Origin of the sequence: Actinocatenispora rupis (assembly GCF_016861975.1) — a bacterium.
GTDB classification, from domain to species: domain Bacteria; phylum Actinomycetota; class Actinomycetes; order Mycobacteriales; family Micromonosporaceae; genus Actinocatenispora; species Actinocatenispora rupis.
Map to the genome: position 1 here is coordinate 1 of NZ_BOMB01000038.1, position 56,438 is coordinate 56,438.

Consider the following 56,438-nt stretch of genomic DNA (forward strand, 5'->3'; position numbering starts at 1 on the left):
GCTCGGGTCCTGGCTCGGGTTCTGCTGCTGTTGCTGCTCATCCGGATCCTGCGGCTGTTGCTGCCCAGGCTGTTGCTCATCCGGATTCTGCTGCTGCTCGTCGGGGTGTTGCTCGTCGGGCGAGCGTTCGAGTGCTGGCTGTTGTTCGGTCGGTTCGACGGCGGGTCGGGGCGCGTCGGGTTTGATCTTGTCGGCCAGGGTGCCGGTGAACCGGCCGAGCCCGCTGCCGACGGCGGCGCCGATGGCCTTGCCGACGGTCTCCCCGGTGACCTTGCCGGCGGCGGTACCGAGTTTCTCGCCGATGGTCGGGCCGAGTTCGCGGACGAACCGCGCGGTGCCGGCGCGGATGCCGTTCGCGACCCGGGTGTGCCAGGCCGCGCCGGACGAGGGCCCGCCCTGGCCGGTACCCGGACCCTGTTCGGTGCCGGGATTCGGCTCGGTGCCGGGGTTCTGTTCGGTACCGGATTCGCGCGCGGCCGTCGCCTCGGCGCGTTCCTTCTGCCACGATTCCACGGCCTTGCCGGCGGCCTTGCCCACGGCGCCCCCGGCCGCCGCGCCGATGGCGGCGCCCACGGGGCCGCCGATCGCGAGACCCGCCGCACCGCCGGCGACGGTACCGAGCCGGTCACCGACGACCGGGTACACGCTGCCGAGCATCCCGCCGAGTGTGGACTGTTTCGGTGTGGTGGATCCCGTCTCGTTCGCCGGCGGGGTGGGGGCGGGAGGGGCTGGCGCGGGGGACGGCGACTGCCGCCGTCTCCACCGGAACAGGCTCATGCCGCCGGTTCCAGGTAGGCGCAGAAGGCACCGAGGAGTACGGGGAGGTTGTCGACGATGTTGCGGGCGACGGCGAGCGGGTCGTCGCCGTCCTCGGTGATCTCCGCGCAGGCGGCCTGGATGGTGCGGCGGTGGGACAGCGCCCAGACCGTGTACACGTCGAAGTTGACGCGGGCGCGGGGCTGCAGGTCCTGACCGCCGATGTACCAGTCGCCGGGCTGCTCGGCGTTGTTGCCGAGGCCGATGCCGAGGCTGACGAGGCGCAGCGCGGCGAGTCGGGTGGGCAGGTCGGGTGCCTCGGTGTCGAGGGTGGTGAGCAGGCCGAGGCCGAGCAGCGCGTCGATGACGACGGGCGCGTCGGTGATGCCCTGCTCGGCGCTGGACGCTTCCAGTTGCGCGCGGTTCTGGACCGTGAACGCCGTCAACCAGATCCGGTACTCGCCGGGGCTCATGTCGCGGAAGTCGTCGCCGATCCGTACGGCGGCGTTGGCGGTGGTGACGTCGCCGCCGGGCTCGTACGTCAGACCGAGCGGGAAGCCCACCGGGAACAGGTATGTCGTCATGGGTTGTACCCCTTGATCCGTGCGAATTCCGGGATGAGTCCGGCCGGCCGGGTCTCGACCCGCAGCGGGGCGTCGCTCCGGTAGAACAGCCAGGCGTTGAGCGGCGGCAGCATCTGGATGGCGTTGATGGGCAACGCCGGCCGGTACTGGTTGGTCACCGAATGGTTGCCGATGACCTGGCCGCCGATGCTGGAGTTGGTGGACATCGGGCCGCCGGCCTGCTGCCCGCCCCCCACCTGGTACGAGATGTTGCTCTCCTGGCGCTCGCCGGCCCAGGTCGAGACGTTCATCAGGTCCTCGCCGTTGGACATGCCGCCGTAGATGAGTTTGGCGGTGGTGGCGGCGAGGATGCCGGACTGACGCTCCTCGCCGTACCGGGCGCGGAGTTGGGCGAGGCTCTGGGTGGCCCAGAGGGTGACGATGCCGCGCCCGCCGCCCTCGCTGACGAGGCTGGGCAGCGAGTCGATCGGGGCGATGTTGGCGACCTCGTCCAGCGCCAGCAGCAGCGGGGTACCGAGCCGGCCGCCCTCCTGCGCGGCGAGTTCGGCGGCGCGTTGCGCGATGCTGTCGACGAGCGCGGCGAGCAGCGGCGCGATGGCCTGCTGGAGGTGCGACGGGCCGATGATGAACAGCGACGACTTGGTCCGCAGGAACCGGTCGATGTCGAGGTCGGTCGCCGAGCAGGACCGGAGCACCGTCGGTTCGGCGGTGGCCTCCAACGCGTTGCGCGCCACGGAGAAGAAGCTGCCGCGCTCCCGGTCGCCGAGCAGGCGTACCGCTTCCAGGTCGTCGGCCCACATCTCGGCCGGGCTCTCGGACAGTCGCAGGATCGCGGCCGGATCGGCGATCTCCTGTCGTGCCAACCATTTCCGTACGGTCGCGAGCGGGAGCCCCTCCAGTGCCGCGGCGTGGAAGTACGCGCGGAGGATGCCGGCGGCGCCGGCGCGCCAGTGGTCGCCGTCGGCGATGCCGCCGCCGGACACCGCGGTCATCGCGGCGACCCGGCGGTAGCAGACGCCCGGGTCGGCGCAGTCCGCGAGCGGCGACCAGCGCAACGAGTGTTCCGGGTACTCCGAGCCGAACGGGTCGTACACGAGGACCTGGCCGCCGAGGGGCGCGGCGATGGCGCGGCGCCAGTTGCCGGTGAAACCGAGGATGTCGCCGCGGGTCGAGGTGCAGACGAGCGGACCGTCCCAGGACAGTACGGTCGGCAGGATCAGCCCCGACGTCTTGCCGTACCGCGGGGGGCCGATGATGCCGACGGAGTCCTCGGGCGCGCTCCAGCACCGCCGGTACTGGTCGTTCGCGTCCCAGCCGAGGAAGACCTGGCGCCGGCCGGTCACCTCGAACGGCGGCAGCGGGGCAAGCTGTGGTGCCGGCACGGATCAGTCCTTGTCCAGTGTGCTGACGGCGACCGGGATCGGGCGGGGCGGCGAGTCCGGGTCGGGCAGCGGGTACGGCCGGCCGGGCTCCTCGATCGCCTCCAGCCGCAGCTCGTTCGGCGGGTGGCTGGCGCAGATGGACAGCTCCCACCCGTTCCGCGTGCCGTCGAAGGAGCGGCGGAACCGGGCCAGCACCTGCCGGATCCCGTCCCGGTGCCCCGCGGCCACCGCACCCTGATCCGCCCGGTACTCCGCGGCGCGCGAGTCGGCCGCCTGCATCGGCATGATGAAGTACTTGATGGTGACGAGGATCGGCCACAGGATGAGCCAGCAGGCCAGCATGACGAACCCGACGGCCGAGCCGCCGCCGAAACGGTTCGCGGCGACCCGCGAGGCGGCCCGCTGGATGAACGAGACCGCCGTGTACAGCAGGTAGAGCGGCAGGGCGACGCCGCGGATGAACGTACGCGAGATGGAGTCGGCGTTGTTCCAGTGGGTCAGCTCGTGGCTGATGACGCCGGAGATCGGCACCGGGTCGTAGTTGAACTCGTCGAGCAGGCCCTGGTTGATGACGATGTGCCGGGTCCACGCGAACGCGTTCGGCAGCCGGTCGTCGTCCATCAGGACGGTCGGCATTCCCTTGAGCTGCAAGCGTTCCGCGCAGTCGCGGACGAGCGGGACGAGCAGTTCCTCCTCGCGCCGGCTGAGCCGCCGCGCGCCGGTGACCCGCAGGATCCAGCCCTCGCAGGTGATCCGGTAGATCGTGTAGAGCACGCCGACGAGGAACCCGACGAGCAGGCTCGCGATGAGCGCACCCACGCCGCGCAGCGGATCCTCGGCGAACAACGTGAACCACGGGAAGATCATCCCGCCGACCAGGCCGAGCACCGCGCCGAGCACGATACCGACCAGCCCGCCGAGGATGCCGCCCATCTCCAGGCCCGACTGGCCGAACAGGTCACCGAGCAGCGGTACGTCGTTGAGCCCGGACTTCACCACGCCGACCGTGCCGCCACCGGCGCCGGCGACCAGGCCCAGCACCGCACCGACGGCACTCAGCAACACCGCACCCGGCAACCCGAACCACGTCGACAGGTACGCCGCGAGCACGCCGCGCCAGTCGCGGAAGATGCCCGCCACGACCCACCGGTACACGGACGGGAAGCGGGCGGGGCGGTCCGACAGCCGCGACCGCGACGCCGCCGGCGGTACGGGCGGCGCACCCCACGGCCCGGCCGCGCCACTCGGGGCCGCGGCAAGCTCCGGCCACGGTGCGGTCACCATCGGGGCGGAACCCGGACCGCCCTGCCCCGGACCACCCTGACCCGGGCTCTGACCCGGGCCTTGCCCCGGGCCCTGAGCGCCGGGCGGAGGCGGCGGAACGGCGCCGTCCGGCGACATCGGGCCGGGCGGTGGAACCGCGCCACCGGGCGGGATCGGGCCGCCAGGACCGGCCGGCATGGTCGGCCAGCTGCCGGTGGGTTGCTGCGGGATCGCCGCGCCACCAGGGAATTGCGGCCCGGCCGGCAAGCCGAAACCCTGCGGCGGGCCGGAGGCCGGGCCGGCCGGCGGGCCCGACTCCGGGCCGACGGAACCACCCTGCGGCGGCGTACCCGGGCCCGGAAACCCTTGCGGCGCCTGCCCCTGCGACGGAGCCGAACCCTGCGGCGGTACGGCCCCCGGCGGAGGTACCGGGCCAGGTGGTGCGGGTTGCGGCGGCACCGGGAACGGCGCGCCGCCGGGCTGTGGTGGCGACGAGACGACCGGACCGGGCCCGGCCGGTTGGCCGCAGGCCGCGCAGCGCTGGTCGTCGGGCGCCAGCGGGATGCCGCATCGCGCGCAGTTCACGCCGCCTCCATGGGGTCGGGGACCGGTAAGGGATCGTAGAACCCCCATGCACCCCCACGTGCCCGCACAGTACGGCACACTGCCCACAGTGGACGGAGCGACACGCACCGGTACCGGTGGGGCACGGCGTCGCGCGCCCCACCGGTACCCGGTCGGTCAGGCGGGCTTGAGTCGCCCGTCGAAGAGCATCATCACGGCGAAGTTGTCGGCGTACGGAGCGTTCTGGAGGATGGGGTCGCTGTCCGGCGGCCAGGACGCGACGCGGACCCCGGAGAGCGCCGGGTTGTTCCCGTACCGTTCGAACAGCGGAAGGATCGGCAGCAGCTCGTTGAACGCGATGGCGGCGCGGGTGACGTTCGCCTTCTGCTTCTCCTCGTCGAGTCCGGCGGCCGAGTCGAGCACCACCTTCTTGAGGTCGATGGTGCCGAACGCGTCGGTCTTCTGGGTGAGCGGGAAGCCGATGCCGCGCCCGCCGTTGTTCGACGCGACCGGGATGTTGTGCGTGAACAGCGCCTGCTTGAACGCGAAGTGCGGGTGCGGCGCCGTCGACGCGCCCCACGTCTGGATCGCCATGTCGAAGGCACCCTTGTCCACGTCGATCGGGTGTTCGACGTGCGTGACGCCGCGCGGCGTCAGCTTGAACCCGAACTCGTTGAGCTGGTCGGCGACGTTCTGCCCGGAGGCGGAGTAGTCGGCGAACTCGGCGGGGAAGCTGATCTCGTACGCGGCGGGCTTGCCCTGCGGGGTGGTCCACTTGCCGCCGGACTTCTTCCAGCCGGCGGCCTTCAGCAGCGACTCGGCCTTCGCCTTGTCCAGGTCGTACGCGTTGAGCTTGCTGGTGTCGGTGACCCACACCGGCACCAGGTTGTCCGACATCCCCGTCATGTACTTGACGCCCACGCCCGACTTGCCGAGCGTCACCGTGCCGTTCGTCTTCCGGTCGATCGCGTACGCCAGCGCCTGCCGCGCGCGCTTGTCCTTGAACTCGGGATGCTTGTCCAGGTTGAGGTACAGCGCCGAGCCGGCGTACGTCGGCGGCCGGAGGATCCGGTACCCCTTCTTCTGGAACGCCTTCTCGCTGGCGACCGGGAAGCCGTGCGTGGCGTAGTCGACGTTCTTCGCGGCGACGACCGGTGTCACGTCCGGCACCTCGCCGTTGAACAGCACGATCTTCTCGAACGCCGCCTTGTCCGCGCCGTACCCGGTCTTGTTCTTGACGAGGGTGAGCTGGGAGTTGGTGATGCTGGTGTAGTCGAAGTTGTAGGGGCCGCTGACGACGACCTTCTTCGGCCGGAACTTCTGGAAGTCGTCGTTGAGCTTCTTGCCCTCCGGGCTGTCCATGTCCTTGCCCGCGGCCACGATGTCCTGCGCCCGCTTGGCGTACTCGCCGTACACGGCGTCGGAGTAGATCGGGTAGCGCAGCATGTACCGCTCGACGACGGTGGACAGCTCCTTCATGTGCGCCGTGCAGGTGAGTTCGTCGGTCGCCTCGACCTTGTCCAGGTAGTCCCACAGGATGTCGCGCATGATGTACGCCAGCCAGCGCGAGGTGACCAGATCCTTTGCGGTGACGGCCTTTCCGTCGCTCCACTTGAGACCCGACTTCAACTTCAGCTTGTACGTCTTCGCCGCCTCGTCGAAGCCCCAGCTGCCGTCCTCGGCGAGCAGCCCGACGTACTTGCGCTCCTTCCACAGGTACATCGCGGGCGGCGGTACGAGCAGGTCCATGTAGATGCCGTAGTTGCCGAGAATCGCGTCCGGCAACGGGTTCACCAGGTTGAAGTGACCCTTCGGCTGCGCCTCGTACGGCCAGGCGCCGTGGAACTCGCCCTTGCCCTTCGCCTTCTCGCTCGGGCTGCACGCGGCGCCGGTGCCGACCAGCGCCGCGCCGGCCGCGCCGATCCCGAAGATCTGGAGCACGCGGCGGCGGGACAGTTCGACCAGTTCTGGGGATGGCTTGGTGGCCAAGGGAATCCTCCGGCTCGATGGGAAAACGGGGTCAACGACCAGGGATGCGCGAGAGCACGACGACCAGTGCGGTGAACAGGACACCGGCACCGAACATGAAGACCGAGACGACGAACTGCGGCGTACCGCGGTGGCTCAGCAGCGCGAGCGCGCCGCCGGCGAGGGTGATCAGTACGGCCCAGCGGAACGCCATCCGCAGCAGCTGGGGCCCGAACATCAGCCCGTACCGTCCTGTTCGGACAGTGCCGGGACGGCGGCGTCCGCCTCCTGCCGGAGTACCGGCGGGCAGGCGACCTCGTGCCGCGCGTCGGCGTCGAGCGCTTCGAGCCGGGGTACCGACACGTCGCACTCGCCCTCGACCCAGCTCGGGCAGCGCGGGTGGAACGTGCAGCCGGTGGGCAGCCGCAGCAGGCTCGGCGTGTCCATCGACCGCAGCAGCGAACCCGCGGATCGCTTGCGCGCGTTGAGTTCCGGGTCCGGTTCGGGGATCGCCGCCAGCAACGCCCGGGTGTACGGGTGCCGCGGCGTGCCGATCACCTCCCGCGTCGGCCCGTACTCCACGACCCGGCCCAGGTACATCACGGCGATGTCGCCGTCCCGGCCGAAGTACTTGGCCAGCGCCAGGTCGTGCGTGATGAACAGGAACGCGACGCCGAGGTCGGTGGACAGCCGGGACAGCATGGCGAGCAGGCTGATCCGGATGGACACGTCGAGCATCGAGGTGGACTCGTCGGCGATGATGAGCTTCGGCCCGAGGGTCAGCGCCCGCGCCACCGCGACCCGCTGCCGCTGCCCGCCCGACAACTGGTGCGGATACTTGGTGAGGAAGTTCTCCGGTGGCGTGAGGTCGACGCGTTCGAGCAGCTCGGACGCCTTCTGCCAGGCCTCGTCCCGGTTGGCGACGAGCCGGTGCCGGCGCATCGGCCCGGCCAGCGTCGCGAACACGGTACGGATCGGGTTGAGCGACGCGTACGGATCCTGGTGCACGTACTGCACCGACCGCCGGAACTCGCGGAACGCGGTACGGTCGCCACCCCAGACGTCCCGGCCGGCGAAGCGCACCGTACCGCCGGTGGGGCGGTTGAGGCCGGCGGCGATCCGGGCGGTCGTCGTCTTGCCCGAGCCGCTCTCCCCGACCAGGCAGAGCACCGTACCGGCGGCCAGGTCCAGCGACACGTCCCGTACGGCGGGGATCTCGCCGCGGCGGCTGGTGAAGACCTGCGACACGGATTCCAGTGACAGCAACGGTTCAGACGCCATCGACGACCACCTCCCGGGTGAACTCGACGCGGTCGGAATAGTGGCAGGCGACCTCGTGCCGCTCACCGGTGCGCGTGAGTTCCGGATCGGCCTGCACGCACACGCCCGCCGGCCCGTCGCCGTCGCCGACCTCCGCCGACAGTCCACATCGGACACTGAACGGGCAGCCCGGCGGCAGCGCGGCCAGGCTCGGCGGGCCGCCCGGGATCGAGCTGATCTCCGTCGCCTCACCGACCGCCGGCGGCACCGCCCGGATCAGCCCCGCCGTGTACGGGTGCCGCGGCGCGGCGAACACGTCCCGCGAGTCACCCAGCTCCACGATGCGGCCCGCGTACATGGTGGCGACGCGGTCGGCGAGTTCGGCGGCGAGCGCGAGGTCGTGCGTCACGAACACCATCGCGAACCCCAGCTCGCGCCGCAGCTCCTGCAGTACGTCCACAATGGAGCGTTGGGTCAGGATGTCCAGCGCCGTCGTCGGCTCGTCCAGTACCAGAACGCGCGGGGACAGCAGCAGCGCCATCGCGATCAGCACCCGCTGCCGCATCCCGCCGGACAGTTCGTGCGGGTAGCTCGGCATCACCCGGCGCGGCTCCAGCCGTACCATGTCGAGCACCTCGTGGCAGCGCTTCCGGGCGGCGGACGCCGACATCGACCGGTGCGCGCGGATCGTGTCGTACATCTGGTCCTGGACGCGCAGCACGGGGTTGAGCGCGTTCATCGCGCCCTGGAACACCATCGCCGCCTCGTGCCACCGGAACCGGCGCAGCTGCTCCTTGCGCATCGTCAACAGGTCCACTGTGGACCCGTCCGCGCGCCGGTACCGGACCTCGCCGTGCGGCGTACTTCCCAGTCGTGGCAACAGTCTCAGCAGTGCGAGCCCGAGCGTGGTCTTGCCGCAGCCGCTCTCGCCGACCAGGGCCAGGCTCTCCCCCTCGTACAGGTCGAAGCTGGCGCCGCGCACCGCACGCACCGGCCCGGCCGGCGTCCGGTACTCCACCACCAGGTCCCGCACCGCGAGTACCGGTTCATCGGTCATGGCGTGACTCCCTCCGGCCTCCGGCGGCACCGTCCGCGCGTTCGGTCATGGCGCATCAGTCCTGCCGCAGGCGGGGATTGAGGAGTTCCTCCAGCGAGCGCGTCATCAGCACCAGACCCAGCTGCAGCAGGCTGATCGCGATCACCGGGGAGAGGATGTAGAACACGCTGTCGGAGTCGAAGATCGCGCCGCGGGTCCACGCCTCGTTGAGCATGATCCCCCAGTTGTGGCCGGCGAGCGGGGCCAGACCGAGGAAGTACAGGCCGACGAGGGCGTAGATCGCGTTCGTCATGCCGATCATGAAGTTCATGACGATGAAGCTCGCCATGTTCGGCAGGATCTCCACCGACAGGATCCGCGCCGTACCGAGGTCGAGCAGTTGCGCGGCCTCCACGTACTCGCGCTCGCGCAGCGACAGTACCTGGGCGCGGACCGCGCGCAGCAGGGTCGGCCAGCTCAGGATCCCGATGAGCGACGCCAGCAGCAGCGAGTTGTCCAGGTGGTACAGCGAGGACAGTACGGCGAGCAGCGCGATCTGCGGCACGGTCAGCACGATGTCGGTGGCCGCGGTGACGACCGAGTCGACCACCCCGCCGAGGTACGCGGCGAGCGAGCCGAACACGATCGCGATCAGCGTGGACAGGATGGCCGCGGCGAACCCGACCACGATCACCGTACGGCCGCCGTTGATGACCTGGATCAGCACGTCCCGGCCGGACGAGTCGGTACCGAGCCAGTGGCTCGCGCTCGGCGGCAGGTACACCGAGCTCGTGTCGGTCGGCAGCGTGTCCGGCGTGAACAGCGGCCCCAGCAGGGACACCAGCACGATCAGGCCCACCAGGACGAACCCGATCGTGCCGGACCGGCTGCGGGTCAGCGCGCGCACCACGTTCCGGCTGGGGCGCACCGGTTTCCGCACCACGGTCGGCGATTCGAGGGTACTGGTACCGACGGTCGCGGTCACCGTTCACCACCACCGATCCGGATCCGCGGGTCGAGCCGGCCGTACAGCAGGTCGGCGACGAGGTTGGCGAGGACGACGGCGATCGTGATGACCAGGAAGATCCCCTGCATGAGCGGGTAGTCCCGGTCGTTGACCGCGCGGAACAGCAGGTACCCGATCCCCTGGTACTGGAAGACCTGCTCGATCAGGATCGAGCCGCCGACCACGAACCCGGCCGCGATGGCGAGCTGGGAGAACAGCGGCAGCACCGCGTTGCGCCCCACGTACGCGGTGGCGATGCGGCGGTCGCGCAGCCCGCGCGCCTTCGCCACGGTCACGTAGTCCTCGCCGAGAGTCTCCACTGTGGACGACTTCATCACGAGCATCCACGAGCCGATCGTCGTCAGCACGTACGTGGTGATCGGCAGGCCCGCGTGGTACATGACGTCGGAGAAGAAGTCCGCGCTGAACTCCGGTGTGACACCAGGAGAGTACGCACCGCGCATCTGGCTGACGTCGAACAGGTTCAGCTGGATCCCCAGGAACACCACGATCATGATGGCCAGCAGGTAGTTCGGGATCGAGTGCAGCAGCGACCCGATCACCGACAGCACGTGGTCGATGACCCCGTTCCGCCGGTACGCCATCGCCATGCCGAGCAGGATCCCCAGGCAGAAGCTGATGATGAGCGCGATCCCGACGCTGAACAGCGTCCACGGCAGGTACGCCACGAGGATGCTGCCGACCGTCGTGCCCGGCGACCCGATCGAGTTGCCGAGATCCCCGTGCAGCAACCCGTTCAGATAGTCCAGGTACTGCACGACGAGCGGCTTGCCCGGGTCGAACGAGTACAGCGCCTTGGCCATGTTCGCGGCCTGGTCGTACGACATGCCGTTCTGCTGCATCAGGGTGTTGATGTAGACCTCGACCGGGTTCCCCGGCAACAACCTGACCAGGAAGAACGTGAACGTCGCAACGAGGTAGACGGTGAGGACCGCCTTGAGGATCCGGCGGAACGCGTAACTGCGCCAGACCGCGCTCAGGACCCTGAGCACGGCGGGCCGGGTCGGGGCCGCCGCAGCGACCGGATCTGCTTCCGTAACCGACACGCCTGTGTACCCCCCACGGCATTGCCGAGTCACCGAGTTCCCTTGCTGTGTAAGGGAACCGATGACGTCCAACACTGCGCGAGAAGCGGATGGCTCCGCATCTGCGTTGTCACCCAACAGTCCTGGCCCGGCCCGGCCGCGAGGTCCGTCGTGCGGAGGACACTACACGCGACCCGCCCGGACGCAATGCCCACGAAGGCACTTTTTTTACAACCGGAATCCAGACCTTGACCAGTACCGACACGGTGTCGCATGATCCGTTGAACACCGACACGCCGGCACACGTACGGACAACGCAAACGGCGGGCCGGTGCGGCGCACCGACCCGCCGTTCGGCGGTACTTGGAAGGGCTCAGCTCCCGGCGAGTGCCGCGTCCGAACTGAGCAGCAGGCTCAACGACACCTTCCCGGTCTTGAGACCGTTCTTCGACTGCGCGCCACCCGCGTCCAGCTGCGTGAACTTGCCGAACGTGATGCCGTACGTCTTCTCCAGGCCCGGCTGGCAGAACGCGCGCTGCGGGCACTCCGGCGGGCCGCCCAGCACCGTCGCCTTGCCGCTGCACTTGGCCGCGAACTCCGACAGCGTCGTCACCTTGTACTTGTCCGCGAACGCCGTCGTCACACCGAACGCGTTCTCGTCCGCCGCCGCGGACGGCTTCCCGAACTTCAGCCCGTACTTCGCGCCCAGCGCCGTCAGCGCCGTCATCGTGGTGTCGATGTTCGGCGACGCCTTCGGCTTCGCGTTCTTGCCGTTCGCCTTCTGGTTCAGGAACTCGGTCAGGGTCGCCGCGTACTCCGGCACGACCTGGATCTCGCCCTTCTCCAGCGACGGCTCGTACAGCTCGCGGTTGCCGATCGTCCGCACCGTCACCTTGTACCCCGCGGCCTGCAACACCGTCTGGTACAGGTAACCGAGGGTCTGGCTCTCCGAGAAGTTGGCCGCGCCGACCGTGATCGACCCCGACCCCTTCTGTACGCCGGCGGTCAGGTTGTTCGCCTTGGCGAAGTCGGCCGCCACCTTGGCAGGGGCGACCCGGTCCACGTCGGCCTGCTTGTTCAGCTGGATCAGCTTCGGCGTGTCCAGCGCGGCGGAGACCTTGTCCAGGTTCGCCAGCAGCGCCGGCGTGGCCACCTTCGCGTTGACCGCCGGCACGATGTTGTCCGAGTTCTGCAGGTGCTTGTCGTCCTTCAGCACCACCAGCTTGTCCCCGGCGACCGGGGCGCAGCCGGCGCCCGACGCCTTCGACTCCGTCTTCGTACCGGAGGAGCCGGCCTGTCCACAGCCGGCGACCAGTATCCCCGCCGACAGTCCCGCAAGTATCCCGAGTACCACCCGGGTCGAGGTCGCATGTGGCCGACCCGCCGTGCCGACGAGTCGCGACCTCGACAGTCGCGTTGCCATTGATGCCCGCCTTCCGTGTCCCGGCTCGACCCCCCTGGTCGGCCGCGTGTCCGACGAGCGGTCGGCCGGCCACGGTCCGCGGTCACGGCCCGCGACCTGCCCCGGAAACCGTCCGGGTGCCTTCCGCGCCCGACAAGCCAACCCCGGGACAGGCCGCCCCGCAACCTGAATGGCGCACTCGATCCCTATCGTTACGGTAGAGATGATCACGGCCCGAGACCTTGGTCACCGGGCGAGCGCGACACGCGCCTTCCGGCCCCGCGGGCGACGCAACGGGCGCGGTGTCACGGCGCGCTCCGCGAGTACCAGAAGGCCCTCGATGACCAGGCACAGCAGCACCACGAGCAGGCCGCCGGCGAGTACCTGACCGCCGCCGGAGGCGATGCCCAGGCCGAAGCCCTCGCTGATGATCGCGCCCAGCCCCGGCCCGCCGACCAGCGCCGCCAGCGTCGCCGTCGCGACCACCTGCACCGCCGCCGTACGGAACCCGCTCGCCAGGTACGGCACGGCCAGCGGCAGCTCGACCCGCCACAGCACCTGCCACCCCGACAAGCCCATCCCGTACGCCGCGTCCCGGGCGCTGGGGTCCACCTCGCGCAACCCGAGTACGGCATTGCCGAACAGCGGGGGGATGGCGAAGATCGCCAGCGCGACCACCGCCGACCACGGCCCGAACCCCAGGAACGTCAGCGGGAAGATCGACAGCAGCGCGAGCGTCGGGATCGCCCGGGTCAGGTTGGACACGCCGACGGTCAGCCCGCCGCCGCGCCCGTTGTGGCCGAGCCAGATCCCGACCGGCCACGCCACCGCGCAGCCGATGCCGACGGCCGCCGCCGAGATCCACAGGTGCTGGATGAGCAGGGCGATGATGCCGTCCGAGTTCGTCCAGTTGAGCGGGTCGTTCAGCCAGGTCAGCGCCTGCTGGATGATGGTCATGCCCGCCTCCGGTTCGCCCACGGGGTGACCAGCCGGCCGATCCCGGCCAGGACCACGTCGAACACCAGCGCGAGCAGGACAGTGGCGATCGTCGCGGTCATGATCTGGGCCTTGTAGAAGTTGTTGCGGAAGCCCTCCAGGATCAGCTCGCCGAACCCGCCGTACCCGCCGACGATCGAGCCGACCGTGACCATCGCGACCGTCGACACGGTGGCGATGCGCAGTCCGGTCATGATGCTCGGCAGCGACAGTGGCAGCTCGATCCGGGTCAGCAACCCGACCCGCCCGTACCCCATGCCGCGCGCGGCGTCGCGCACCTCCCGGGGTACCTGTTGCAGGCCGGTGAGCGTGTTGCGCACGATCACCAGCAGCGCGTACAGCACGAGACCGATGACCACGGTCGTGGCGTACAGGCCGACAAACGGGGCGAGAACGGCGAACAGCCCCAGCGAGGGGATCGTGTAGAGCACGCTGGAAAGTGCGAGGATCGGACCCGTGAGCCACGAGACGCGGTACGCCAGGACGCCGAGCGGTACCGCGACGACCACCGCGATGAGTACCGACACGGCGGTCAGCTCGACGTGCTGCCGCAACGCGGCGGTCAGCGTGTCGGCGTTGTCCCGCACGTAAGCCCAGGAGAACCAGGGGTTTCCCGCATCACCGGTGACCGCGGCCAGCAGGTGGAGCGGGGCTCCGTGAAGAGAGGACACGAGTGGACGCTACCCCCGGAACCGGGAGCACGCCCGCCACTGGGCCCACACACGACACGCCCGCCGGTCGGGACTCCCCGGCCGAGCCGGAACGACGGGCCGGCGCCGCCGCGATCCGGCTGGACGGCCTGAGCAAGTCGTACCCGAACGGGACGGTCGCCGTCGCCGAGCTGAGCCTGTCCGTACCGGCGGGCGAGCTGGTGACGCTGGTCGGGCCGTCCGGCTGCGGCAAGTCGACGATCCTGCGCATGATCAACCGGCTGGTCGAGCCGACCGGCGGCCACATCTACCTGGACGACGAGGACATCACGGACGCGGACCCGGTCGTGCTGCGCCGCCGCATCGGGTACGCGATCCAGGACGTCGGGCTCTTCCCGCACCAGACCGTACGGGAGAACGTGGCGACCGTGCCGCGGCTCCTCGGCTGGCCCCGCGCGAAGGTACGGGAGCGGGTCGACGAGCTGCTCGACCTCGTCGGCCTCGACGGCGGCCAGTACGGCAAGCGTTATCCGAACGAGCTGTCCGGCGGCCAGCGGCAGCGCGTCGGGGTGGCCCGCGCGCTCGCCGCCGACCCGGTCGTCCTGCTGATGGACGAGCCGTTCAGCGCCGTCGACCCGATCGCCCGCACCCGGCTCCAGGAGGAGTTCCTGCGCCTCCAGGCCGAGGTACGCAAGACGACCGTCTTCGTCACCCACGACGTCGACGAGGCCGTACGGCTCGGTGACCGGATCGCGGTGCTGTCCGAGGGCGGCAAGCTGGAGCAGTACGCGCCGCCCGCGGAGATCCTCGGCCGGCCCGCCAGCTCGTTCGTCGCCGAGTTCGTCGGCAGCGACCGCGGCATCAAGCGCCTCGGCGTCACCGACATCCCCCGACACTCCCTCCGTACTCCCGAGTCGGTGCCGGGGTGGGCGACCGCCACCGACCCGCCACACGTACCGGAGACGGCGACGCTGCGGGAGGCGCTGGCGGCGCTGCTGGAGGGTGGCACCGGCTGGGTCGTCGTCGACTCGCCTTCCGGTACGGCCGGGGTGCTCACGCCGGACGACATCTACCGGGCCATGCACGACACGCAGCCCGGCCGACCCGCCTGACCCGCCGTCCGGGGTCGCCGGACCGCGACCCCGGACGGCGCGCGGCACCGTCACCGCAGGTACCGCGAGGGTGCCGTTCTATGCTCGGCCCATGAGCGACACGACCGGCGCGCAGCTCGACGACCTGGACCGGCTCTCCACCGAGGAGCTGCGGGAACGCGCGTTCGCGCTCGCGCACAGCCGGCACGACCGGCACTTCTTCTGGGACCTCATCCGGCACCTGCCGCACGCGCAGGAGAGCAACCTGCTCGACGACTCGACCGGCTCGATCGGCGAGTTCCTGGACGAGGTGATCGGCATGTGGCGTGAGTTCACCGGCCACGAGCAGTACGGCGAGGCCGAGCCGCTGATGCGCGCCCGCTTCATCGACTACCTAACGAAGCACTCCTGACGGGCGCCCCAACGGCCTGGCCCTCGGTACGCGGGCGCGGGTGGCCCACCCACTCCACCAACCGGGTCACCACCAGGCCGAGCGCGATCGCCCCACCGGCCACCGAGTACGTGGTGACGGCGGTCGGCCAGCCGCGGATCTCCCCGTACCGCAGGACGACCAGGACGGCCGCGACACCCAGCGCGGTGCCGAACAGCCCACCGCGCCGCCCGTACGCGGAGACGCCGCCGAGCAGTACGGCGCCGAGCGCGAGCAGCAGGTCGGACAGCATCGCGCCGCCGCCGTCCGTGGTCCGGGCGTGCGCGACGGTCAGCACGCCGGCACCGCCGGCCAGGCCGGCCGACACGGTCAGCGCCACCACCGCCATCAGCGCCGCGCCGGGACCGCGCCGTACCGCCGGATCCGCCACCGGACGGAACGCCCCGACCCCGCGCCGCGCCGGTCCCGTCAGCCCGACCACGCCGAACACCACGGACACCGCCGCCACGCCGACGCACCAGTACAGGGCGGTACGGGCCGGGTCGGGCGCGGACGTGGGCAGGCTCACCGCCCGGCCGTGGTCGACCGCGGTCATCGTCACGAACCCGCCGCACAGCGCGACCAGGCTCGCCGCCCACGCCGGTACGTGCAGAAGCGCCACCAGTACGCCGAGGGCCAGGCCGCCGAGCAGCGCGACGCCCAGCGCCGGAGCGAGCGCACCCGCCACACCCCCGTCGTACCCGCGGGCGAAGAGGAGGCCGGCGACCGCGGCGAACGCACCGACCGCCAGGTTCGGGGCGGCGGCCCGGACGGACAGCGACACCGCCAGCGCCAGCAGGCCCAGCGTCGCGGCCTGCAGTTCCAGGACGCGCAGCCCGGCGGACGAGAACATGCCCGGCTGGTTCACGTAACAGAACGCGACCATGCCGGCGACGCCGACCGCCAGCAGCAGCTCCCACACGCCGTGCACGAGCAGCCGGTCCCGCGGCGGGCGCGGCGGCGCCTCGTCCGGCTCCCAGCCGGCGCCGCCCAGCACCAGCGTCTGATCCGTCTCCGGCGCCCGGTACGCGGCCTGGCCGGTCTCGTACCTCGGCTCGTCGGGGCGGTATCCGGGGGTGGACACCGCCGGCTGCTCGCCGCCCACGCCGAACCCCCGGTCCGGCACCTCGCCGTACGAGTCCGTCGCGTAACGGCCGTCGGCGTCGCCGCGGTCACCGGGCAGTCGTACTGTCGCGTCGTCTGAGGACACGGGAGCCTCCTCGGCCGGGCCGCCGGGCGCGCCGACGGTGTGCCACCGCCGGGCCGACACGGGACGGCCTCATGTGACCATCCTCGCGCACCGGCACCAGTTCCGTCGTACCTCTTCGCCCAACGCGGCACACCCCGCCGGCGGTACGGCGGTCAGCGGTCCTCGTCGTCCTCGTCGTCCGGCCGCTCCGGCACCCGGCAGGCGTGTTCCAGCCACAGCGCGGCCGCGACCAGCAGCGCCGAGCCGACGAGTCCGGCCACCGCCGGCGCCACGTCGTCGGCGGCCGCGGCGAGCTGCCCGCGCTTCAGCAGTACCCAGATCAGCGCCCCGCCGTACAGCCCGGCGAAGATCGCGCCCGCGGTCGACGACGCCTTCGCGACCAGTACGTAGCGCGCGACGGCGAGCGGGTTGACCGGCTCGGTACCCGGCCTGTGCTCGATCCGTTGCGCCGTCGACCGGGCGACGATCCCCTCCACCACCGCCAGTACGACCAGGGTGATGCCCGGGACCAGCGGCAACGGCGGGATGTCGCCGTAGAACCGGTCGAACAGCAGCCAGCCGGCCACCGCCGCGACCACCGCGACGATCCCCAACATCGCCCGGCTCGTCGGCCGTACCCGGGGCTCCGGCTCCTGGTTCATCGCTCCCACCAGCCCGCGCCCGCCACCCTGCGTACTCCCGGCACGTCGGCGGCGACCTCGGGCGCGGCCAGCAACTCGGCCACCGGGGTACCGGCCAGCTCGGCGGACGGATCCACCTCACGCAGCGGTACCAGCACGAACGCGCGGCTCGCGGCCCGCGGATGCGGCACGATCAGGTCCTCCTCGTCCCAGGTCACCGGCCCGTCCTCGGTACCGACGGTGATCACGTCCACGTCCAGGGTGCGCGGCCCGAACCGCCGGTCCGGGTCACGCACCCGGCCGCCCGCCGACTCCAGCGCCTGCGCCCGCCGCAGCCAGTCGCGCGGGCCGGCCGCCGGATCCGCCACCAGTACCACCGCGTTCAGGTACGCGGGCTGCTCCGTGTCGCCCCACGGCGGCGTCTCGTACAGGCCGGACACGGCGACGAGGACGTCGGACAGCCCGGCCACCGCCGCCCGCAGCTGGCCCTCCCGGTCACCCAGGTTCGCCCCCAACGACAACGCCGCCGTACTCATGCCTCCCGCTCCCGTACCAGCGTCACGGACACGTCGGTGAAGCCGTGCGCGATCGGCGCCTGCGGCTTGTGCACCGTCAACTCGACCCGGCGTACCCGGTGGTCGGCGAGGCAGGCGCGGGCGAGCCGCTCGGCCAGCGTCTCGATCAGGTTCACCGGCTCACCGGCGACGATCCCGGCGAGCCGGTCGGCCAGCTCGCCGTAGTGCACCGTGTCCGTCACCTCGTCGGTACGCGCCGGCACGGCAAGGTCCAGCTCCAGTACGGCATCCACCACGAAGTCCTGGCCCGCGGCGCGCTCGAAGTCGTACACGCCGTGGCGGCCACGGACGCGCAGCCCGGTCAGCGTGATCCGGTCCCCCGCGGTCACACCGCACCACCCGCCTGCGCCGCCCGCCAGGCGCGCACCGCGTCCACCGTCGCCCGCACCTCGTGCACCCGGACACCCCAGGCGCCGGCGGCCAACGCGTACAGGTTGGTGGCCAGGGACGCGGCCTCCCGCTCGTCCACCGGGCGCGGCGTACCGTCCGGCGCGGCCAGCAGCCGCCCCAGGAACGACTTCCGGCTCGCGCCGACGAGTACCGGATGGCCCAGGTCGAGCAGGCGGTCCAGGTGGCGCAGCAGCAGCCAGTTGTGCTCGGCGGTCTTCGCGAAACCCAGCCCCGGGTCCAGGATGACCCGCTCCGCGGCGACCCCGGCGGCGATCGCCGCGTCCGCCCGTTCGGCCAGCTCCCCGCGTACTTCCCCGACCACGTCCGCGTACTGCGCCAGCTCGTACATGCGCTTCGAGTGGCCGCGCCAGTGCATCAGGATCCACGGGCAGCCGGCGTCCGCCACCACCCGCGCCATGTCCGGGTCCGCCAGGCCGCCGGACACGTCGTTGACCGTGCCGACCCCGGCCGACACCGCCGCCTCGGCCACCGCCGCCCGCGTCGTGTCGATGCTCATCGGTACGCCCACGGCGGCCAGCTCCCGCACCACCGGTACGACCCTGCGGCACTCGGTGTCCGCGTCGACCCGCTCGGCGCCCGGCCGGGTCGACTCGCCGCCGATGTCGACCAAGTCCGCGCCGTCGCGCCACATCTCGACACCGTGCGCGACCGCCGCGTCGACGTCCGCGTACCGGCCGCCGTCGCTGAACGAGTCGGGCGTCACGTTGAGCACGCCCATCACGACCGGTCGCGCCGGACCGGCGCCGCCCCCACTGCGCTCACTCACGGCATCGACGCTACCGGTCCACCCGCGCCACCCTCGGCCCGCCCGGAGATCGTCCCGCCCCCTACGACGCGCCGCGGCGCCGGGCGCGCTGGGCCTGCCGGATACGTTCGGCGCCGGCGGCACCGGGGCCGGTCCGCATCCGGCCCACCACGGCCGGGAACGGCACCCCGTCGTTGTGCTCCGCCTCCAGCCGCTCCACCTCCTGCCGCAGCGCCTGTTCGACCAGCTCGGAGATCGTCGTCGGCCCGCCGCCCCGGCTCCGGCTCAGCCAGTACGCCGCGGCGCGGGCGCGCTCCAGTACCTCCCGGGACAGGTGGAACGAGCGCGGCGTGCGCTCCAGCGGGTCGATCCCGAGCCCGGCCGGCGCCGGTGGATCCGCGGGCGGTGGTACGTCCGGTTGGGGCACTGTGCCGGAGGTGTCCACGCTGGGGAAGCTCCCTTCCGTACGGCGATCGGTTGGGGACGACCGGATCGACCGGGGCGGGCCGTGGCGTGCGACGGCCGGCCGGGCGCGTCAGGCGGAGGACCGTACGCCGGTTCCGACCGGGTCAGCCGCCGGCGGGTCGCCGTCACCGCCGGCGTCGAGCGGCCAGACGGACAGCTCGACCGTGCCGGCCGCGTGGACCCGACGGGCCGGGTCCGGCTCGACCAGCAGGAACTCGGGCAGCCGCACCAGCCGGTGCCCGCGCCCGACCTCGACGCACAGGTACCAGGAGCCCGCGTCGTCGGTGAACACCCAGCCCGGCCGGGCATCCGCCGGTACGGACGGGTCGGGCCTGTCCGATTCCTGCATCGGGGGGGTGGTTTTCGCCGGCGGACTGGTGGCAATCTGGTGGTGCCCGCCCGGTCGAGGTGCCGTCGTGCGGTACAGGGGAGAAGGCGACCGGATGAGTGCATTGAGTTCGACGCGATCGGCCACCTTGGCCGCGATCACCATGCCCAGGATCAGCACGACGAGCCCGGTCACGATCTCGAACCCGACCTGCCACACCCCCTTGAGCGGTACGAGTGTGGCAAGCACCACAGCACCGCCCGCCGTCGCCAGGATCCCGGCGGCGAGCTCCGTCCCGGCCAGCCCGCGGCCGAGTCGCGGCTGCGGTGCCGACGGCCACTTGCGCGCCGCCCGCACCACCCCGAGCTGGTGTACACCCAGGCCAGCCAGTACGACGCCGAGGACGATGAGCAACGCACCGGTCGCGGACGTCCGGATCATCGCTGGCCTCCTCAGTTCACTCGGGACGGCATCATTGTTACATGCAACTTGGCTTGTCCCATAGTTGAGTGCAATGTAGAGTCTGGGACCATCCGCGCAAGTCGTAGAGACACACCGTGACTGCCTAGTTCCGTCAAGTGAGGATATCGAGGAAGCTGATAGCAATGAGACTCGATGACGCATACGGAGAGCGATGGGGGAGGGGCCGATGATCAGCGAGGTCGCGCACACCGTTGTGGCCGCCCTGCCCCTGTCCGACACCGGTGCGCACCTCACCGGTCTGGCCGCGCCCAAGACCGTCGACACCAACGGGATCATCTCGTTCCTGGCCAGCAAGATCGCCCCGATCCTGCTCGCCGTGCTCGGCCTGATCTTCATCGGCCGGGCGAACAAGGGCGAGGTCTCCCGGGTGCTGACCAGTTCCGTGATCGCGATCGTCGGGCTCGTCTTCATCGGCGGTGCGGTCACGCTGCTGTTCCTGGGCGGTTACCTCGTCGACCTCATCTTCAAGTGAGGTGAGCGATGCGGCTGCGGACCGACGACGACATCTACCGGGCACGCCTGCTCTACCTCGGCCCGCCCGGATACACGCTGCCGTTCCAACTGCCGTACGCGCAGTACGGGCTGTTCGCCCTGCTCGTGCCCGTGTTCATGCTCATCCACTACTCGTTCACGCTGCACGTGGACCTCTTCCCGGCCTGGGAGATCGCGCTGTCGATGGTCACCACCTCGCTGGTGTTCCGGTACGTCGACCCCGACCGGCCCGCCCGGATGGTCGTGCGTACCGCCCTCACCGACTGGCGGCGCACCCGTGAGCCGAACACCGAGCACCGCGAGGCCCGCCTGGTCGCCAGCCAGGTCCGCGTCCGGCAGGAGCTGATATGACGGCCACCCCACCCCGCGCCGACACCACCGGCGAGCGGCCGGCCGACCCACCCACACCGGCCCCCGGCGCGTCCCAGTCCGGTGTGGACGACACGACCACGCGCCGGTCCCCGGCCCAGGCGGAACCACCGCCGGGTGGCGGGAGTACCGGCGGTCCCGCCGGCGGCGCCACGACGGGACCAGCACCGCTCGCGGTCTTCCGCGCACCAGGCGCCGCACCGACACCCCCCACCCCGGCACCACAGACACCGGGCACGCCACCGGCGGCATCCGCCGGTCGGCAGGGTGCAGGCGCGGCGAACCCCGCCTCCCAGGCTCGTACCGGTGCACCCAGCGGGGCGTACCCGACGGTCCCGCCGCAGGACACCCGCCGCCCGGCGCCCGACGCCAGCGGCCAGTACCCCACCGTCGCGCCGCCGCCCAACGGCCAGCAGCCGACCGCCGCCCCGCGCCGGGACCAGAGCGGGCAGTACCCGACCGTGCAGGACCGCAGCGGGCAGTACCGGACCGTGCAGCCGGGTCGGGAGCGCGGCGGGATGCCGGCGGAGGGGCCCGCGACCCGGACCGGCTCGCACCCGACCGTCGTCACACCAGGCCACACCACCGGCGGTCAGCCGACGATCCGGCCGCCCGCGGGTACCGCGCCCACGTCCGCGCCGCCCACCTCCGGCCGGCAGGCCGCTCCGGGTACGCCCGCGGCACCGCCGCCCGCGCCCGTCCAGGCCCCGGCCCCGGCCCCGGCCCCGGCCCCGGCCCCGGCCCCACAGCAGGCACCGCAACCCCAGGCACCGCAGGCACAGGCACCGCAGGCGCCGCAGGCGCCGCAGCAGGCTCCGGTACCGCAGGCTCAGCGGGCTCCGCAGCGTCCCGCGTCGCGGCCGGCGAAGCGCGCGGGCAAGGCGGGCAAGCGCGGGGACGCCGCGGCCGCGCCCGGGCGTACGAGGAAGGGTGCTGCGCCGGCGCGGGTGAAGGCGCCGCCGAAGCCGAGGTACAAGGACCGGCCGGCGCCGGTGGAGCTGGCGATCACCGAGATCGCGGGGCATCTCACGTTCACGCCGACCACAGTCACCGCGTGGTACTGGCTGCCCGAGATGCGGTGGGCGTTCCGGCCGGACACCGAGCGCGAGGCGATGATCGTCGCCATCGCCGAGCAGTACGCGGGGCTCGCGGGGTTCCGGCTGCACCTGCGGCGCACGTCGAAGCCGTTCCCGGCGGACGAGTGGGCCCGCACGGTCAACGCGAACACGCCGCACCCGCTGCCCACCCCGCCCGGCGCGCCGACCTGGTCGGACCATCTCGTCGCGGCGCAGCGGCACCTGGTGTCGGTCAACCACGCCGAGGGCCAGACGTACCTGGGGATCACGTTCGCGCGGCGCACGTTCCGGGACAACCTCGCGGAACGGCTGGGTTCGTTGCGCGGCAAGGGAGTCGGGCACGCCGAGCGCAAGCGCGCCGCCCGGATGGTCGGGCAGTTCGACGAGGTGCTGGGCGCGTTCGGGATGCGCGGGCGGCGGGTGACGCCGACCGAGCTGGAGTGGCTGATCTACCGCAGCGTCGCGCTGTGCATGGACCCGCCGCAGATGCTCTCCTCCGTACGGCAGGGCGAGTGGGACACGTCCGACCTGCTGGCGCTGACCGAGCACGTCGAGCGCTACCGCACGCCGTACGGGTCGACGGTCAAGCTGGTGAACCGGATGACCGGCGAGGAGCGGCACGCGTGCGTGCTGACCGTCGGCCGGATGGAGCCGCTGGAGATCCCGGAGCGGCACGAGCCGTGGATGCACTTCCACGAGCGGCTGCCGTGGCCGATGGAGATCTCGTCCCGGGTCGACGTGCTCGGGCCGGGCGACACGTTTCGCAACCTGGAGCACCGGCTGCGGATGATCCGGTCCCAGCAGAGCGACTACGTCGAGCACGGCATGGACGTACCGCCGGAGCTGGAACGGCTCGCCCGGCGCGCGCTGACCGTCGGCGACGACATGACGACCGGCCTGCCGCTCGACGCGAGCCGCGTACACGGCTGGCACCGCATCGCGATCGGCGGCGCCACCCGCGAGGAGTGCCTCGAACGCGCCCGCGCCCTCACCAAGATGTACTCCCGGGACATGCGCATCTCGCTCCAGCACCCGAAGAACCAGGAGTGGATGGCCCGCGAGTTCATCCCCGGCGAACCCATCGCCAACACCGGGTACGTGCGGCGCATGCCGGTCAAGCTGTTCGCCGCCGCCCTCCCGCAGGGCGCGTCGAACGTCGGGGACCGGCGCGGCGACCTGATCGGCCGTACCGCGGGCACCTCGCGCCGGCCCGTCTTCCTCGACCTGCACTTCCCCATGGAGGTACGCGAGCGCTCCGGCCTCGGCGTCTTCGTGTCCGAGCCCGGCGGCGGCAAGTCCACCCTCGTCGGTGGTCTCGGCTACCTGGCGGCGCGCCGCGGCGTGCAGACCACGCTGCTCGACCCGTCCGGCCCGCTCGCGCGCATCTGCGAGATGCCCGAACTCAAGCCGTACTCCCGGGTCCTGAACCTGACCGGCTCCGAGCCCGGCACCCTCGCGCCGTACGCGCTGATCCCGACGCCGCAACGCGCGCACTTCCCGACCGGCCCCAGCGGGGACCGCGAGTACGAGATCTCGGTGTCGAACGCGCGGGCCGAACGCCGCATGCTCGTCCAGGACATCTGCTCGATGCTGATCCCGCCGCAGGTCACGCGGGAGGCGTCCACCGCGGCGCTGCTCCGGCACGCCGCCCGCCAGGTACCGGCCGAGGAATCGTCCACATTGGACGACGTCGTCGCCGCGCTGCGGGAGACCGACGACGACGGCCGCGAACTCGCCAACCTGCTCATGGACGCGGCCGAGATGCCGCTCGCCATGCTGTTCTTCGGCCGGCCCGACCGCGCCATCGCCGACCCCGAACACCGCGACGTGCTCACCGTCATCACCATGGCCGGCCTGCGGCTGCCCGACCTCAAGATCGAGCGGGAGTACTGGTCGGCCGAGGAACAGCTCGCCTTGCCCATGCTGCACACCGCGCACCGGCTCGCCGTGCGCCGCTGCTACTCCGGTGACATGAACGCGCGCAAGCTCGTCGGCCTCGACGAAGCGCACTTCATGGAAGGCTGGCGCTCCGGCCGCTCCTTCCTCGTACGACTCGCCCGCGACTCCCGGAAGTGGAACATCGCCGGCCTCGTCGCCTCCCAGAACCCCAAGGACATCCTCGGCCTCGACGTACAGAACCTCGTCTCCACCGTGTTCGTCGGCCGGATCGCCGAAGACCCCGAGATCGCCGCCGAAGCGCTCCGCCTGCTCCGCGTACCCCGCGGCGTCGGCTACGAGCAGATCCTCGGCACCCTCTCCACCTCCGACGCCGCCTCCACCCAACGCCTGACGTACCGCGAGTTCGTCATGCGCGACGTGGACGGGCGGGTACAGCGGATGCGCGTCGACCTGTCGTACGTGTCGCGGCTGCTCGACTACCTCGACACCACACCGACCCAGCCCGGCGCCGAGCCGGCGACCCCGCCCACGTCCGCCGTACGCGGAGCAACGAGTCAGGAGGCGTGACGATGATCGCCCGGCTGGCCCGCCACCCTGGACTGTCCGCCGCCACGAGACCCGCCACCCGCCGCGAACGCCGCGTCGTCCTCCTCCTCGCCGTACTGGTCACCGCCACCGCCACCCTCTTCTTCCCCTCCCCCGCCCAAGCCGACCCCTCCCACTGCACCATCGCGCAGTGGCAGAAGCCGGATCAGTGGCGGGAATGCGCGAAGAAGCTGCCTGCGGTGAGTTCAACAATGAACGACTGCATGGGTGTGCCCACTCCCGCACGTCCGGATTCCGGGTTCGGCGGATGGTTCGCAGCGAACCCGAAACTCGGGCCGGGTATCACCGACCTCTACAGCAAGTACGGTTACGCCGGCTACACCTACCCTATCTACAACCCCGATTGCGCCTCGGGTGCATCACCCTTACCGAGCGACGCGAGCGCGACCACCACGATCGCCAACGGCGAACTGATGGTGGCGACCGGCATTGTCGGAGCCGCGAACGCGTTCCGGGAGCGAGCTTACGAACCCGACAAGATGTGGGGTTGGTCCGACAAGCTTGTGAAGACCGCAACAAAGGCGGTCTACCAGAAGGTCTTCAGCATCTTCGGCGTCATCACCATCGCCGTGGTCGGCCTTTACCTGCTTTGGCGTTCGCGCCAGGCAAATATGAGCGATGCGTTGACAACGGCGGGCTGGGCAGTTCTCGTCATGGTGGTCGTGACCGCTGTGGCCGCATGGCCCTTGGTTTCGGCGCACCTTGCCGACAGCACTCTCGTCACGTCTCTCGGCATCGTCCATGATGCGGTCGGGCCGCAGTCCAAGACGATCCCCCTCAACAAGTGTGAGAACGCCAAGCCGAATCCCGTGCTGGGCGCGACGCACGACCCTCGCCTGTGCTACGACCACCGCCCTCCCGCCGTTCGGGCAGGAGACACCGCAACCGAGGCGGTCCTGTACAACAACTGGCTTCGCGGGACACTCGGCTCTGCCACGAGCGACACCGCCAAGCGGTACGGCCGCGTCTTGTACGACAGCGGATCCCTGACTTGGCAGGAAGCCGCGCTGATCCAGAAGGATCCCTCGCAGCGAAACAAGATCTTCAGCACGAAGGCCGACACCTTCCGGCGGGTTGCGCAAGAGATCAAGGTCGACGATCCGGATGCATACAACTACCTGCAGGGCAAGGAGGGTAGTGCGCGGATCGGGGCCGGGTTGATTTCGATCATTTCGGCGTTGGCGTTCGGGTTCTTCGACATCGCGGCGTCGTTGCTGATCATCCTGGGGTTCCTGATCTTCCGGTGGGCCGTGGTGGCGATTCCGGTGATCGGGACGATCGCGATCCTGCGGCCGGCGAGCGCCGGGTTCAAGCGGCTCATCAACATCGTGGTGGCCGCGATCTTCAACATCATCATCTTCGGGGCCGGCGCGTCCATCTACCTGTTCGCGGTGGACATCATCATGAACACCGCGTCGCTGCCGGGGTGGTTGCAGATCACGTTGGTGTGGTTGTGCGGGATCGTGGGGTGGCTGCTGTTGCGGCCGTACCGGCGGATCACGCAGCTGGGCGGCAAGTCGCCGATGGGCGAGATCGCCAACATCGGGTCGTGGCACAAGCGGTTCTTCTCCGATCTCAAGGGCGTGGCGATCGGCGCGGCGGGTGCCGCGGCGCTGGGCGACGTGGAGGCGCAGGACAAGGACGAGCCGAAACGCAAGCGCGCCGATCAGACGAAGGACAGCGTGCCGCCGGCGGGTTCGGAGGGGCCGGTCGGTACGGACTCGCCGCCGCCGTCGGCGGACGATCCGGCGCCGGCCGGGTCTCCGACGCCGCGTCCGACGGAGGAGTCGACGCCCGAGCCGGAACGCCGCGGCACGCCCGCCCCGGCGTACGCGGGGGACGACCGGGTGTGGGTGCCGGAGACCGGGCGGTACGCGGACGGCAGCGAGGACCGGCGCGACCTGTCGTACACGGTCGGGCAGTCGGAGGCGGCGCTGTCGGCGGACGCCAGCTCGTTCGAACGTGATTTCTCGCGGCACCAGGGGGCGGACGCCTCCCGGTCCAGAAACTGACCACGCCGGGAGGCCGTCATGCGCCGCGTGCTCGCGTTCGTCACCAGCCGGTACGGCCTCGCCGGGCTCGCCGCGCTGGCGGTGATCATGGTCGTACTGGTGGGTCGGGTGTTCGGGCTCGGCGGCAGCGGCGACGACGGCGGGAGTGGCACGGTGTCCGGCGGGCAGGCGTCGGCGGACGCCGGCGAGTCGGGCGCGCCGAACGACGGGCCGACCGGCGCACCGTCCAAACCGGACCCGGTGGTGAAGCCGGGTCAGGCGGGGCCGCTGGTGGTGGCCACCTCGTTCGGCCGGGCGTACGTGAAGTCGGACGTGCCGGCGAAGCAGTGGCGCGCCGCGCTGACGAAGTACGCCACGCCGAAGCTCGCGACGACGATCAGGACGATCGACCCGATGACGGTGCCGGCCGACGCGTTGACCGGCGTGGCCAGCCTCGGTGACCACGGCGCGGTGTGGGCGGACGTGGACCTGCCGACCGACGCGGGCATGTTGACGTTCCGGCTGACCAGCGACGGCACGGTGTGGCGCGTCGACGGCATCGACTGGACGCCGAAGTCATGAGGCGGCGGCGTGGGATCTGGGTCGCGGTCTCGGTGGCCGCGACGTTCGTGCTGCTCTGCTGCGGACTCGGCGGCACGGTCGCGCTGACCGGCCTGTTCGGCAAGCAGTCCACGCCGGCGACCAACCCGGTCGGCTGTGGCGGCAAGCTCGCGTCGTACGGGCGGCTGCCGCAGGTGTCGGGATACAGCCAGGTGCAGGAGACGCGGGCGTACGCGATCATCCAGGCCGGCATGAAGATGAAGGTGCCGGCGCGCGGCTGGGTCGTCGCGATCGCCACCGCGCTCCAGGAGTCCAGCCTGCACGTGTACGCCAACGACAACCCGGCGTACCCGCTGGTCGTGGAGCACAGCATGGCGCTTCCGCACGACTCGGTCGGGCACGACCACGACTCGGTCGGGCTGTTCCAGCAGCGGCCGACGGCGCCGGAGGGCGAGGGCGGCTGGGGCACCGTCAAGGAGCTGATGGACCCGGCGACCTCCGCCGGCAAGTTCTACAAGAAGCTCCTGTCGCTGCCCGGCTGGCAGCAGCTCCCCGTCACGGTCGCCGCGCAGATGGTGCAGAACAGCGCCTTCCCCGACGCGTACGCGAAGTGGGAGTCGGACGCGACGAACATCGTGAACACGCTGACCAACGGCGCCGCCCGCGGCGCGCTCACCGCCACGGCCACCACGTCCGGCACCTGCGCCGCCGCCGGCGAACCCGCCGCGTCCGGCTGGGTGCAGCCGGTGAAGGGGCCGATCAGCTCGCCGTTCGGACCGCGCGGCGGCTTCATGCACTACGGCGTCGACCTGGCGCCGCCGAAGGGTACGCCGATCGTCGCCGCGGCCGGCGGGCTCGTCATCACCGCCAAGTGCGACCCGGACACCGGCAACTGCGACACCGACGGCAGCATGAACACCCCCGGCTGCGGCTGGTACGTCGAGATCAAACACGCCGACGGCGTCAACACGCGCTACTGCCACATGATCGAACGCCCGATGGTGCACGTCGGGCAGACCGTCAAGGTCGGCCAGCAGCTCGGCAAGGTCGGCCAGAGCGGCAACGCCGACGGCCCCCACCTGCACTTCGAGGTACACCTGCACAACGACCTGTCCGGCAACGGCGCGATCGACCCCGTCCCGTTCATGCGCGACAAGGGCGCGCCGGTCGGTGGCCGGTGAGCACCCACCGCCATCGCGCTGGCCGATGATGGACCCCATGGACGACCTCTGGTTTCCCGACGACCCGTCACCGATCGTGCCGGTACCGGCGGCACAGGTCGACGGCCTGCGCGGGCGGCGTGTCGTCACCGGGTCGCCGGACCGCGGCTGGCGCGGCGACCTGCGCGCCGACGACGCCGTACGCCACGGCGACACCGACCTCGTCCCCGTCCTCGTGGAATCCGACTGGTACCGCGCCGAGCAGGACCAGGTCGAGGTGTTCGCCCCGCTCGTACCGATCGAACGGGTCTGGGTCGAGCGGACCGGCACCGCCCCAGCCGGCGGCGGAAACCAGCGCGACCTGCTCTCCCGCCTCGTCACGCTCGACGCGCCCGCACCGCGCACCCCCGTACCGGCACGCGACGCGCCCGGGCTGACCGGCCGCCGCGTCGTGGTCGTCTCCCCCGACGACCAGCGCCGCGACCTGCGCGCCGTCACCGAGCCGTTCCAACACGACGACGGCTCCATCCACGTACGCATCTGCGATGAGTCAGACTGGTACCGCTGGGCCTTCACCGGACAACCGGCCCGCTGCACCGAGGTACCCGTCTACCTGGTCTGGGCGGAGTGAAGCGATGACCCCACCCCCCGTACTCGACGCGCCGAAGGCACCGAAGACACGCCGCGTCAAACGCCCCATCCGCCGTACCCCTTTGACTGTCGCAGGGTTTCTTGCCGCTGGCGTGGGTGCGGTCGTTGCCGTCGTCGTTGCGGTCGCGGTGCTCTATGTCGGGCAGGACGCCTACAAGGCGGGCCATCAGTCCACACCAGCAGGAGCAGCGGACGGGTTCCTCGACGCCATGCTCAATCAGCGCAGCATGGATCTTGCACAGGGCTACATGTGCGACAGCAAGCCGTTCCATCAGCGGGTTGCCAAGCTCATCAAGCAGGTCAAGGATTTCGAGGCCCAGCCGTCGTCGAGCGTGAGTTACCTCTGGGGCGGCTTCAAGACGGTCAGCAAGACCGACAGCGCTGCGCGCCTTTCGACCAACGTCACCACCACTACGACCACGGACGGCACGATGGTCGACAACCCTGAACAGACCTGGACCCTCGAACTGAAGAGCGAGTTCGGGTGGAAGGTTTGTGGGTTACGGGTGCCGGAGTGATCGTCACTCGATGACGTTGGGCGGGCCGAGTTCGACCTGCCAGACGTCGTCCTCGTCGCCCTGCCACTCCCGGCGCGTCACTACCCCCGCCGCGGCCCCCACGCCCGGTGCGCCGACCGCTCCGCCTCCGTCCCCGGGCCCGGTGCCCGCCACAGCGTCGCGCGCGCTGGTGACGGGCGCGGTCGGGGACAGTCCGGGCCCGGCGTCGGCAACGCCGGGCCGTACGAGCCCGGCGCCGGATCCGGCGAGCCGCGTCCCCCCGCCGTACGAGGCCGGCACGGCCCCGGTACCGCCGCCACTGCCGCCGGTGCCGGTGCCGCCGCCACTGCCGCCGGTGTCGCTGGCGGCGAGGGTGCCGCCGCTGTCGAGGTCGAGGCTGGGCGCCTGCTCGTTGTACTCGGCGCGCAGCGCACCGTACGCGTGCGCGGCGACGCCGGCGTTCTGCTGGTACCAGGCGTCGACGAGTTGCCGGCGTCGCTCGTCGGCGGTTCCGGTTGTGCCCTGGTCGTCGGCGGGCCCGCGACTGTAGCGTCCACCGGCGGCCGCACCGTACTCGTCGCTCTGCAGCAGCATCGCCCGGAAGTCCCGGTACTTCTCGGGGTTGGCGCGGTAGTCGGCGACGAGCGCGCCGACGAACGCGTTCGGGTCGTGCAGCGAGTCGTCGAGGTCGGTGCCGCCGGGCAGCTCGTGCGTACGCCCGAAGACGAGGAAGTCGTGCCCGATGTCGACGGGCACCGGGATGCGGGAGACGGCGGTGGACAGCGACTGTCCGGTGCGGTCGAGGTGGCGGGCGAGCCGCTGGCAGTCCTGCTCGACCTGCTCGATGCGCCGCCCGATCTCCGCCAACACCTGCTGGTACTCGGTGGCCGCCGGCCCGCGCCACGCGTCGCGGCCGTCGAACAGCAGCGCGCGCAGCTTCTCCAGGTACCGCAGGGAGTCGGCGGTACGCCCGGCGAGCGTGTGCCACTGCTTGGCCAGGTCGTACACGACGGTGGGGCGGCCGGCGACGGTCACGTCGGCGACGGCGGCCTCCCAGCTGCCGTCCGGTTCGGCGGCGGCGCCCTCGACGCCGGCCCTCACGTCGTCACCCCGAACACCGGGTCGTCGAGGAGTTCGGCGACGCGGCGCTGGATGGCGGCGTTGCGGAGTTCGGTGGCGTCGTAGTCGTCGCCGATCTGGGCGGTGATCTCGCCGAGCCGTTGCAGCAGTTCGGAGACGCGCGCCATGCGGTCCCGCATGATGTCGTGCGCGGCCCGTACGTTGCCGTGCACGGTGTCGGCCTCGGTGAACCGCCCGAACGGGTTGTCCCAGTCCGGTACCTGCGCCGCGGCGTGCCCGTCCCGCCCGTCGCTCAACGGCTCGACGTGCCCGCGGTACCGGCCGAGGACCTCCTGGTCCCAGTCGGCCCGTACGGCGTCGACCCAGTGCGCCGCGTCGGTCATGTTGTCGAGGCTGACCTGGAGTCCGCCCACCCTGTCCGCAAGGCCCATCGCGTGACCCCTTCGACACGATCCGCTAACCGGACACGAGCCTATCGAAGTACGTCACTGGCGCGCTGCCCTGCAACCGGGCGGAATCGGGACGTACGCGCGGCTCAGTGGCCGAGGATCAGCGACATCGCCTCGTTGCGGGCGGCCACGCTCCGCTCGAAATGCCCACGTACGGCGGAGGTCACGGTCCGCGCGCCGGGCTTGCGTACGCCGCGCATCGACATGCACAGGTGCTCGCAGTCGACGACGACGATGACGCCGCGCGGGTCGAGCTGCTCGGCCATCGTGTCGGCGATCTGCGAGGTGAGCCGCTCCTGCACCTGCGGCCGCCGCGCGTACGCGTCGACGAGCCGGGCGAGCTTCGACAGCCCGGTGATCCGCCCGTCCGACCCCGGGATGTACCCGACGTGCGCGACGCCGTGGAACGGCAACAGGTGGTGCTCGCAGTTCGAGTACACCTCGATGTCCTTGACCAGCACGATCTCGTCGTGCCCGGCCTCGAACGACGTGGTCAGCACGCGCGCCGGGTCAACCCGCAACCCCGCGAACATCTCCGCGTACGCCCGCGCCACCCGCTCCGGCGTACTGCGCAGCCCGTCGCGGTCCGGGTCCTCGCCGACCGCGACGAGGATCTCGCGTACCGCGGCCTCGATGCGTTTGAGGTCGACGGTGTCCTCGACCGGCCGGCCGTTGATCCCGCCGCCGATCAGTCGGGCCGCCACGTGGTCGAGGTCCGGCTCCGCGTCGCTCACGACACCCTCCTCATGGGAAACGGGCCCGGCTGGTGGCCGGGCCCGTTCCGCTTGTCGTCCTGTATCTCTGGTGCGTCAGTGCGTCTCGCCGAGTCCGCCGGACTGACCGAACGGCCGCGGCCGGGGCCACTCGCTCGATCCCTCGCCGACCGGCTGGTCGCTCGACTCGGCCGGCGGCGTGTCCTGCTGCCCGTCGGGGCGCGGGGTGCCGGTGGCGTTCATCGAGCCGGCGGGCTGGGTGTCGCCGGCGAGCGCCGCCGCGCCGTCCGCCTCAGCCTGCTGCTTCAGCGTGGCGACCTCGCCCGGCGTGAGCACCGGCGGCTTGTCGCTCGGCTTCCGCTTGCCGAACCCGTTGTACGGCGCGAGCTGCGGGCGCTTCTTCACGCGGGCGCAGATCCGGGCCATGTCGGCGTTGGTGATGGTCTCCTTCTCGACCAGCTCCAGCACGATCTGGTCCAGCACGTCCCGGTACTCGACCAGGATCTCCCACGCCTCGTCGTGCGCCATCTCGATCAGCGACCGCACCTCGGAGTCGATCTCCGCGGCGATCTCGTCCGAGTAGTCGCGCTGGTGGCCCATGTCGCGGCCGAGGAACGGCTCGGAGTCCTTCGTCCCGTACTTCACCGCGCCGAGCTTCGCGCTCATCCCGTACTCCGTGACCATCGCGCGGGCCATGCCGGTGGCCTTCTCGATGTCGTCGCCGGCACCGGTGGTCGGCTCGTGGAACACCAGCTCCTCGGCCGCCCGACCACCCAGCGCGTACGCCAGGGTGTCGATGATCTCGGACCGCGTCTGCGAGTACTTGTCCTCGGTGGGCAGCACCAGGGTGTGCCCGAGCGACCGGCCGCGCGGCAGGATCGTCACCTTGTGCACCGGCGCCAGCTGCGGCATCGCCCAGCCGACCAGCGCGTGCCCACCCTCGTGGTACGCGGTGACCTTCTTCTCCTTGTCGCTCATCACCCGGGTCTTGCGCTCCGGCCCGGCGATGACGCGGTCGATGGCCTCTTCGAGGTTGGCGTCGGAGATGGCCTTCTCGCCGGCGCGGGCGGTCAGCAGCGCGGCCTCGTTGATCACGTTGGCCAGGTCGGCGCCGGTGAAGCCGGGCGTACGCCGCGCGAGCGTCTCAAGGTCGACGTCCGGGGTGAACGGCTTGCCGCGGGCGTGCACCCTCAGGATGGCCTTGCGGCCCTCCATGTCCGGGGTGTCGACGGCGATCTGCCGGTCGAACCGGCCGGGCCGCAGCAGCGCCGGGTCGAGGATGTCGGGCCGGTTGGTCGCGGCGATCAGGATGACGCCGCCCTTGGTGTCGAAGCCGTCCATCTCGACGAGCAGCTGGTTCAGCGTCTGCTCGCGCTCGTCGTGGCCGCCGCCGAGGCCGGCGCCACGGTGCCGGCCGACCGCGTCGATCTCGTCGACGAAGACGATGGCCGGCGCGTTCGCCTTGGCCTGCTCGAACAGGTCACGCACCCGGGAGGCACCGACACCGACGAACATCTCGACGAAGTCGGAACCGGAGATGGAGTAGAACGGCACGCCCGCCTCGCCGGCGACCGCGCGCGCGAGCAGCGTCTTACCGGTACCGGGCTGGCCGAACAGCAGCACGCCCTTGGGGATCTTCGCGCCGAGCGCCTGGTACTTGGCGGGGTTCTGGAGGAAGTCCTTGATCTCCTCCAGCTCCTCGATCGCCTCGTCACAGCCGGCGACGTCGGCGAACGTCGTCTTCGGCATGTCCTTGGTGAGCTGCTTGGCCTTGGACTTGCCGAAGTTCAGGACACGGCTGCCGCCGCCCTGCATCTGCGACATGAACAGCACCAGCAGCACGACCACCACGGCGACGGGCAGCAGGCTGATCAGCAGCTGCACCCAGACGCTGTCCTTGGTGACCTTGACGTCGAGGCTCTGCACCTTGCCGTCCGCGACCTGGGTCTGGACCTGGTTGTAGATCCGGTCCGCGGACAGCGCCGGGAAGGACGCCTCGATCTTGTCCGAATCAACCTTGTTGCTGCCCGAGCCCTGATAGGGCTTCTTCAGGTTGAGTTGGAGGATCTGTTCCTTGTCCTCGAACTTGACGCTCTTGACGTTGCCCGATTTGAGCTGCGCCATCGCGACCGAGGTGTCGACCTTCTTGTAGTCGTCGCCGCCGGTGATGAAAGAGCTGAGCAGGATCGCGCCGAGGATCACCAAGATGATCCAGAACAGCGGCCTACGAAAGAATCGAGTTCGCTCCATGCCGTTGCGGGCCCGCAATGCGCGCCCCGCCCCTCCCGATCTCACACCGTCGTTGCGACTCGCCGGTCGACGACCGGCGTGAACCAGTTAGTCCCCGGTCATTCGAAGGTACACCGTGGAGACGACCAGCGCGGAGCCAGACCAGCGGGGCCGACCACGAAGCGCCCCAAAACCCCCGTGTGAACCGCACTACCCTCGGTGTAACCGCTGGTCAGGACCATCGTACCGGCGGGGCGTTGCGCCGTCGGCGAACACCGTCAGCGGGCGTACACCTCGGGACGGAGCAGCCCCACGTACGGCAGCTCGCGGTAGCGCTCGGCGTAGTCCAGGCCGTAGCCGACGACGAACTCGTTCGGGATGTCGAAGCCGATGTACTTCACCGGCACGTCCACCTTGACCGCGTCGGGCTTGCGCAGCAGCGCGACGACCTCCAGCGAGGCCGGACCCCGACTCGTCAGGTACTTCAGCAGCCAGCTCAGGGTGAGCCCGGAGTCGACGATGTCCTCGACCACGATGACGTGTTTGCCGGTGATGTCCCGGTCCAGGTCCTTCATGATCCGTACGACGCCGGACGAGGTGGCCCGCGCCCCGTACGACGAGACGGCCATGAACTCCAGCTCGACCGGGTGTTCGAGCGCCCTGGCGAAGTCGGCCATGAACATGACCGCGCCCTTCAGCACGCCCACCAGGAGGACCTCGCCGCGGTCGGCGTAGTCGGCGGCGACCTGCTTGGCCAGCTCGGCCGTCTTCTCCTTGATCTGCTCCGCGGAGACGACGACCTCGGCGATGTCGTCCGAGTACCACTGCTCGCTGCCCGCTGCCATGTCCCCAAGCCTGCCTGACGGCGCCGATCACGGCGCCGCCGGGGTACCCGGAGTCAGGCGGCGTGCTGGTGCGGGTGGGTGTCGAGGCGGGCCGTACCGGTGTGGACGCGGCCGGCGATCGGGGTGACGGGCGCGGCGTGGTCGGGCCGGGAGGCGCGCTCGGGGCTGTGCCAGTCGGCCGAGTCCCGGCTGTCGTGCGTCCAGCCGAACAGCTGCGCGACACCCAGCAGAGCGGCGAAACCCACGATGAACAGCAGTGCGGACATGACGGACCCCTTCCGGGTACGCGAGGTGGTGGTGGATCTCCGGCACTGCCGATGGCCATCGACGTGATCCATGCTCGTCCGTCGCCGGGCCGGCGCACAGTGGCAGAGAAGCCATTGACCGTCGATTTCCTGCCGGTACTGTCGGAGGGGTGTTGAAGAAGGTGGCCGCGCTCGCGCTGGACGGTGTCGCGGCGTTCGAGTTGGGCGTGATCTGCGAGGCGTTCGGCACCGACCGCACCGAGCAGGGCTTCCCGTCGTACGAGTTCGCGCTGTGCTCGCCGGGTGGACGCCCCGTGCGCTGCCGTTCCGGGTACGACATCGTGCCGGGGCACGACCTGGCGCCGATGGCGGACGCCGACGTGGTGGCCGTACCGGCGATGGGGCCCGGGTTCACGGGCGGCGAGTGCGAGGTGCTCGACGTACCGGACGAGGTGGTGGCGGCGCTGCGGGCGGCGGCGGAGCGCGGGGCGTGGGTGCTGAGCGTCTGCTCGGGCGCGTTCGTACTCGGTGAGGCGGGGCTGCTCGACGACCGCCGCTGCACGACCCACTGGATGTACGCGGAGCAGCTCGCGGCGCGGTACCCGCTGGCCAAGGTCGACCCCGACGTGCTGTACGTCGAGGACGCGCCGATCCTGACCAGCGCGGGCACGGCCGCGGGCATCGACGCGTGCCTGCACCTGATCCGGCAGGAGCAGGGCTCGGCGGTGGCGACGGCGCTGGCCCGGCGGATGGTCGTGCCGCCGCACCGGGATGGCGGCCAGGCACAGTACATCGAGACGCCGGTGGCGCCGGCCGCCGACTCGCTCCAGCCCGTACTGGCGTGGATGCAGGAACATCTCGGCGACGAGCAGACGGTCGAGTCGCTGGCCGTACGGGCGCACCTGGCGCCGCGGACGTTCGCCCGGCGGTTCCGGTCCGAGACCGGGACGACGCCGCACGACTGGCTCACCGCGCAGCGCGTACTGCTGGCGCGCCGGCTGCTGGAGGAGTCCGACCTCGGCGTCGACCAGATCGCGGTACGCGCGGGCTTCGGCAACTCCGCCGCGCTGCGGCACCACTTCACGCGGCGGTTGGGGACGTCGCCTGGTGCGTACCGGCGGAGGTTTCGGGACGCCGACTGACGGCGTTTGTCAAGCGACTGTCGGGAATGCGCACGGGGTGGCGACGAACGGAGTCGCGTACGTACGCTCAGCGATCATTTCGGGGCGAGGAGACGGCGTGGGCGACGAGCCGGTCGGGCTGGCGGCGTTCGCCGGGCGGCTGCACGACGCGGCCGACGCGCTGCACACCACGCCCGTCGACGTACCGGCGCCGGGCTGCCGCGCCGCCCCGGGCGTACTCGGGGAACTGGCCGGTGAGCTGCACCGACAGTGGGCCGCGGCGGTCCGGGAACAGTCCGCCGACCTGTCCGCCACCGCCGTACGGCTGAGCCGGCTGGGCACGGAGATCGGCCTCGCAGCCCGGCGGTACGGGGCGGTGGACGACGGCGCCGACGCCGCGCTGCGGCGGGCGGCGGACCGGTGACCCGCGCGGTCGGCGACGGCATCCTGCCCGCCGGCTGGCGGCCCGCCGCACCGCCCGCGGACCGGCTCGACGCGGTCGCCGACGACCTGCTCGACCTGCTCGACCACGTCGACCACGCGCTCCACCGGTACGGGGTGGCGCCGGGGCACGCGATCGTCGCCGGGCTGCGGGAGTTCCGGGCGTTGCCGGGTGCGGTGGCCGCCGCGATCGTGCACACCGACCCCGCCGTACCCTGGCAGGCCGCCCACGACCTGGCCGTACGCCGCTCGGCGGTGCTCGCCGCGGCCGCCCCGCTCGACCGGTACGCGGACCGGCTGGGGTGGGCTGGTGCCGGGCGCGCGGCGTTCGACGGGCGGTGGGCGGTGCTGTCCGCGCACCTGTCCGACGGGCTGCCGGCGTCCCTCGCCGCGGCGGCCCGGCACGGCGCCCGCCTCGCCCACTGGTACGCGGGGCTGCGCGCCGCACTGCGCGACTTCTTCCTCCGGTACGGCACGGGACCGGCTGCGGTGGACCTGCGCACCGCGCCCGTCGGTACGGGTGGCGCCGCCGAACTGTCCGCCTCCGGTACGGCGGCGGTGGCGGCGGCCGACCTGGGCGCCGCGTGCTTCGCCGCGCTGCGTCCGGTACTCGCGGACGGCGGCGCACTGCGCCGGGGCGTACCCGGTGGGTCGGGTGGTCGGGACGAGCCGGTGGCACGCGGCGGCGGGCGCGTGCTGCGGGTCGAGCCGGAATGACGGACGAACGGGAGGCGCGGGTGCCACGCGAGGTCGACGAGGCGTGGATCGAGGCGGCGACGGAGCACTACCGCCGGCTGGAACGCTGCCGCGCGGTGCTCGCGGACCGGGCCGCCGGCGCGGACGTCACCGTACGGTCCGGGGACGGTCTGGTGGAGATCGTGGTGACCGCCGACGGCGCGTTCCGGGACGTACGGATCGCGGAGAGCGCGCTGCGGAGCCGGAGCGCGCGGGAGCTGTCCCGTACCGTGCTCGCCGCCTGCCAGCAGGCCCGGACCGCGGCCGAGTGGGCGCAGGAGAAGCTGCACGAACAGCTCTTCGCCGGCTTCCGGTACCCGGACTGAGTTGGCGTCCCGACCAGGCATCAGGGCCGATCAGGCATCAGGGCCGCGAGCCGTCGAACTGTGCCGAACGACGACTCGCGACCCTGTCCTGCACCCCCGGTGCACCATTCGGTGGAATCCCCCCACCACCGACACCACTCGTAACGGGGCGTACCGCTCAGCGGTGACGGGTGTTCACCCGTACGAGCGAGCCGTACTGTCTGGGGCGTGGGCATGCTCTGCGCGGTGAGCTTCAACCGGTACGGCCGGCTCTACTACCTGGACCCGGCCGGGCACACGCCGGCCGTCGGCGACCGGGTGCTCGTCCCGACCGAGGACGGCACCGAGGTCGCGGAGTGCGTGTGGGCGGCGCAGTGGGTGGACGAGGACACGTCCGGCTTCCCCAAGCTCGCCGGCCCCGCGGGTACCGCCGACCTGGACCGCGACGCGCTCGTACGGCGGCGCAAGGCGGACGCGAAGGTGGCGGCGAAGAAGCTGATTCGCGAGCACGAACTGCCGATGAAGGTCGTCGCCGTCGACCACCTGCCCGGCCCCGAGCCGGCGACCGGCCGGGTCGAGGAGGGCGCCCGCACCACCATCTACTTCACCGCCCCGCACCGGGTGGACTTCCGTTCGCTGGTACGGGACCTGGGCGCGACCCTGCGCTGCCGGGTGGAACTGCGGCAGCTCTCCGCGCGCGACTCGGCCCGCGTACAGGGTGGGATCGGGTCGTGCGGGCGGGACCTGTGCTGCGCCACGTTCCTGCGGGACTTCGAGCCGGTCAGCATCCGGATGGCGAAGGACCAGGACCTGCCGCTCAACCCGCTGCGCATCTCCGGCGCGTGCGGCCGGCTGATGTGCTGCCTCAAGTACGAGCACCCGCTGTACCAACGGTTCCAGGAGTCGGCGCCGGCGGTCGGCGAACGGGTGGAGACCGAGCACGGCGCCGGCCGGGTCGTCGGCCACAGCGTGCCGCGCGACGCCGTGACCGTACGGCTGGACGCGGACGGGTCGCGGTGTTCGTGCAGCCGGGCGAGCGTGTGCGGCTCCCGCCAGGCGTACGAGTCCCGGTACGAGTCGTAGCGGTGCCGCGGCCGGTCAGCCCGGTACGCGGAGCCCGCGGGAGATCACGTCGATGACCCGGTCCGGGTCGGGCCCGTCGTACGCCAGGCAGCCGGCCATCAACGCCTTGATGTCGGCGAAGGTGACGCCGGGGTCCACCGCGCCGGCGTCCTGCGCCTCGGAGAGCAGCCGGCGCAGCCGGTCGGAGACGTTGCAGCCGGCGGACGACGCGGCGGCTTCGATGTCGAACCCGCTGCCGGCCAACGCCTCCGCCAGCCCCCGGTGCGCGGCGCCTTCACGCACCAGGCGGCCGAAGAGGGCGAAGAACGCGGTGCCAAGGTCGTCCTCCGCGGCCAGGCTGTCGGCGTACCCGCTGAGCTGGCCCATCCGGTCGAGGAGGACCGCGGCGTAGAGCGATTCCTTGGTGGGGAAGTGCCGGCTCACCGTGCCGGTACCGACGCCCGCGCGCCGGGCGATCTCGTGCACCGGTACGGACAGTCCCTCGGCGGCGAAGACCTCCGCCGCGGTGCGCAGCACTCGCTGGCGGTTGCGTTGGGCGTCGGCCCGCATCGGGCGCTGCGCTCGGGTCACGGCGTCTCCTCTTCGCGCCGGCGCCTTGCGCGGGCCGACGTCTTGACAAGCGGGATGGCCATCCCGGATAGTTCAACCGGGATGACGATCCCGATTATTCCGCACGGCCCGGGACGTGCTCGTCGCGGACAGCGCCGGCCATCGCGCATCGCCGGCACCGAGAAGGAGCGAACCATGGTGTGGACCGAGCACGAGGTACCCGACCAGAGCGGCCGTACCGTCCTCGTCACCGGAGCGAACTCGGGTCTGGGCTTCGAGACGGCACGGGTGTTCGCCCGCCACCACGCGCAGGTCGTGCTGGCCTGCCGCGACGTACGGAAGGCCGACGACGCCCGGGAACGGATCCGCGCGGAGACCCCGACGGCGTCGGTACGAACGCTGGAGCTGGACCTGTCGTCCCAGGCATCGGTCCGCCGGGCGGCCGAGCAGGTCGGCCGGGACCACGCCCAGGTCGATCTGCTGATCAACAACGCCGGGGCCCTCATCCGCCGCCACGAGATCACCGAGGACGGGTTCGAGAAGACCTTCGCGACCAACCATCTCGGCGCGTTCGCCTTCACCGGGCTGATCCTGGAACGACTGCTGAGCACGCCGGCCTCGCGGGTCGTGACCGTCAGCAGCGTCGGCCACAAGCGCGGCGTGATGAACTTCGACGACCCGCACTTCGGCGCCGGGTACCGCCGCAACGACGCGTACTTCCAGTCCAAGCTGGCCAACCTGCTGTTCACGTACGAGCTCCACCGGCGACTCGCCGCGGCCGGGGCGTCGACGATCGCGGTGGCCGCCCATCCCGGCAACGCCCGCACCGCGTTCGGCAGCGACCAACTCCCGATCCGGATCGTCACCAACCCCCGGCTGCGGCTGCTCACCTCCTGGCTCCTGCAGGACCCGACGACGGCGGCGCTGTCCACCGTCCGCGCCGCCGTGGACCCCGCCGCGACCGGCGGCGAGTACTTCGGGCCCGACGGCCGCAACGAATGGACCGGGCATCCCGTCCCGGTCCCGTCCAGTGCGCGGTCCCACGACACCGACGCGCAACGCCGGCTGTGGGACCTGTCCGAGCAGCTGACCGGCGTGCGGTATCCCGTCCCGCTCGGCACACCCGGTACCACCGCGACGCCGGCCGCCAGCTGACGCGCGGGGCCAGCTCGCGTACGGGACCGCCTGCACCGCGGGCGCCAGCCGACGTACCGGCTAGCTGAAGTGCAGCGGCCCCTCGATGAGGTGCGGTTCGAGCGGGCGGGCCGGGGTGATCCACGAGCTGCCGGCCGGGTTGTCCGGGGTGGCGATCCAGTCGCGGCCGGCGCGGGCCAGGCCGATCGGGTAGATGGTCAGCTCGCCGTCCGCGTTCAGGTGCAGGCGCAGGAACGACTTGGCGTCCTCGATGCCCTGCGCCGCGAACGACTCCTCGACGTTCACCCCGAACCGCCCCGCCACCATCAGGTACGCCGCGGTCAGCTCGGCGGCGACCACGCCGGCGACGGGCAGGTAGATGAGTGCGCTGAGCAGTACCGGGAGCGGGCCGGGGAGGTGCACGAGCGGCAGGTGCCACCAGGCGTACGCGCCGAGGGCGGCGAGGCCCAGGTGCGCGACGCCGTGCTGGATCCCGGCCAGCCAGTGTCGCCAGCGGTGGTGCACGTCGACGTCGGCGAGCGCCCAGGCGGTCGTGGAGCCGAGTACGAGCGCGGACAGGGTGATCACCGGCGCGGTCAGGACGCGCGTGCCGCACGTGACGAACGCGTACATGAGGAGGGCGTGGAGCAGGCCGGTGACCGCGGCGAAACCGGGGTTGCGGCCGAGCAGTCGGGCGAACACGCCCCGGCCCATCCGCCGCGACGTGCCCCGATCCGGGAACGTACCGGCCAGCTCGTACGGCCTGGGCGGGCTGACACCGCGGCGCGGCGCGTCGACCGGCGGTACCGACAGCTGTTGTGGCAGGTGGTGCGTCGGGTAGAGGAAGGCGCCGCCACCGCCGCAGGTGATCAGCGCCTTCTCGCCCTGGTACCGGGCGTAGTGGTGCAGGTCGCCGGTGAGTACGACGGGGACGCGGGCGCCGGTCGGCTCGATGATCTTGCGGATGAAGTAGTCGACCGTGTCGTACGCCTGCGGGTCGCGCGCCGCGTACACCCAGGTGGGGCGGGACGTGCAGAGGATGACGCGGTCGCCCTCGCGGAGCGCCTCGGCGGCCTCCCGGAAGTAGCGCAGCTGCGGCTCGTCCAGGTACGCCTCCAGCTGCTCGTCGATCGCGAACAGCCACCAGCGGTGCGGCAGCGACAGCGCGAAGTAGCTCCGGGCCTGCCGGGTACGCCAGCCGCCGAACCGGCTGCCCTTGCCGAACAGCCGCAGGAACGCGGTGAGCCCGTCGTACCAGTCGTGGTTGCCGGGCAGCGCGTACAGCGTCGGGCGCTCCTCGCCGTCCCTGCCGGGCAGCGCCGCCTGGTACGGACCCTTCGTACGGTCCTCGTACCGGCGCCAGGACGGTGTCGGGTAGACCTCGTCGCCGCCCATCACGAGCACCCGGCCGCGCGGCAGCTCCCCGTCCACCCCGTCCGGCGACAGCGACGGCTGCCCCAGCAACCAGGCCATCGAGTACGTCGCGTCGAAGCCGTCACCGATGTCGGCGACGAAGTCGAACCACAGCTCGTCGTCCTGGTCGTGCTCGTACACGGTGGCGGGCAGCGCCGCCTGCAACTCGCGCTTGTCCAGGATCGCGCCGAACATGCTGGCCGCGGCGACCCGCACCGCCGTACCGGCGAGGAGTCCCGGCGCCAGCCAGGCGACCGGGCGCTGCCGGCTGAACCCCAGCTCGGCGGCGCTCAGATCCCGCGGCCGGGGTGCTCTGCGTGGGTTGTCGCGATCCGCACCGTCCATGGCTTCCGGACGGTACCGGCGGCGACGCGCGCCGCGCGACCCCGGGCCCTACTCGACCGGCTCCGCGGTCGTGGTGTTGTTCCGGATCCGGACCGCCTCGTACGCGGGCAGCACGACCGCCTGGGCGGCGACCACGCCGTTCTCCCCGACGGTGATCGTCGGCGACCCGTACAGCTCGTAGCCCTCGTCCAGCGCCGCGCTCACCCGCGCGCAGAACTCCGCGTCGTCCGGCCCGGTGATCAGCCGGTACCGCATGCGCTGTGTGAGGTGATCCATCGACCGTCCCGCCTGTTGGTGGCCTATCCGCGCCGAAGATACAGCGTCGCGGAGCCCACCGCCGGACGTCACCCGGCGTCGGCCGCCTTGTGTACGGCACCGGCGATGGTCGAGGCGAAGATCTGCTGCCCCTGCGGCCCCGGGTGGACGCCGTCGACGAGCAGGTCCTCGCGGCCGGAGATCGCCGCGTGCCAGTCCGCGACCGTGGCGTGCCGCGCCGCGGCCACCTGCCGGATCTGCTGGTTGACCGGGTCCTGCCAGGACCGGGCCGCGTCGATCGTGACCAGGACGATCCTGGTCTTCGGGCCGGCCGCGTCGATCGCCGCGTTCAGGTCCGCCGTACCGCCGACACCGTTCGTACCCAGCTCGATCACCAGTACGGAGTTCGCGCCGAGCGCGCCGGCGTGCTGCCGTACCAGGCCCGGCGCGGTCGACAGCTGGCGCCCCACGACCGCGTCGATCGACACGCCCGGCAACTGCTGCTGGAGGTCCGGGGTCGACCGGACGCTGATCGAGTCACCGATCACCGTCACCCGCGGCTTCGCTGCCCGCTCCGTACCCCGGCTCGCCGCCTTCGAACGCTTCGGCGCCGCGCTGGCCGACGACACGCTCGGTGATGGGGAGGCGCTGGCCGACCGCGCCCCGGTCTGCGCTACCGCGTGCGGCTTCCCGGCGGTCGCCTTTCCGCATCCACCAAGCAATCCCGCCACCAGCGCCAGCGCGCCGCCGGCCACCGCCGCGGCCCGTACCGGCCGTCCCTGAAGTCCACGCATGGCAACCGACGGTAAGGTCGGGTCCGCCGGAAACGCACGCTGTTGTGCCGGCCCTCACCCGCAACCGGGCACACCACACCCCGAACCTCGCAACCCGCGTCCCCCGATCGTGCGTACGCCCGGTGACCTGCGGCTTCACTCCCGACGGTGCCGGCTCGGCCATCCCGCCGCCCCGGGCGAACCGGACACCCCGCCCGAGCGGGGGTCGGGGCGGAGGGGGCAGTCGGCGCCGACCCGGGCCGCCAGGTCCGTACGCAGCTCGGCCAGGTCGGCCATCCGTTCGTCGATGAGCCGCAGCTTGTCCTCGATCAGCGCGGACAGTGCGGCGGCCGAGTCGTCGGCGTCGCGCAGCCCGCTGCCGTGTACGGCGATCTCGGCGAGCGTGAAGCCCAGCCGGCGCGCCGTCCGCACGTACGCCAGCCAGTCGACCGTCTCGGGCGGGAAGTCCCGGTACCCGTTGGGCAGCCGCCGCCCGTCCAGCAGGCCGACCCGCTCGTAGAACCGGATGGTGTCGCGGCTGATCCCGGCCGCCGCGGCCAACTCCCCGATCCGCACCGCCGCCGCCTCTCCCGCGCCGTGACCGACCGCAAACTTGACCTTGGAGCGTACTCCACCGTTTACGGTGAGCGCCCCGTCGTACCGAGGAGCGTCGTCATGATCAGCCCGTCCGGCCCCGCCTACCTGCGCATCGTCCGCGCCAGCGCCTGGTACGACCTCGTCGTCACCGCCGGCTTCGCCACCCCCTGGACGTACGTGCTGCTGCACCGCGCACTGTCCGCCGTCGGTGCCGCGACCGGCCTCGGCACGCTGCCGCCGGTCGAACCGATGCAGGTCCTCTTCGCGAACCTGATGGGCTCCGTCGTGATCGTCTGGTCCGTACTGCGCCTCCGCGCCACCCGCCCCGACCTCGGCCGGTACGACGGCGCCGCCCGCGTACTCTTCGCCGCCTGGCAGCTCCACGCGCTCACGCACGGCGCACCGCCGCTGCTCTGGCCGTTCCTCGTGGCGGAGGTCGCGTTCGGCGTCGCGCAGCTCGCCCCCTGGCTCCGCCGCGTCCGCGTCACCACCTGAAACCCTTGCCCCCCAACCGATCCCACATCCGGTACGGTGCCGGCCATGCTGGAGAAGGTCGCCTGGGCGTACGTGCGCGACGGTCGGCTGCTGGTCGCCCGCAACCACGGCCGCGCGCTGTTCTACCTGCCCGGCGGTCGGCGCGAACCCGGCGAAACTGCAACAGGAACTGCAACCACGACCGCCGGTACCTGACTCGCGGCGCGGATCGGCCCGATCTCCACGCAAGCGAAAGGCCAGGTCAGAGGCTCTGACCTGGCCTTTCGCGCTGCCGAGCCGCCTAAGGGAATCGAACCCTTGACCTACGCATTACGAGTGCGTCGCTCTGGCCGACTGAGCTAAGGCGGCAGCGCGGATGAGTGTACGCGACGGCAGGACGTGGTGCCCAGGCGGTTGCGGGTGGCCGGGACAAGTGTTTGACTGAGTCAAAGACCTATGGCGTTCCGTACGGAGGTGAGCCGTGTCGGGGATCGAACGGCGGGTGGCGGCGGTCCGTGGCTTCAACCGCTTCTACACCGCGATGCTCGGGCTGCTGGAGGCCGACCACCTGCACCTGCCGTACACGCTGACGGAGGCGCGGGTGATGTTCGAGCTGGGCCAGGGCGACCGGGTCGACCTGCGCGAACTGCGGCAGACACTCGGCCTCGACCCGGGGTACCTGACGCGGATCGTGGCCAAGTTCGAGGCCGCCGGATACCTGCGGCGCGAGCGGTCGGCCGACGACGGCCGGCGCCAGGTGGTGTGGCTGACGGAGGCGGGCGCGGCGGAGTTCGGGCAACTGGACAGGCGGGCGGCGGAACAGATCGGGGCGCTGCTCGCGAGGCTGCCGGAGCCGGACCAGCACCGGCTGGTGGAGTCCATGGGCACGGTCCGTACGCTGCTCGACCGCGACCCCGCCGACCGGGTCGTACTGCGGGCGCCGCGGCCGGGCGAGCTGGGCTGGGTGGTGTCGCGCAACGGCGCCCTCTACGCGGCCGAGTACGGCTGGGACGAGTCGTACGAGGCGCTGGTGGCGCGGATCGTCGCCGACTACGTCGACCACCGCGACCCGGAACGCGAGGCGTGCTGGATCGCCGAACGCGCCGGCGTACCGGTCGGCAGCGTGTTCTGCGTACGCGCCGACGAGCCGGACACCGCGAAGCTGCGGCTGCTGCTGGTCGAGCCGTCCGCCCGCGGGCTCGGCATCGGCGCCCGCCTCGTCGACGAGTGCCTCCGGTACGCGACGCGCGTCGGGTACCGGCGCATGGTGCTGTGGACCAACGACGTGCTCACCGCGGCGCGCCGGATCTACACCCGGGCCGGGTTCGAACTGGTCGACGCGGAGAAGCACCACAGCTTCGGGCACGACCTGGTCGGCGAGACCTGGGCGCGACCGCTCGGGGGTGACTGACCATGGGCGGGCTGCTGTTCACCGCCGGCATCGCCGTACTGCTCGGGCTGGCGCAGTTGCTCGGACTCGCCGCGGACTCCCGTGACGGCCGCGACTGGCACCCCCGCGAACCGGAGCACCGCGCGGACGTCGTACCGCTGCGTCCGAGGCGGCACCGCCCCGCCGCATGACGACACGGCACCGTCCCGCGGCGTGACGTCACCGCGGGGCGGGATGCCTGGCGTACCAAGGGATCAGGGGGTTGCGGCGGCGGCGCGGGCGGCGTCCGCGGCCTGCTTGCGGGCGACGCCGTCGCGGTTGTCGTACCGGCGGAAGCTGGGCAGCGCGAACGCGAGCACGAGCGTACCGAGGACGCACAGGATGCCGCCGGACACGATCGAGCCGGTGACGCCGGTGAACCGGGCGACGAGGCCGCCGCGCAGGTTGCCGAGCGACGGGCCGCTGGAGTAGCTGAGCATCTCGACGCCGGCGAGGCGACCGCGCAGGTGGTCGGGGATGGTCTGGTTCCACACCATGCCCCGGAACATGCCGCTGACCTGGTCGGCGGCGCCCGCGACGACCAGGCACGCGAGGGCCAGCCACAGCGACGGCGACAGCCCGAAGCCCGCGATCGCCGCGCCCCAGCACCCCGCCGCGACCACGATCGCCACCCCGTGCCGGTGTACCCGGCCGGTCCAGCCCGAGGTGAGCGACGCGGCGAGACCGCCGACCGACTCCGCCGTGTACAGCATCCCGAGTACGGTCGGGCCGCCGAGACGGTGCGCCACGAACGGGTACAGGGCCAGCGGCATGCCGAAGAACATCGCGTTGATGTCCACCAGGTACGTGCCAAGCAGTTCCTTGCGGCTCGCCGCGTACCGGAGGCCGACGAGGATGCCGCGCACGCTGGGGCGGTCCGCGTCCGGCGGCGGCGGGACCGCGCGTACGGCGACGAGGCAGCCCAACGACACCGCGAACGTCACCAGGTCCAGCCCGTACGCGAAGGGCAGGCCGGCCCAGGCGATCAGCGCGCCGCCGAGCAGCGGCCCGATGAGCGAGCCGATGGTGCTGCGCATGGAGGTGAGCGCGCTGGCCGCGGGGATCTCGTGCGGCGCCACGAGCCGCGGCACCATCGAGTCGAGTGCGGGCCGTTGCAGCCCGTCGAGGGTGGCGATCAGCGCGGCGACCACGTACAGGATCCAGAGCAGAGGGTGCGGCAGCAGCGCGTTCACGACGAGGGCCGCGGTGAGCACGGTGAAGCCGGCCTCGGCCGCGAGTACCAGCTTGCGCCGGTCGAGGTAGTCGGCGAGTGCGCCGCCGACCAGCGCGGTGACCAGCAGCGGCGCGAACTCGACGACACCGAGCAGGCCGACCAGCAGCGGCGCGTTCGTCAACGTCGCCACCTGGTACGGGATGGCGATGTACGTGACCATCGAGCCGAGGAACGTCACCGCCGACGCCACGTACGACAGGCGGAAGTCGCGCGAGGTCCGCAACGGGGTCAGGTCGAGCGCCCAGCGGCGCGCAGCGGTCACGAGTCCGCATCGTCTCCCTACGGCGGCGCGGGTGTCGATCGATTTTGTGGTGGGGCTCTCCCGATACCGACTTGCCGGGCGGCCAGTAGGTGGCCGTACCCTGATTCCGCACCCTGATTCCGCGCGTCACGCACCCCGCGCCCCTTTTCCGTACCCCCATCGGGAGAACCATGTCCACCGCCACCGCGCCCTCCGGGCAGGACACCTGGGAACGGCCGAAACTGTCCTCGGCCGGCATCTGGGTGATCGTCATCGGCCTCATGCTCGGGATGCTGCTGGCCGCGCTCGACCAGACGATCGTGGCCACCGCCCTGCCGACCATCGTCGGCAAGCTCGGCGGCCTGGAGCACTACTCGTGGGTGACCACCGCGTACCTGCTCACGTCGACCGCGTCGACACCGCTCTACGGCAAGCTCTCCGACCTGTACGGTCGGCGCCCGCTCATCCTCGTCTCGATCGGCCTGTTCCTCGCCGGCTCGCTGCTCGCCGGCATCTCGCAGAACATGACCGAGCTGATCTTCACCCGCGGCCTCCAGGGCCTCGGCGGCGGCGGGCTGATGACGCTGGCGTTCACGATCATCTCGGACATCGTGCCGCCGCGGGACCGCGGCAAGTACCAGGGTGTGTTCGGGGCGGTGTTCGGGCTGTCGTCGGTGGCCGGGCCGCTGGTCGGCGGCTACTTCGCGGACCACAACTGGCGCTGGATCTTCTACATCAACCTGCCGCTCGGCATCGCCGCGCTCATCGTGATCAACATCGTGCTGCGCAAGGTGCCGCACCGGAAGGCCAGCCACCGCATCGACTACCTGGGCGCCGCGCTGCTCGTCGCGTCCGTCGTCTGCCTGCTGCTGATGACCACCTGGGGCGGCAACGAGTACGCCTGGGCCTCGCCGACGATCATCGGCCTCGGCGCCGCCGGCGTACTCCTCGCCGTGGCGTTCTGCGTGGTCGAGGCGCGGGCGGCCGAACCGATCCTGCCGCTCGGCCTGTTCCGGCGGAAGACGTACACGCTGTCGATCGTGGCGTCGTTCATCCTCGGCGCCGGCATGTTCGGCTCGATCATGTACATGCCGATGTACCTGCAGATCGTCCGCGGCAACTCACCGACGACGTCCGGCCTGCTGATGCTGCCCATGATGGTCGGCGTACTGGTCACGTCCGTGATCGGCGGGCGCATCATCTCCAAGCTCGGCAAGTACAAGTGGATCACGGTGGCGGGGACGGTCGTGATGGCGGCCGGGATCGCGCTGTGCGCCACGATGAAGGTGGACACCGCGATGGGTGTCATCTTCCTGTTCCTGGTGATCATCGGGGTCGGGCTCGGCATGTGCATGCAGCCGATGGTGCTGGCCGCGCAGGACGGGCTGGCCCCGCACGAACTCGGCGCCGGTACCGCGTCGATGACGTTCCTGCGGCAGCTGGGCGGGTCGTTCGGGGTGGCGGCGTTCGGTGCGGTGATGACCGCGCGGCTCAACCACTGGATGGGCGACCTGATGCCGCCGGCGACGGCGAAGCTGAAGGGCCAGATCGCCGCCTGGATGCGCGACCACCCGGGGCAGCCGCTGCCGAAGTCGCTGTCCGTACCGCACGGTGGTGGTGGCGGCGGCATCGACGCGAGTTCGCTGCGCGACCCGAAGATGATCCAGGCGCTGCCGGCGCCGATCCGGGACGCCGTGCACCTCGCGTTCACGCACACGCTGTCGACGCTGTTCGTCGTGTCCGCCGCCGTCGCCGTACTGGCGATCGTGGTGACGCTGTTCCTGCCGAACCACGAGCTGTCGTCGTCCGCGCCGGTGGACGACCCGGAGGCGCAGGCCGCCGCGCTCGGCTGACCGGACCTGCCGGCCGGGCATCCGACGCCCGGCCGGCAGCTACCGGAATGTGACGCCGGACACTAGCCTGGCGATCATGCGGAGCACGATGCAGGACGGGCCGCTCCGGCTGGCCCGCATCCTCGAACACGGCAGTACGGTGCACGGCGCCACCGAGGTCGTCACGTGGACCGCCGACGGCCCACGAACCACCACGTACGCCCAGGTCGGGCGGGACGCGGCGCGGCTCGCGCACGCGCTGCGCGAGCTGGGCGTCACCGGCGACCAGCGGGTCGGCACGTTCTGCTGGAACAACGCCGAACACCTGGTCGCGTACATGGCGGTGCCGGCGATGGGTGCGGTGCTGCACCCGCTCAACATCCGGCTCCCCGCCGAGCAGCTCGTGTACGTGGCGAACCAGGCCGAGGACAGGGTCGTCCTCGTCGACGGCACGCTGATCCCGGCGCTCGCCCGCGTACTTCCCCGGTTGACGACCGTGGAGCACGTGATCGTCGTCGGCGCCGGGGACACGACGCCGCTCGCGGACAGCGGCAAGACGCTCCACTCGTACGAGGAGTTGCTCGCGGGGCGGCCCGAGACGTTCGACTGGCCGGACGGGGACGAGCACGACGCCGCCGCGATCTGCTACAGCTCCGGGACGGTCGGCAACCCCAAGGGCGTCGCGTACTCCCACCGGTCGATCTGGCTGCACTCGATGCAGGTCGGGATGGCCGAGTCGTTCGGGTTCTCGCCGCTGACCCGGTCGCTCGTGGTGGTGCCGATGTTCCACGTGATGGCGTGGGGCATCCCGCACGCGGCGTTCATGAGCGGGGTCACGCTGATCATGCCGGACCGGTTCCTCCAGCCGGAACCGCTGGCCGCGATGATCGCCGCCGCGAAACCGACCCACGCCGCGGCCGTACCGTCGATCTGGACCGGGCTGCTGGCGCACCTGAACGCGTACCCGACCGACACGTCGTCGCTGTCAGAGGTGATCGTCGGCGGGTCCGCCTGCCCCGAGGCGCTGATGCGCGGCTTCGACGAGCACGGCATCCGCATCGTGCACGCGTGGGGCATGACGGAGACGTCGCCGCTCGGTTCGGTCGCCCGCCCGCCGGTCGGCGTGACCGGCGCCGACGAGTGGCGGTACCGGCTCACCCAGGGACGCGTACCGGCCAGCGTGCAGGCGCGGATCGTCGGGCCGGACGGCAGGGTCGCGCCCAACGACGGCGAGGCCGTCGGCGAGCTGGAAGTACGCGGGCCGTGGATCACCGGGCGCTACCTCGACTCCGACGAGCCCGACCCGGACCGCTTCGACGACGGCTGGCTGCGTACCGGGGACGTCGGCACGCTCACCGCCGACGGGTACCTGACGCTCACCGACCGGGCCAAGGACGTGATCAAGTCCGGCGGCGAGTGGATCAGTTCGGTCGAACTGGAGAACCACCTCATGGCGCACCCGGCCGTACTGGAGGCCGCGGTCGTCGGCGTACCGGACCCGCGCTGGGAGGAACGGCCGCTGGCCAGCGTCGTACTCCGGGAGGGTGCCACGGCCACGCCCGCCGAACTCCAGGCGTTCCTCGCCGAGCGGATCCCGCGCTGGCAGCTGCCGGAACGCTGGACGTTCATCACCGAGGTACCGAAGACGACGGTCGGCAAGTTCGACAAGAAGGTCCTGCGCGCCCGGTACGCCGCGGGCGAGCTGACCGTGGACAACCTCCGGGAAACCACCTGAGCGGAACGGGGGTACCGATCCGGGTCGTCACGGATGGTCGTGACGACCCGGCCGTTCCTACGCTCCACGCATGACCTCGATCCCCACCCCCGCCCCGGTCGCGCCGCCCCGCCCGGCCTCGATCGCGCTGGTCGCCGCGCCCGCGCTGTGGTTCGCCGGCTGGGCCGTCATGCGGCTGCGTACCGGCTCCGGCCCCGGCGTCGCGTGGACCACCGCGCACTCGCTGTGGATCGTGACGTTCGGCCTGTTCGCGGTCGGCTGCGTCGGACTCGCCCGCCTCGCCGGTGGACGTACCGCGGCGGTCACCGCGGCCGTGGTGGCGCTCGCCGGCGCCGTTGCCACCGGCGTACAGATGGTCGTGGACCTGGCCGTCGGGTTCGCCCCCGACCAGACCACCATGAGCGCCCGGTACGACAGCGTCTTCGCCGTCCCCGGGGTCAAGCTGATCTGCTACGACCTCGGCCCCGTCGTCTTCTACGTCGGGCTGCTCGCCCTGCTGGTCGTCGCCGCGGTACGCCGGGCCGCACCCGCAAGGCTCGTCGTACTCGCCGGCGTCGGCATCGTCGCCGCGGGCGTCGGCCACGGCCTCCCCGGCGTACTCCGGATCGTGGAAGGCATCGGCGCGCTGCTCATCCTCGCCGCCCTCGCCGGCATCGTCCGGGCCCGCCGCACCGGCACGCCGCGCCCCTGACCCGACCCGGACACGACTCGGGGCCGTCGGCACCCGCCGACAGCCCCGCAGTACGCAGAAAACGGCTCAGTGACCGGGGAACGGGTGCACGCCCGGGTCGTGGTACTCGCCGCTCGCCACGGCCTCCTTGTACCGGCCGAACGAACGCTCGATCTCCGCCTCCGCCTCGGACCGCCCCACCCAGGACGCGCCCTCGACGCTCTTGCCCGGCTCCAGATCCTTGTACACCTCGAAGAAGTGCTGGATCTCCAGCTTCTCGAACTCCGGCAGGTGGTGCACGTCGCGCAGGTGGTCCTGCCGCGGGTCACCCGCCGGCACGCAGACGACCTTGTCGTCCGGCCCCTTCTCGTCCGTCATCCGGAACATGCCGATCGCCCGGCACTTGATCAGGCACCCCGGGAACGTCGGCTCGCGCAACAGCACGAGCGCGTCCAGCGGGTCACCGTCCTGCCCCAGCGTCGTCTCGACGAACCCATAGTCCGCCGGGTACTGCGTCGCGGTGAACAGCGTCCGGTCCAGGCGGATCCGGCCCGACTCGTGATCCACCTCGTACTTGTTGCGCTGCCCCTTGGGGATCTCAATCGTGACGTCGAACTCCACGCCCCGGTCCTCCATTCGCTCCCGGCGACAGGCCGGCACCGGCCAGAATGACTGTTCAGCTCGCGACGGCGCGGGCACATCCGCCCGGTACGGCTGAGGTACGCCACGACACCGGCCCCGGTGCCGGCCGTCACTCAGTACCGGTCCAGTAGTGTCGCGCAGGCGTACCGGGGAGGCGTGGGGAGGGCCATGTGACGAGGGATTGCACACATCTGAACGGTCACTCCCCGGACGACCCGGACGATTCCACCACCTCTGCGTCACCGTACGACACCGCACCGCACACCGGCCCGGACACATCGTCCAAATCCGACCCCGCCCCCTCAACCCCCTCCGCCCCGTCCTCCACCGACTCCGCATCTTCCTCCGACTCCACGTCTTCCTTCGGTACTGAAGGGCCATCCGGCGCTGAAGACGCCTCCTCCGCTGCTGCTTCCTCGGGCTCCGCGTCATCCTCCGCCGATTCCGCGGGGGGTTCGTCCGGCGCCAGCCAAGATTCGTCCGGCGCCGCCGGTGACGATTCCGGGGAACGGTCCAGAGCCGAGTCGTCGGGTGCCGAGCCGGGTGATGCCGAGGCCGACCCGGCACGACCCGATTCCGAGCCCGCCGCCGATTCCGGCCCATCCGAGGACTCCGCAGCCGCAGTGACCGACACGCCGCCGCACGCCACCTCTGACACCGCGCCGCCCCCCGACGTTCCGCCCGCTGAGGCGAGCAGCACGGCCGACTCCGGGCAGGGCATCGATTCCGGTTCCGACGCCGCTTCCGGTTCCGACGCCGCTTCCGGTTCCGACGCCACATCTTCTGGTTCCGGCGCCACGCCCGGTTCCGGCGTCGATCCCAACTCCGACGACGCGTCCGGCTCGGACGGGGCTGCGGGCTCGGATCGCGCTCGCGACCTCGATGAGGCTTCCGCCTCCGAAGGCGCTCGCGATCTCGATGCCGGCTCGGGCCTGGATTCCGGCTCTGACTTCGCTCACGCTCGGGACGATGCTTCGGACTCCGGTACCGCTCCCGGTTCGGACGTGACGGACCTGTCCGCGGCCAGTACCGGTTCGGCCGGCTCGGCGACGCCGTCCGGGGCCGATCCGGTGCAGGCCGACGATGCGGGCGCCGACGGGGCCGGCGACGACGCGGGGCTGCCCGTGGACAGTACGGCGGACCGCGGGAGCGTGGACGCCACGGCGGACGAGGCCGGATCCGTTGCAGCGGAAGGTAAGCAGCCTACGTCCCCGGACGACACCGCCGTCGCGGAGGGCTCGACCGACGACGCCACCGGATCCCGTTGGTACGAAACGGATTCTGCATCGGACGAACCGGGCGACCGGTCAACCGCCACGGACGGGGAACGGTCCGACGACCCCGACACGGGCGCGGACGGGTCCGATCCGTTGGCGTACAAGGGAACCAGCTCTGCCGGCGAGTCCACAGAACGCGGCGCGGAGACCGAAGAGGCACGGCCGGAGGGCGTCGAACCGACGGTCGTCGGCGCCGAGGCTGGCGCCGGCGTCGCGGACGGCTCCGCGATCGATGGCGGGGCTGCGGATCCGGCCGCACCGCACGGCGACGGCAGCGGTTCGGCGGCCACCGATCGCGACAACGGTTCCTCGGACGGCGCAGGAGTCGACAGTCCCTCGGACGGCGCGGGAGTCGACGGTGTCCCCGGCGACCTCTCGGCTGGTACCGGCTCGGGCGCGGCGAGTGACGACGCGGCGGGCGAGGTCCCAGGCTCCGCCGACGGCGATGCGGACACCACCGACGAGCGCCGGATCGTTGCCACGACAGGGAAAGCAGCCTCCGGGTACGACGACTCCGCGACTGCAGGCCCTGCGTCGGCGGACGAGAACACGGGAGCGGCGGGCGGCTCGCCGGCGCAGTACCCGGGTGGCGGGCCGGACATCGGTGCCACGCAAGCGATCCCCGTCGTACGCGGGGGTGAAGCCGGCGCACGGTCGACCGCGCGTGACGACGCCGGGGCGGGGACCGACCCGGACAGGTACGAGGGATCCGGTGCGGCGGCGCGGAACGGCGACGCCGCGGCCCGGTCGGAGCGTCCGGCCTGGCCGGTCGACCCGGACGCGACCCAGGTCATCCGGCTGCCCAGGGACGAGCCCGCCACGGCACAGGCCGACCAGCCCACTGCGCCGACCGACCTCGACTCGACGCAGATCATCCGGCTGCCCCGGGAGTCGGACGGCGATCGGCCGCCCGCCGACCCCGACGCTACGCAGTCCATGCAGTTGCCCGAGGACGAGCCCGCGGATCTGGACTCGACGCAGGTCATCCGTCTGCCCGACGACGATGCCGGGGCACCGCAGACCGACGAACCGGCACCGGCCGACCTCGACTCGACCCAGGTCATCCGGCAGCCCGACGACGAGCCCGACTCAGCACGGCCCGACCTCGACTCGACCCAGGTCATCCGGCTGGAAGAGGACACACCAGCGAAGCCGGACGGTCCAACGAACCTGGACTCGCCCCAGGCCATTCGACGCGACGACGACGCAGCCGCCCCGGCGGATCCTGACTCGACCCAGATCGTGCGGCTGCCCGACGATGTCGAGGCGCCACAGGCCGACGAGCCGACACGAGCCGATCTCGACTCGACCCAGGTCATCCGGCTCGACGAGGACGCAGCGGCGAAGCCGGACGGCCCCGCCGACCTGGACTCGACGCAGGTCATCCGGCTGCCCAAGGACGGGCCCGGCACCGAACCGAACGACAAGCCAGCCGACCCCGACTCGACCCAGGTCATCCGGCTCGACGAGGGCACACCGGGCGACGGGAAGCCGGCGGAGGAGCCGACACAGCATCTCGCGCCGCCGCCCGACAAGGACACGGACGCGACGCAGGCGATCGAGCGGCCGGCGGGCGAGCCGCGTACGCCGGTCGATCCGGACGCGACGACGGTCATCCGGTTCCCGGACCGGGCGGCGAAGGCACCGGACACCGAGCGGGAGGACGGCGACGAGCCGGCCGGGACGCGTCCCGACGATCCGGACGCGACGCAGGTCATCCGCCTGCCCAGGAACGACGACGGCAGTACGCGGTGGCCGGACTGGCCGGTCGCCAAGCCGTCCGGGCCGTCGACGGCGCCCGAAGCTCCGACGTCCGGTCCGTCGACGCCGTCCGGCCCGTCAGCGTCACCGTCGACCCCGCCCGGCACACCGGCGTCCGGTCCGTCCACGCCGTCCGGCCCGACAGCGCCACCGTCCGGGCCGCGGGTACCGGGGAACGACGAGACGCAGCGCATCCCGCGCCAGACCGCGCCCGGGCAGCGATCGACCCCGACCCCACCCGGTACTCCGCCGGCACGGCCCGCGGCGAGGCCGGCCGCTGCGCCGGGAGTACCGGGGGTTCGGCCGGAAAGCCGTGCGGCGCAAGGGAACGCGAGCCCGCCCGAGCCTCCGACGGTACGGCTGAGTCATGCTCCGGTGTTGCCGCCCGCCCCGCCACGGGAGCCGGCACCGGCCATCCCCGCGCCGGCGCACGGCCGGTCGCGGGGGCTGCTGATCGGCGTGCTCGCTGCCCTGGGCGTACTCGTGCTGCTGGCGGGCGCGCTCGCGGTGTTCCGGCCGGGCCCGGTCGAACGACTGTTCGCGGACGGTACGTCGCCGTCGCCGTCGCCCTCCACCGCCGGCCCGTCCCCCGTACTCCAGCCGGCCGTCGGAGCGGCGGCCCCCACCCCCGAGGGTGTCGCCCGCGAACTCGCCCCGCTGCTCAAGGACTACCGGCTCGGCGACCGGGTCGCCGTGTCCGTGGTCGACGTCGCCACCCACAGCTCCCTGTACGGAGCCACACCCAACGCCCCGGAACTCCCGGCGTCCGTCACGAAACTGGTCACCGCGTCCGCGGCGCTGCACGTACGCGGGCCCGACTACCGGCTGACGACGCGGGTGGTGGCCGGCAGCAAGCCCGGCGAGGTGATCCTCGTCGGCGGCGGCGACCCCACCCTCGCCACCAACGACCACAGCATCTACCCGCAGGCCGCCCGGCTGGACAAGCTCGCCGACCAGGTCAAGAAGGCCCTCGGCGGAGTACGGCCGACCCGCGTCCTCGTCGACTCCTCCCTGTACTCCGGCGGTCGCCTCGGCCCCGGCTGGGACTCCGACATCGTGAGCGGCGGCGACGCCGCACCGATCGCCCCGGTGATGCTCAACTCCGGCCGGATCGACCCCGACGGCGCCACCAGCGCCCGCTCCACCGAACCCGACCTCGACGCCGGCCGTAAGCTCGCCGAACTCATCGGCGCACCCCAGCACACCGTCACGCACACCACCGCGGCGACCGGGGCGAAGCAACTCGGCGCCGTACAGT

General features: G+C 71.7%; 55 protein-coding genes, 1 tRNA gene and 2 pseudogenes (1 of these 58 running past the window's edge). 24 read left to right on the forward strand and 34 right to left on the reverse strand.

Translation table 11 applies throughout. The annotated features are described in order from the left end of the window. The 13 genes from Aru02nite_RS29330 to Aru02nite_RS29390 form a co-directional block, all read right to left on the reverse strand. A partial coding sequence (locus Aru02nite_RS29330; protein ID WP_203663127.1) for a hypothetical protein occupies window positions 1-573 on the reverse strand: 573 nt, incomplete at its 3' end. A 200-nt stretch (window positions 574-773) separates the two neighbouring features. After that, a complete protein-coding gene (locus Aru02nite_RS29335) occupies window positions 774-1,340 on the reverse strand; it encodes a hypothetical protein (RefSeq protein ID WP_203663128.1) in 567 nt (188 codons plus the stop codon). Continuing rightward, complete coding sequence (locus Aru02nite_RS29340; RefSeq protein ID WP_239077026.1) at window positions 1,337-2,722, reverse strand: type IV secretory system conjugative DNA transfer family protein; 1,386 nt, start codon at window positions 2,720-2,722, stop codon at window positions 1,337-1,339. The genes Aru02nite_RS29335 and Aru02nite_RS29340 overlap by 4 nt, the downstream gene beginning before the upstream one ends. Window positions 2,723-2,725: 3 nt before the next feature. Continuing rightward, a complete protein-coding gene (locus Aru02nite_RS29345) occupies window positions 2,726-4,123 on the reverse strand; it encodes a M48 family metalloprotease (protein WP_373325007.1) in 1,398 nt (465 codons plus the stop codon). A gap of 603 nt (window positions 4,124-4,726) precedes the next feature. Further along, window positions 4,727-6,538 carry an ABC transporter substrate-binding protein gene (locus tag Aru02nite_RS29350; RefSeq protein ID WP_203663129.1) on the reverse strand — a complete coding sequence of 604 codons (1,812 nt, stop codon included), beginning with the start codon at window positions 6,536-6,538 and terminating at the stop codon, window positions 4,727-4,729. A 31-nt stretch (window positions 6,539-6,569) separates the two neighbouring features. Then, window positions 6,570-6,755 (reverse strand): hypothetical protein, encoded by a 186-nt coding sequence (locus Aru02nite_RS29355; RefSeq protein ID WP_203663130.1) that lies wholly within the window; start codon window positions 6,753-6,755, stop codon window positions 6,570-6,572. Further along, window positions 6,755-7,798, reverse strand: coding sequence for an ABC transporter ATP-binding protein (locus Aru02nite_RS29360; RefSeq protein WP_203663132.1), 1,044 nt, complete (start codon window positions 7,796-7,798; stop codon window positions 6,755-6,757). Before Aru02nite_RS29360 ends, Aru02nite_RS29355 begins: the two co-directional genes overlap by 1 nt. After that, on the reverse strand, window positions 7,788-8,834 hold the full coding sequence (locus Aru02nite_RS29365; RefSeq protein ID WP_203663134.1) for an ABC transporter ATP-binding protein: 1,047 nt from the start codon (window positions 8,832-8,834) through the stop codon (window positions 7,788-7,790). Before Aru02nite_RS29365 ends, Aru02nite_RS29360 begins: the two co-directional genes overlap by 11 nt. Before the next feature lie 55 nt (window positions 8,835-8,889). After that, window positions 8,890-9,798 carry an ABC transporter permease gene (locus Aru02nite_RS29370; protein ID WP_203663136.1) on the reverse strand — a complete coding sequence of 303 codons (909 nt, stop codon included), beginning with the start codon at window positions 9,796-9,798 and terminating at the stop codon, window positions 8,890-8,892. Next, window positions 9,795-10,832, reverse strand: coding sequence for an ABC transporter permease (locus tag Aru02nite_RS29375; RefSeq protein ID WP_203663138.1), 1,038 nt, complete (start codon window positions 10,830-10,832; stop codon window positions 9,795-9,797). Before Aru02nite_RS29375 ends, Aru02nite_RS29370 begins: the two co-directional genes overlap by 4 nt. A gap of 406 nt (window positions 10,833-11,238) precedes the next feature. Next, a complete protein-coding gene (locus tag Aru02nite_RS29380; protein WP_203663140.1) occupies window positions 11,239-12,288 on the reverse strand; it encodes a glycine betaine ABC transporter substrate-binding protein in 1,050 nt (349 codons plus the stop codon). A 225-nt stretch (window positions 12,289-12,513) separates the two neighbouring features. Beyond that, complete coding sequence (locus Aru02nite_RS29385) at window positions 12,514-13,224, reverse strand: ABC transporter permease (protein ID WP_203663142.1); 711 nt, start codon at window positions 13,222-13,224, stop codon at window positions 12,514-12,516. Next, window positions 13,221-13,934 carry an ABC transporter permease gene (locus Aru02nite_RS29390; RefSeq protein ID WP_203663144.1) on the reverse strand — a complete coding sequence of 238 codons (714 nt, stop codon included), beginning with the start codon at window positions 13,932-13,934 and terminating at the stop codon, window positions 13,221-13,223. The genes Aru02nite_RS29385 and Aru02nite_RS29390 overlap by 4 nt, the downstream gene beginning before the upstream one ends. A 113-nt stretch (window positions 13,935-14,047) precedes the next feature. Between Aru02nite_RS29390 and Aru02nite_RS29395 the strand changes: the two genes are divergently transcribed. After that, on the forward strand, window positions 14,048-15,025 hold the full coding sequence (locus Aru02nite_RS29395) for an ABC transporter ATP-binding protein (protein ID WP_239077037.1): 978 nt from the start codon (window positions 14,048-14,050) through the stop codon (window positions 15,023-15,025). A 91-nt stretch (window positions 15,026-15,116) separates the two neighbouring features. Then, a complete protein-coding gene (locus Aru02nite_RS29400; RefSeq protein ID WP_203663149.1) occupies window positions 15,117-15,416 on the forward strand; it encodes a hypothetical protein in 300 nt (99 codons plus the stop codon). Here the strand turns inward: Aru02nite_RS29400 and Aru02nite_RS29405 are convergent. The 7 genes from Aru02nite_RS29405 to Aru02nite_RS29435 all read right to left on the reverse strand — a co-directional run bounded on the left by Aru02nite_RS29405 (window position 15,388) and on the right by Aru02nite_RS29435 (window position 20,229). Beyond that, on the reverse strand, window positions 15,388-16,644 hold the full coding sequence (locus Aru02nite_RS29405) for an ABC transporter permease (protein WP_203663151.1): 1,257 nt from the start codon (window positions 16,642-16,644) through the stop codon (window positions 15,388-15,390). The genes Aru02nite_RS29400 and Aru02nite_RS29405 overlap by 29 nt on opposite strands. A 152-nt stretch (window positions 16,645-16,796) precedes the next feature. Next, window positions 16,797-17,285: a DUF3180 domain-containing protein gene (locus tag Aru02nite_RS29410; protein WP_203663153.1), complete on the reverse strand. Its 489-nt coding sequence runs from the start codon at window positions 17,283-17,285 to the stop codon at window positions 16,797-16,799. Then, window positions 17,282-17,800, reverse strand: coding sequence for a 2-amino-4-hydroxy-6-hydroxymethyldihydropteridine diphosphokinase (gene folK, locus Aru02nite_RS29415; protein ID WP_203663155.1), 519 nt, complete (start codon window positions 17,798-17,800; stop codon window positions 17,282-17,284). Before folK ends, Aru02nite_RS29410 begins: the two co-directional genes overlap by 4 nt. Beyond that, window positions 17,797-18,168 (reverse strand): dihydroneopterin aldolase, encoded by a 372-nt coding sequence (folB, locus tag Aru02nite_RS29420; protein ID WP_203663158.1) that lies wholly within the window; start codon window positions 18,166-18,168, stop codon window positions 17,797-17,799. The genes folK and folB overlap by 4 nt, the downstream gene beginning before the upstream one ends. Next, the gene (gene folP / locus Aru02nite_RS29425; RefSeq protein WP_203663324.1) at window positions 18,165-18,968 is read right to left on the reverse strand and encodes a dihydropteroate synthase; all 804 of its coding nucleotides are present in this window, start codon (window positions 18,966-18,968) and stop codon (window positions 18,165-18,167) included. The genes folB and folP overlap by 4 nt, the downstream gene beginning before the upstream one ends. Window positions 18,969-19,077: 109 nt before the next feature. Beyond that, window positions 19,078-19,440 (reverse strand): ParB family protein, encoded by a 363-nt coding sequence (locus tag Aru02nite_RS29430; RefSeq protein ID WP_203663160.1) that lies wholly within the window; start codon window positions 19,438-19,440, stop codon window positions 19,078-19,080. 90 nt (window positions 19,441-19,530) lie between these two features. Further along, on the reverse strand, window positions 19,531-20,229 hold the full coding sequence (locus tag Aru02nite_RS29435; RefSeq protein ID WP_203663162.1) for a hypothetical protein: 699 nt from the start codon (window positions 20,227-20,229) through the stop codon (window positions 19,531-19,533). Between the two features lie 208 nt (window positions 20,230-20,437). Here Aru02nite_RS29435 and Aru02nite_RS29440 point away from each other — a divergent pair, with 208 nt between their 5' ends. The 8 genes and pseudogenes from Aru02nite_RS29440 (at window position 20,438) to Aru02nite_RS29475 (ending at window position 29,594) form a co-directional block, all read left to right on the forward strand. Further along, window positions 20,438-20,743, forward strand: coding sequence for a hypothetical protein (locus tag Aru02nite_RS29440; RefSeq protein ID WP_203663164.1), 306 nt, complete (start codon window positions 20,438-20,440; stop codon window positions 20,741-20,743). Window positions 20,744-20,751: 8 nt separating this feature from the next. Continuing rightward, a complete protein-coding gene (locus Aru02nite_RS29445) occupies window positions 20,752-21,114 on the forward strand; it encodes a hypothetical protein (RefSeq protein ID WP_203663166.1) in 363 nt (120 codons plus the stop codon). A gap of 953 nt (window positions 21,115-22,067) precedes the next feature. Next, window positions 22,068-24,674 (forward strand): annotated as a pseudogene (locus Aru02nite_RS29450) (ATP-binding protein); the annotation flags it as partial. A 2-nt stretch (window positions 24,675-24,676) separates the two neighbouring features. Beyond that, on the forward strand, window positions 24,677-26,725 hold the full coding sequence (locus tag Aru02nite_RS29455) for an MFS transporter (protein ID WP_239077038.1): 2,049 nt from the start codon (window positions 24,677-24,679) through the stop codon (window positions 26,723-26,725). A gap of 18 nt (window positions 26,726-26,743) precedes the next feature. Further along, entirely contained in the window at window positions 26,744-27,286 is a 543-nt protein-coding gene (locus tag Aru02nite_RS29460) for a hypothetical protein (RefSeq protein WP_203663172.1), read from the forward strand. Beyond that, entirely contained in the window at window positions 27,283-28,446 is a 1,164-nt protein-coding gene (locus Aru02nite_RS29465; protein ID WP_203663174.1) for a M23 family metallopeptidase, read from the forward strand. Before Aru02nite_RS29460 ends, Aru02nite_RS29465 begins: the two co-directional genes overlap by 4 nt. A 25-nt stretch (window positions 28,447-28,471) precedes the next feature. Continuing rightward, a complete protein-coding gene (locus Aru02nite_RS29470) occupies window positions 28,472-29,056 on the forward strand; it encodes a hypothetical protein (protein ID WP_203663176.1) in 585 nt (194 codons plus the stop codon). 4 nt (window positions 29,057-29,060) lie between these two features. Further along, window positions 29,061-29,594, forward strand: a complete 534-nt coding sequence (locus Aru02nite_RS29475) for a hypothetical protein (protein ID WP_203663178.1) — start codon at window positions 29,061-29,063, stop codon at window positions 29,592-29,594. 3 nt (window positions 29,595-29,597) lie between these two features. Here Aru02nite_RS29475 and Aru02nite_RS29480 read toward each other — a convergent pair whose 3' ends face one another. The 6 genes and pseudogenes from Aru02nite_RS29480 to Aru02nite_RS29505 all read right to left on the reverse strand — a co-directional run bounded on the left by Aru02nite_RS29480 (window position 29,598) and on the right by Aru02nite_RS29505 (window position 35,155). Next, the gene (locus Aru02nite_RS29480) at window positions 29,598-30,674 is read right to left on the reverse strand and encodes a WXG100 family type VII secretion target (protein WP_203663180.1); all 1,077 of its coding nucleotides are present in this window, start codon (window positions 30,672-30,674) and stop codon (window positions 29,598-29,600) included. Beyond that, window positions 30,671-31,084, reverse strand: a complete 414-nt coding sequence (locus tag Aru02nite_RS29485; protein ID WP_203663182.1) for a DUF2563 family protein — start codon at window positions 31,082-31,084, stop codon at window positions 30,671-30,673. Before Aru02nite_RS29485 ends, Aru02nite_RS29480 begins: the two co-directional genes overlap by 4 nt. Before the next feature lie 104 nt (window positions 31,085-31,188). After that, window positions 31,189-31,836: a GTP cyclohydrolase I FolE gene (folE, locus tag Aru02nite_RS29490; protein ID WP_239077028.1), complete on the reverse strand. Its 648-nt coding sequence runs from the start codon at window positions 31,834-31,836 to the stop codon at window positions 31,189-31,191. Between the two features lie 255 nt (window positions 31,837-32,091). Continuing rightward, window positions 32,092-34,065: pseudogene (gene ftsH, locus Aru02nite_RS29495) on the reverse strand (ATP-dependent zinc metalloprotease FtsH); the annotation flags it as partial. Window positions 34,066-34,322: 257 nt separating this feature from the next. Further along, window positions 34,323-34,889, reverse strand: coding sequence for a hypoxanthine phosphoribosyltransferase (gene hpt / locus Aru02nite_RS29500; protein WP_203663187.1), 567 nt, complete (start codon window positions 34,887-34,889; stop codon window positions 34,323-34,325). Window positions 34,890-34,942: 53 nt separating this feature from the next. Further along, window positions 34,943-35,155 (reverse strand): hypothetical protein, encoded by a 213-nt coding sequence (locus tag Aru02nite_RS29505; RefSeq protein ID WP_203663188.1) that lies wholly within the window; start codon window positions 35,153-35,155, stop codon window positions 34,943-34,945. A 149-nt stretch (window positions 35,156-35,304) separates the two neighbouring features. On the opposite strand from Aru02nite_RS29505, the gene Aru02nite_RS29510 reads away from it, so the two are divergent. From Aru02nite_RS29510 to Aru02nite_RS29530, 5 genes are all read left to right on the forward strand, one after another. Beyond that, window positions 35,305-36,276: a GlxA family transcriptional regulator gene (locus Aru02nite_RS29510; protein ID WP_203663189.1), complete on the forward strand. Its 972-nt coding sequence runs from the start codon at window positions 35,305-35,307 to the stop codon at window positions 36,274-36,276. A 97-nt stretch (window positions 36,277-36,373) separates the two neighbouring features. Then, window positions 36,374-36,679, forward strand: coding sequence for a hypothetical protein (locus tag Aru02nite_RS29515; protein WP_203663191.1), 306 nt, complete (start codon window positions 36,374-36,376; stop codon window positions 36,677-36,679). Beyond that, window positions 36,676-37,413, forward strand: a complete 738-nt coding sequence (locus Aru02nite_RS29520; protein WP_203663192.1) for a hypothetical protein — start codon at window positions 36,676-36,678, stop codon at window positions 37,411-37,413. The genes Aru02nite_RS29515 and Aru02nite_RS29520 overlap by 4 nt, the downstream gene beginning before the upstream one ends. Continuing rightward, window positions 37,410-37,757 carry a YbaB/EbfC family nucleoid-associated protein gene (locus Aru02nite_RS29525; RefSeq protein ID WP_239077029.1) on the forward strand — a complete coding sequence of 116 codons (348 nt, stop codon included), beginning with the start codon at window positions 37,410-37,412 and terminating at the stop codon, window positions 37,755-37,757. Before Aru02nite_RS29520 ends, Aru02nite_RS29525 begins: the two co-directional genes overlap by 4 nt. Before the next feature lie 207 nt (window positions 37,758-37,964). Further along, window positions 37,965-38,819 carry a PSP1 domain-containing protein gene (locus tag Aru02nite_RS29530; protein WP_203663193.1) on the forward strand — a complete coding sequence of 285 codons (855 nt, stop codon included), beginning with the start codon at window positions 37,965-37,967 and terminating at the stop codon, window positions 38,817-38,819. 15 nt (window positions 38,820-38,834) lie between these two features. Here the strand turns inward: Aru02nite_RS29530 and Aru02nite_RS29535 are convergent, their stop codons facing one another. Further along, window positions 38,835-39,368 (reverse strand): TetR/AcrR family transcriptional regulator, encoded by a 534-nt coding sequence (locus tag Aru02nite_RS29535; protein ID WP_373325011.1) that lies wholly within the window; start codon window positions 39,366-39,368, stop codon window positions 38,835-38,837. 195 nt (window positions 39,369-39,563) lie between these two features. On the opposite strand from Aru02nite_RS29535, the gene Aru02nite_RS29540 reads away from it, so the two are divergent. After that, entirely contained in the window at window positions 39,564-40,523 is a 960-nt protein-coding gene (locus Aru02nite_RS29540) for an oxidoreductase (protein ID WP_203663195.1), read from the forward strand. Between the two features lie 60 nt (window positions 40,524-40,583). On the opposite strand, the gene Aru02nite_RS29545 is transcribed toward Aru02nite_RS29540, so the two are convergent. The 4 genes from Aru02nite_RS29545 to Aru02nite_RS29560 all read right to left on the reverse strand — a co-directional run bounded on the left by Aru02nite_RS29545 (window position 40,584) and on the right by Aru02nite_RS29560 (window position 43,864). After that, window positions 40,584-42,260 carry a metallophosphoesterase gene (locus Aru02nite_RS29545; RefSeq protein WP_203663196.1) on the reverse strand — a complete coding sequence of 559 codons (1,677 nt, stop codon included), beginning with the start codon at window positions 42,258-42,260 and terminating at the stop codon, window positions 40,584-40,586. Window positions 42,261-42,308: 48 nt separating this feature from the next. Then, the gene (locus tag Aru02nite_RS29550; RefSeq protein WP_203663197.1) at window positions 42,309-42,536 is read right to left on the reverse strand and encodes a DUF1737 domain-containing protein; all 228 of its coding nucleotides are present in this window, start codon (window positions 42,534-42,536) and stop codon (window positions 42,309-42,311) included. A 68-nt stretch (window positions 42,537-42,604) separates the two neighbouring features. Beyond that, window positions 42,605-43,309, reverse strand: coding sequence for an SGNH/GDSL hydrolase family protein (locus Aru02nite_RS29555; RefSeq protein WP_203663199.1), 705 nt, complete (start codon window positions 43,307-43,309; stop codon window positions 42,605-42,607). Between the two features lie 135 nt (window positions 43,310-43,444). Beyond that, the gene (locus Aru02nite_RS29560; RefSeq protein ID WP_203663201.1) at window positions 43,445-43,864 is read right to left on the reverse strand and encodes a MerR family transcriptional regulator; all 420 of its coding nucleotides are present in this window, start codon (window positions 43,862-43,864) and stop codon (window positions 43,445-43,447) included. A 99-nt stretch (window positions 43,865-43,963) separates the two neighbouring features. On the opposite strand from Aru02nite_RS29560, the gene Aru02nite_RS29565 reads away from it, so the two are divergent. Both Aru02nite_RS29565 and Aru02nite_RS29570 read left to right on the forward strand, forming a co-directional pair. Beyond that, window positions 43,964-44,380: a hypothetical protein gene (locus Aru02nite_RS29565; RefSeq protein ID WP_203663203.1), complete on the forward strand. Its 417-nt coding sequence runs from the start codon at window positions 43,964-43,966 to the stop codon at window positions 44,378-44,380. 45 nt (window positions 44,381-44,425) lie between these two features. Next, window positions 44,426-44,575: an NUDIX hydrolase gene (locus tag Aru02nite_RS29570; protein WP_203663205.1), complete on the forward strand. Its 150-nt coding sequence runs from the start codon at window positions 44,426-44,428 to the stop codon at window positions 44,573-44,575. A gap of 79 nt (window positions 44,576-44,654) precedes the next feature. Here Aru02nite_RS29570 and Aru02nite_RS29575 read toward each other — a convergent pair. Further along, a tRNA-Thr gene (locus Aru02nite_RS29575) sits at window positions 44,655-44,728 on the reverse strand. Window positions 44,729-44,840: 112 nt separating this feature from the next. On the opposite strand from Aru02nite_RS29575, the gene Aru02nite_RS29580 reads away from it, so the two are divergent. Both Aru02nite_RS29580 and Aru02nite_RS29585 read left to right on the forward strand, forming a co-directional pair. After that, window positions 44,841-45,770 (forward strand): bifunctional helix-turn-helix transcriptional regulator/GNAT family N-acetyltransferase, encoded by a 930-nt coding sequence (locus Aru02nite_RS29580; RefSeq protein WP_203663206.1) that lies wholly within the window; start codon window positions 44,841-44,843, stop codon window positions 45,768-45,770. A 2-nt stretch (window positions 45,771-45,772) separates the two neighbouring features. Beyond that, window positions 45,773-45,940: a hypothetical protein gene (locus Aru02nite_RS29585; protein ID WP_203663207.1), complete on the forward strand. Its 168-nt coding sequence runs from the start codon at window positions 45,773-45,775 to the stop codon at window positions 45,938-45,940. 63 nt (window positions 45,941-46,003) lie between these two features. Here the strand turns inward: Aru02nite_RS29585 and Aru02nite_RS29590 are convergent, their stop codons facing one another. Then, on the reverse strand, window positions 46,004-47,284 hold the full coding sequence (locus Aru02nite_RS29590) for an MFS transporter (protein WP_203663208.1): 1,281 nt from the start codon (window positions 47,282-47,284) through the stop codon (window positions 46,004-46,006). A 170-nt stretch (window positions 47,285-47,454) separates the two neighbouring features. Here Aru02nite_RS29590 and Aru02nite_RS29595 point away from each other — a divergent pair, with 170 nt between their 5' ends. The 3 genes from Aru02nite_RS29595 (at window position 47,455) to Aru02nite_RS29605 (ending at window position 51,521) form a co-directional block, all read left to right on the forward strand. Then, a complete protein-coding gene (locus tag Aru02nite_RS29595; protein ID WP_203663209.1) occupies window positions 47,455-49,116 on the forward strand; it encodes an MDR family MFS transporter in 1,662 nt (553 codons plus the stop codon). Window positions 49,117-49,192: 76 nt separating this feature from the next. Continuing rightward, window positions 49,193-50,830 (forward strand): long-chain fatty acid--CoA ligase, encoded by a 1,638-nt coding sequence (locus Aru02nite_RS29600; RefSeq protein WP_203663210.1) that lies wholly within the window; start codon window positions 49,193-49,195, stop codon window positions 50,828-50,830. A 70-nt stretch (window positions 50,831-50,900) separates the two neighbouring features. Further along, on the forward strand, window positions 50,901-51,521 hold the full coding sequence (locus tag Aru02nite_RS29605) for a hypothetical protein (protein WP_203663211.1): 621 nt from the start codon (window positions 50,901-50,903) through the stop codon (window positions 51,519-51,521). A 66-nt stretch (window positions 51,522-51,587) separates the two neighbouring features. Here the strand turns inward: Aru02nite_RS29605 and Aru02nite_RS29610 are convergent, their stop codons facing one another. Beyond that, on the reverse strand, window positions 51,588-52,121 hold the full coding sequence (locus Aru02nite_RS29610; RefSeq protein WP_203663213.1) for an inorganic diphosphatase: 534 nt from the start codon (window positions 52,119-52,121) through the stop codon (window positions 51,588-51,590). Window positions 52,122-53,146: 1,025 nt separating this feature from the next. On the opposite strand from Aru02nite_RS29610, the gene dacB reads away from it, so the two are divergent. After that, a protein-coding gene (dacB, locus tag Aru02nite_RS36975) for a D-alanyl-D-alanine carboxypeptidase/D-alanyl-D-alanine endopeptidase (protein WP_239077030.1) crosses the window boundary here: on the forward strand, window positions 53,147-56,438 show its 5' portion. It continues 545 nt past the right edge of the window; only the first 3,292 of its 3,837 coding nucleotides appear in the window; it begins with the start codon at window positions 53,147-53,149; the stop codon falls past the right edge of the window.

Coding starts and splice junctions, on each gene's coding strand:
- Aru02nite_RS29335 (WP_203663128.1), bottom strand. CDS start 1,340: ATGACGACATACCTGTTCCCGGTGGGCTTCCCGCTCGGTCTGACGTAC.
- Aru02nite_RS29345 (WP_373325007.1), bottom strand. CDS start 4,123: ATGTCGCCGGACGGCGCCGTTCCGCCGCCTCCGCCCGGCGCTCAGGGC.
- Aru02nite_RS29355 (WP_203663130.1), bottom strand. CDS start 6,755: ATGTTCGGGCCCCAGCTGCTGCGGATGGCGTTCCGCTGGGCCGTACTG.
- Aru02nite_RS29360 (WP_203663132.1), bottom strand. CDS start 7,798: ATGGCGTCTGAACCGTTGCTGTCACTGGAATCCGTGTCGCAGGTCTTC.
- Aru02nite_RS29365 (WP_203663134.1), bottom strand. CDS start 8,834: ATGACCGATGAACCGGTACTCGCGGTGCGGGACCTGGTGGTGGAGTAC.
- Aru02nite_RS29380 (WP_203663140.1), bottom strand. CDS start 12,288: ATGGCAACGCGACTGTCGAGGTCGCGACTCGTCGGCACGGCGGGTCGG.
- Aru02nite_RS29385 (WP_203663142.1), bottom strand. CDS start 13,224: ATGACCATCATCCAGCAGGCGCTGACCTGGCTGAACGACCCGCTCAAC.
- Aru02nite_RS29400 (WP_203663149.1), top strand. CDS start 15,117: ATGAGCGACACGACCGGCGCGCAGCTCGACGACCTGGACCGGCTCTCC.
- Aru02nite_RS29410 (WP_203663153.1), bottom strand. CDS start 17,285: ATGAACCAGGAGCCGGAGCCCCGGGTACGGCCGACGAGCCGGGCGATG.
- folK (WP_203663155.1), bottom strand. CDS start 17,800: ATGAGTACGGCGGCGTTGTCGTTGGGGGCGAACCTGGGTGACCGGGAG.
- folP (WP_203663324.1), bottom strand. CDS start 18,968: ATGGGCGTGCTCAACGTGACGCCCGACTCGTTCAGCGACGGCGGCCGG.
- Aru02nite_RS29435 (WP_203663162.1), bottom strand. CDS start 20,229: ATGATCCGGACGTCCGCGACCGGTGCGTTGCTCATCGTCCTCGGCGTC.
- Aru02nite_RS29440 (WP_203663164.1), top strand. CDS start 20,438: ATGATCAGCGAGGTCGCGCACACCGTTGTGGCCGCCCTGCCCCTGTCC.
- Aru02nite_RS29445 (WP_203663166.1), top strand. CDS start 20,752: ATGCGGCTGCGGACCGACGACGACATCTACCGGGCACGCCTGCTCTAC.
- Aru02nite_RS29455 (WP_239077038.1), top strand. CDS start 24,677: ATGATCGCCCGGCTGGCCCGCCACCCTGGACTGTCCGCCGCCACGAGA.
- Aru02nite_RS29460 (WP_203663172.1), top strand. CDS start 26,744: ATGCGCCGCGTGCTCGCGTTCGTCACCAGCCGGTACGGCCTCGCCGGG.
- Aru02nite_RS29465 (WP_203663174.1), top strand. CDS start 27,283: ATGAGGCGGCGGCGTGGGATCTGGGTCGCGGTCTCGGTGGCCGCGACG.
- Aru02nite_RS29470 (WP_203663176.1), top strand. CDS start 28,472: ATGATGGACCCCATGGACGACCTCTGGTTTCCCGACGACCCGTCACCG.
- Aru02nite_RS29475 (WP_203663178.1), top strand. CDS start 29,061: ATGACCCCACCCCCCGTACTCGACGCGCCGAAGGCACCGAAGACACGC.
- Aru02nite_RS29485 (WP_203663182.1), bottom strand. CDS start 31,084: ATGGGCCTTGCGGACAGGGTGGGCGGACTCCAGGTCAGCCTCGACAAC.
- hpt (WP_203663187.1), bottom strand. CDS start 34,889: ATGGCAGCGGGCAGCGAGCAGTGGTACTCGGACGACATCGCCGAGGTC.
- Aru02nite_RS29505 (WP_203663188.1), bottom strand. CDS start 35,155: ATGTCCGCACTGCTGTTCATCGTGGGTTTCGCCGCTCTGCTGGGTGTC.
- Aru02nite_RS29525 (WP_239077029.1), top strand. CDS start 37,410: ATGACGGACGAACGGGAGGCGCGGGTGCCACGCGAGGTCGACGAGGCG.
- Aru02nite_RS29535 (WP_373325011.1), bottom strand. CDS start 39,368: ATGCGGGCCGACGCCCAACGCAACCGCCAGCGAGTGCTGCGCACCGCG.
- Aru02nite_RS29540 (WP_203663195.1), top strand. CDS start 39,564: ATGGTGTGGACCGAGCACGAGGTACCCGACCAGAGCGGCCGTACCGTC.
- Aru02nite_RS29545 (WP_203663196.1), bottom strand. CDS start 42,260: ATGGACGGTGCGGATCGCGACAACCCACGCAGAGCACCCCGGCCGCGG.
- Aru02nite_RS29550 (WP_203663197.1), bottom strand. CDS start 42,536: ATGGATCACCTCACACAGCGCATGCGGTACCGGCTGATCACCGGGCCG.
- Aru02nite_RS29555 (WP_203663199.1), bottom strand. CDS start 43,309: ATGCGTGGACTTCAGGGACGGCCGGTACGGGCCGCGGCGGTGGCCGGC.
- Aru02nite_RS29565 (WP_203663203.1), top strand. CDS start 43,964: ATGATCAGCCCGTCCGGCCCCGCCTACCTGCGCATCGTCCGCGCCAGC.
- Aru02nite_RS29570 (WP_203663205.1), top strand. CDS start 44,426: ATGCTGGAGAAGGTCGCCTGGGCGTACGTGCGCGACGGTCGGCTGCTG.
- Aru02nite_RS29585 (WP_203663207.1), top strand. CDS start 45,773: ATGGGCGGGCTGCTGTTCACCGCCGGCATCGCCGTACTGCTCGGGCTG.
- Aru02nite_RS29595 (WP_203663209.1), top strand. CDS start 47,455: ATGTCCACCGCCACCGCGCCCTCCGGGCAGGACACCTGGGAACGGCCG.
- Aru02nite_RS29600 (WP_203663210.1), top strand. CDS start 49,193: ATGCGGAGCACGATGCAGGACGGGCCGCTCCGGCTGGCCCGCATCCTC.
- Aru02nite_RS29605 (WP_203663211.1), top strand. CDS start 50,901: ATGACCTCGATCCCCACCCCCGCCCCGGTCGCGCCGCCCCGCCCGGCC.